General features: G+C 37.7%; 32 protein-coding genes (1 of these 32 running past the window's edge). 7 read left to right on the plus strand and 25 right to left on the minus strand.

Annotated elements, in window-relative coordinates:
- Window positions 1-138: 138 nt before the first annotated feature.
- The 3 genes from OM074_RS08265 to OM074_RS08275 all read right to left on the minus strand — a co-directional run bounded on the left by OM074_RS08265 (window position 139) and on the right by OM074_RS08275 (window position 7389).
- Window positions 139-2457: a GH92 family glycosyl hydrolase gene (locus tag OM074_RS08265; protein WP_301198991.1), complete on the minus strand. Its 2319-nt coding sequence runs from the start codon at window positions 2455-2457 to the stop codon at window positions 139-141.
- A gap of 191 nt (window positions 2458-2648) precedes the next feature.
- Window positions 2649-4271 carry a RagB/SusD family nutrient uptake outer membrane protein gene (locus OM074_RS08270; protein ID WP_301198992.1) on the minus strand — a complete coding sequence of 541 codons (1623 nt, stop codon included), beginning with the start codon at window positions 4269-4271 and terminating at the stop codon, window positions 2649-2651.
- Window positions 4272-4392: 121 nt separating this feature from the next.
- Complete coding sequence (locus OM074_RS08275; protein WP_301198993.1) at window positions 4393-7389, minus strand: SusC/RagA family TonB-linked outer membrane protein; 2997 nt, start codon at window positions 7387-7389, stop codon at window positions 4393-4395.
- Window positions 7390-8603: 1214 nt separating this feature from the next.
- Here OM074_RS08275 and OM074_RS08280 point away from each other — a divergent pair.
- Both OM074_RS08280 and OM074_RS08285 read left to right on the plus strand, forming a co-directional pair.
- A complete protein-coding gene (locus OM074_RS08280; RefSeq protein WP_301198994.1) occupies window positions 8604-9962 on the plus strand; it encodes an outer membrane beta-barrel protein in 1359 nt (452 codons plus the stop codon).
- 219 nt (window positions 9963-10181) lie between these two features.
- The gene (locus OM074_RS08285) at window positions 10182-10469 is read left to right on the plus strand and encodes a DUF2442 domain-containing protein (RefSeq protein WP_301198995.1); all 288 of its coding nucleotides are present in this window, start codon (window positions 10182-10184) and stop codon (window positions 10467-10469) included.
- A 379-nt stretch (window positions 10470-10848) separates the two neighbouring features.
- On the opposite strand, the gene OM074_RS08290 is transcribed toward OM074_RS08285, so the two are convergent.
- From OM074_RS08290 to OM074_RS08300, 3 genes are all read right to left on the minus strand, one after another.
- On the minus strand, window positions 10849-12681 hold the full coding sequence (locus tag OM074_RS08290; RefSeq protein ID WP_301198996.1) for a metallophosphoesterase family protein: 1833 nt from the start codon (window positions 12679-12681) through the stop codon (window positions 10849-10851).
- A 22-nt stretch (window positions 12682-12703) separates the two neighbouring features.
- Window positions 12704-15112 (minus strand): glycoside hydrolase family 95 protein, encoded by a 2409-nt coding sequence (locus tag OM074_RS08295; protein WP_301198997.1) that lies wholly within the window; start codon window positions 15110-15112, stop codon window positions 12704-12706.
- Between the two features lie 171 nt (window positions 15113-15283).
- The gene (locus OM074_RS08300; RefSeq protein ID WP_301198998.1) at window positions 15284-17383 is read right to left on the minus strand and encodes an alpha-L-fucosidase; all 2100 of its coding nucleotides are present in this window, start codon (window positions 17381-17383) and stop codon (window positions 15284-15286) included.
- Window positions 17384-17804: 421 nt separating this feature from the next.
- Here OM074_RS08300 and OM074_RS08305 point away from each other — a divergent pair, with 421 nt between their 5' ends.
- Both OM074_RS08305 and OM074_RS21470 read left to right on the plus strand, forming a co-directional pair.
- Entirely contained in the window at window positions 17805-18827 is a 1023-nt protein-coding gene (locus OM074_RS08305) for a Fic family protein (protein ID WP_301198999.1), read from the plus strand.
- Window positions 18828-18882: 55 nt separating this feature from the next.
- Window positions 18883-19050, plus strand: coding sequence for a GNAT family N-acetyltransferase (locus OM074_RS21470; protein WP_363320260.1), 168 nt, complete (start codon window positions 18883-18885; stop codon window positions 19048-19050).
- A 507-nt stretch (window positions 19051-19557) separates the two neighbouring features.
- Here OM074_RS21470 and OM074_RS08310 read toward each other — a convergent pair.
- From OM074_RS08310 to OM074_RS08360, 11 genes are all read right to left on the minus strand, one after another.
- Window positions 19558-21201 carry a glycoside hydrolase family 32 protein gene (locus OM074_RS08310; protein WP_301199000.1) on the minus strand — a complete coding sequence of 548 codons (1644 nt, stop codon included), beginning with the start codon at window positions 21199-21201 and terminating at the stop codon, window positions 19558-19560.
- Between the two features lie 420 nt (window positions 21202-21621).
- Window positions 21622-23646: a RagB/SusD family nutrient uptake outer membrane protein gene (locus OM074_RS08315; protein ID WP_301199001.1), complete on the minus strand. Its 2025-nt coding sequence runs from the start codon at window positions 23644-23646 to the stop codon at window positions 21622-21624.
- Window positions 23647-23658: 12 nt separating this feature from the next.
- Window positions 23659-27198: a SusC/RagA family TonB-linked outer membrane protein gene (locus OM074_RS08320; protein WP_301199002.1), complete on the minus strand. Its 3540-nt coding sequence runs from the start codon at window positions 27196-27198 to the stop codon at window positions 23659-23661.
- Between the two features lie 136 nt (window positions 27199-27334).
- Window positions 27335-28342, minus strand: a complete 1008-nt coding sequence (locus OM074_RS08325; protein ID WP_301199003.1) for a FecR family protein — start codon at window positions 28340-28342, stop codon at window positions 27335-27337.
- A gap of 163 nt (window positions 28343-28505) precedes the next feature.
- On the minus strand, window positions 28506-29093 hold the full coding sequence (locus tag OM074_RS08330) for an RNA polymerase sigma factor (protein WP_301199004.1): 588 nt from the start codon (window positions 29091-29093) through the stop codon (window positions 28506-28508).
- A gap of 1118 nt (window positions 29094-30211) precedes the next feature.
- Complete coding sequence (gene lacZ, locus OM074_RS08335) at window positions 30212-33316, minus strand: beta-galactosidase, LacZ type (protein WP_301199005.1); 3105 nt, start codon at window positions 33314-33316, stop codon at window positions 30212-30214.
- Window positions 33317-33979: 663 nt separating this feature from the next.
- Entirely contained in the window at window positions 33980-35011 is a 1032-nt protein-coding gene (locus OM074_RS08340; protein WP_301199006.1) for a cellulase family glycosylhydrolase, read from the minus strand.
- A gap of 23 nt (window positions 35012-35034) precedes the next feature.
- The gene (locus tag OM074_RS08345; protein WP_301199007.1) at window positions 35035-36654 is read right to left on the minus strand and encodes a glycoside hydrolase; all 1620 of its coding nucleotides are present in this window, start codon (window positions 36652-36654) and stop codon (window positions 35035-35037) included.
- A 315-nt stretch (window positions 36655-36969) separates the two neighbouring features.
- Entirely contained in the window at window positions 36970-38580 is a 1611-nt protein-coding gene (locus tag OM074_RS08350; protein WP_301199008.1) for a RagB/SusD family nutrient uptake outer membrane protein, read from the minus strand.
- Window positions 38581-38614: 34 nt separating this feature from the next.
- Window positions 38615-41650 carry a SusC/RagA family TonB-linked outer membrane protein gene (locus OM074_RS08355; RefSeq protein WP_301199009.1) on the minus strand — a complete coding sequence of 1012 codons (3036 nt, stop codon included), beginning with the start codon at window positions 41648-41650 and terminating at the stop codon, window positions 38615-38617.
- Between the two features lie 120 nt (window positions 41651-41770).
- A complete protein-coding gene (locus OM074_RS08360; RefSeq protein WP_301199010.1) occupies window positions 41771-43213 on the minus strand; it encodes a cadherin repeat domain-containing protein in 1443 nt (480 codons plus the stop codon).
- A gap of 308 nt (window positions 43214-43521) precedes the next feature.
- Here OM074_RS08360 and OM074_RS08365 point away from each other — a divergent pair, with 308 nt between their 5' ends.
- Window positions 43522-47676 (plus strand): two-component regulator propeller domain-containing protein, encoded by a 4155-nt coding sequence (locus OM074_RS08365; RefSeq protein WP_301199011.1) that lies wholly within the window; start codon window positions 43522-43524, stop codon window positions 47674-47676.
- Window positions 47677-47752: 76 nt separating this feature from the next.
- Here the strand turns inward: OM074_RS08365 and OM074_RS08370 are convergent, their stop codons facing one another.
- From OM074_RS08370 to OM074_RS08385, 4 genes are all read right to left on the minus strand, one after another.
- Window positions 47753-48925, minus strand: a complete 1173-nt coding sequence (locus OM074_RS08370) for a BT3233 family polysaccharide utilization protein (RefSeq protein WP_301199012.1) — start codon at window positions 48923-48925, stop codon at window positions 47753-47755.
- Between the two features lie 4 nt (window positions 48926-48929).
- Window positions 48930-49727, minus strand: coding sequence for a gluconate 5-dehydrogenase (locus OM074_RS08375; protein ID WP_301199013.1), 798 nt, complete (start codon window positions 49725-49727; stop codon window positions 48930-48932).
- 144 nt (window positions 49728-49871) lie between these two features.
- On the minus strand, window positions 49872-50708 hold the full coding sequence (gene kduI, locus OM074_RS08380; RefSeq protein WP_301199014.1) for a 5-dehydro-4-deoxy-D-glucuronate isomerase: 837 nt from the start codon (window positions 50706-50708) through the stop codon (window positions 49872-49874).
- Window positions 50709-50778: 70 nt separating this feature from the next.
- Complete coding sequence (locus tag OM074_RS08385; RefSeq protein WP_301199015.1) at window positions 50779-51783, minus strand: LacI family DNA-binding transcriptional regulator; 1005 nt, start codon at window positions 51781-51783, stop codon at window positions 50779-50781.
- Between the two features lie 393 nt (window positions 51784-52176).
- Here OM074_RS08385 and OM074_RS08390 point away from each other — a divergent pair, with 393 nt between their 5' ends.
- Window positions 52177-52776 carry a carbonic anhydrase gene (locus OM074_RS08390; RefSeq protein WP_301199016.1) on the plus strand — a complete coding sequence of 200 codons (600 nt, stop codon included), beginning with the start codon at window positions 52177-52179 and terminating at the stop codon, window positions 52774-52776.
- 42 nt (window positions 52777-52818) lie between these two features.
- Here OM074_RS08390 and OM074_RS08395 read toward each other — a convergent pair whose 3' ends face one another.
- The 4 genes from OM074_RS08395 to OM074_RS08410 all read right to left on the minus strand — a co-directional run bounded on the left by OM074_RS08395 (window position 52819) and on the right by OM074_RS08410 (window position 56919).
- Window positions 52819-53709 carry a DUF3078 domain-containing protein gene (locus OM074_RS08395; protein ID WP_301199017.1) on the minus strand — a complete coding sequence of 297 codons (891 nt, stop codon included), beginning with the start codon at window positions 53707-53709 and terminating at the stop codon, window positions 52819-52821.
- A 31-nt stretch (window positions 53710-53740) separates the two neighbouring features.
- On the minus strand, window positions 53741-54559 hold the full coding sequence (locus tag OM074_RS08400; RefSeq protein WP_301199018.1) for a mechanosensitive ion channel family protein: 819 nt from the start codon (window positions 54557-54559) through the stop codon (window positions 53741-53743).
- 164 nt (window positions 54560-54723) lie between these two features.
- Window positions 54724-55719, minus strand: a complete 996-nt coding sequence (locus OM074_RS08405; RefSeq protein ID WP_301199019.1) for a GntR family transcriptional regulator — start codon at window positions 55717-55719, stop codon at window positions 54724-54726.
- Between the two features lie 84 nt (window positions 55720-55803).
- Window positions 55804-56919: an N-acetylmuramoyl-L-alanine amidase family protein gene (locus OM074_RS08410; RefSeq protein WP_301199020.1), complete on the minus strand. Its 1116-nt coding sequence runs from the start codon at window positions 56917-56919 to the stop codon at window positions 55804-55806.
- 385 nt (window positions 56920-57304) lie between these two features.
- On the opposite strand from OM074_RS08410, the gene OM074_RS08415 reads away from it, so the two are divergent.
- Window positions 57305-57671, plus strand: partial view of a putative LPS assembly protein LptD gene (locus OM074_RS08415; protein ID WP_301199021.1) — the 5' portion only. The gene runs 2402 nt beyond the window's last position; only the first 367 of its 2769 coding nucleotides appear in the window; it begins with the start codon at window positions 57305-57307; its stop codon lies off the right edge, out of view.

The raw sequence follows: 57671 nt of genomic DNA on the forward strand, positions 1-57671 counted from the left end.
AAAAGCTCTAGAGCAAGAGATTCCTTCATCCCACACCGGCCTTCAATTCCGGCCGACTCACAACCGCCTCAAGTGCCCCTTTGAAGACCTCTCGCACTGTCCGGTTGGTATAAAATCGAGTTTTATTGCAAGCACTAATTATTTAGTTCCCCATTGCTCATTGGGTTTATTTGCCATTTCTAAAATCACAGTTCCTCCTTTAACCAATTCGTTTTGCGGAACACTCCAGCTGCCAAGTTCTTTTCCATTCCAGCTTGCCGATTGAATAAATACATTTTCGGCTGAATTATTTTTGGCTTCAATAGTAAAGCTTTCCCCTTTAAAATAGTCGGGATGCAACTTAATGGTTATTCGATCAAAAGCCGGACTACCAACTTCAATTTGGGGTTCTATTGAACATCCACCCTTCATTGAAAATAGCCCCATTTTCATCAACACAGATAATGAACCCATAAGCCCCTGGTCTTCATCTCCATTATATCCTCTTTGGGTACTAAGTCCTTCGTAAACATCTTTAACCACTTTACGCGACCAGTACTGGGTTAACCACGGCTTATTGAAATGGTTAAAGATATAAGCCGTTTGCATGGATGGCTGGTTGCCATAATTAATTGGAATGCGGCTATACTCAGGATGGGTTTCCCTTGAATGTGAAGTACCTGCTGTAAACCCTAGTTTTTCAGCTTCGGTAAAAGCTTTATTTAACTTATCAGAAGCTGCATCATCGCCTCCCATTAAGTTACTCAAACCAATTAAATCGTGAGGGACAAACCATGTATTTTGAGCTCCATTGGCCTCAATAAAACCATTCTCAATTAAATATGGATCATAATCAGTTTTCCATATACCCTCTTTATTTTTAGGTCGCATCCAACCGCTTACTGTGTCAAATACATTTTTATAGTTTTCGCTTCGTTTTAAGAAATACTCAGCATCCTCATCATGGCCAAGCCTTTTGGCCAACTGAGCCAATGACCAATCCTGATAGGCATACTCTAATGTTTGGCTAACACCATCCTGATGCGAACCATAGATTACATCAGAAAGTGGGTAAGGAACATAGCCATTATCTATATAATACGATAATCCACCCCCGATACTCGTATTGTGTTCATACCCAATTTTATCCATGATGCCACCGGGCATTTGATTTTTTTTCAGCGCCTGATAAATATCTTCTAAATCATCTTTTATAATACCTTTTTGAATGGCACTAATAATAAATGGATTGGATGATGCCCCAGTCATTACATAGGTATAATTACCGCCGGATGGTCCTCTTGGTATTAGCCCACCATCTTTATAATATTGCATTAACGAATGCACAAACTCTTCCATAATATCAGGATAAACCAATCCCCACAGTGTATTGATTGTCCACTGAGCACCCCAGAATGAATCGGAGTTATAATGGTTAAACAACGGTTTCCCCTTATCATCAACCGGAAGTTGTCCTATCCTGAATTCATCTCCGGTATTGTCAGGGTATGCGCCATTAACATCACTTATAGTTCTACGACCTTGTAAGGCATGCCACAAGTCTGTATAAAACCTTTTTTGTTGTTCAGTGGTTCCACCTTCAACTTCTATTCTGGAAAGTAAATCATCCCATTCTTTTTCTGAATCCTTAACTACCTGGTCAAAATTCCAGCCAGGCAATTCTTCTTTCATATTAATTTGAGCATTCTCAACAGAAGTATATGATATGGCTAATTTTACCATTAATGGCTTAGCCTTATTGTTTTCAAAATAAACGATATAATTACCGGTAGCCGGATCTTTATCCAGTTTTTTGACCGGAACATTAAATTTTGCTGCAAAATATACAGTACATGGTTTTGGTCGGCGAAAGGTTGGTTGATTGATGACCTGACCTGTAATCAGATCTGATTTTTCTGATTGCAGAACAACCCCATTGCTCATGAAGCTTGGTCCCTGTTGTCCGTTTAAATTAAATAGTAAAGCAGTATTTTCACCATTGGTATATCGGTGAAACCCCACCCTTTTTGTAGAGGTTAACTCGGCTTTGATTTGATACCTGTCTAAAAATAGCTGATGGTATCCCGGAAATATTTCTTCGGTTTGATGGCTAAAGCTTGAAGAGTAATCCTGGAATAGTTGATCTTGACCTATTACTTCAGGATTTATTGGCATGATAGATGGCCCTGCCAATTGCCAGGCATGAACATGACTAAAACCTTTTACGGTATCTGTATTATATCTGTATCCACTACCCCAGGCACCACTTACTTCTGTATCCGGACTAAGGTTTACCATACCAAAAGGCCGTGAAGCTGAGGTAAAGAAAAACCACCTCGAATTAGCAGCATCAAGAGTTGGGACAACCATTTTAACATAAGGCTGACCAGAACTATCGGCTTTTTTACAACCATTAATCAAACACAACGAGCCGACAAGAAAACAATACAATAATTGTAGAAAAGATTTAATGTTCATCCTAAAGGAAAATTTTGTTGAATGTATACGACACTGTTAGAAGAAAGGAGATAACCCTTAAGTCATTAACCCCAAGGGCTATCTCCATTATTTAATGTAATTAATTATAATCAGGATTTTGAACAATGCTACCATGGCTATTGTCAATAGCCATACTATTATGCATTTGCAAAATACCAGTTCCTACGTAATTAATATCCATCATTTTGAGACCAATTGGTATTTTCATTCAAAATACCTGTTGGAACAGGAAATAAGCGTTTTGTATAGTCTGTAGCAGCATTGGGATTTATTGTATTTTTAAAGCCCCAGTCATCCTCAAAATTACCAAAACGTATTAAATCATTGCGCCTCCAGTTCTCACCAAAGAATTCACGACCACGCTCATCTAACAGTTCGTCCAAAGTAGGAGTTGAGCTAATTGCAGGAGCATCAACATACGAACGTATTTGATTAAACAAACTCATAGCTGTTTCTCCATTTGTAGCAGTAGCACCTCTAAGAATTGCTTCACACTTAGTCAGTAAAATATCTGCATAACGGAAAATCGGCACATCATTATCCTGGCAACGACCATAAGTATCGTAATCTGAAGGATCCATTGCAAACTTATTAAATCTATACCCCTGAGACCAGCCAGTTGCATTATTACCCACATTCAAATTAGCATCCACAGATGCAAGAGTAATATCTTTAGTTAAAACAACCTGTGTTCCATTATAAGTAAACGGAGTTGATGTTACCTGGTAAGTTGCAGGATCATACTGATATAATGCATCTTTAAATAATGCATCGTTTCTACGGTCTCCATCAAGAGTAAATAAATCAGCAAATTCTGGATTGACAGCAAAATTACCGGCAAATGATTTTGATACTACGGTTCCATAAAGGCCATTTCCACCTTCTCCATCATTACCTCCTTTACGCCATCCATTAAAACGAGCAATAACATTACCGTCTGAATTGGCTGCTGTAAAAGGCATTGCGTAAATAAAATCTTTTATATGAGAACCATTAGTAGGATAAAACTTCTCAAGGTAATCATCACTCAAATTGAAAAGACCGGATTGTATGATCTCGTCACATACTGCTACACAATCATTTAATTTCTCATTTGTTGATGATGCAGACCAACTTGAACTTGTAACATCCTGCGTATATACATTCCAGTTGATATACAACTTTGCCAAAAGTGCATCAACCATCCAATAAGTAGGCGTACCATAAGTAGATACATCTACATCAGTTGGCATATCGTCACGGATAGCTAATAATTCTTCTTCAATCCATTTAGCAACATCTGCCCTATCACTACGCGTTAACACCTCATCATCATCCAATATGTGATCCAAAATAGGAACATCTCCATAACCGTCCATTAAAACAAAATGATAATAGGCACGTGCGGCCCTGATAGGAGCAGTAATTGCTTCTTCTTCTCCTCCCAGATCCACTATAACCTGATTACATTTGGTAATACCACTCGATAAATCAGACCAATATCCTAAACAAGGATCATCTGCTGAAAAATCATGCAAGCTTGGGTGGGCGTAATTACCATTATCGTAATAACTTCCATCATAACTTACTCCCATACACTCATCCGACGACAGTGTCATGGCCTCATTAAAACGACGACCTAACTGACCTCTGAAAACATAATAAACATCAGAAGTTTTAGCCGCAACTGCAATCTCTGAATTTGGATAAGATGTATACTGAGATTCTATATCTACATCCAGATCGGTACAACTATTAGTAGCTATTGCTAATAATGCAGCTGGAATCAAAAGTTTTATATTTAATTTTTTCATTTGCTTAAATTTTAATTATCATTACCACATAAGACTCGCCTGTATTATTAAGATTCATTATATGAGAATCATAGATTAACGAAACTAAATATCTCAAGGCTAGCTTCATAGGAAATTAATATTAGAAGTTAATATTTAGCCCTAGCATAAAGGTGCGGGTACGTGGATAAAAGTATTCACGGCTATCAATACCGGGAGTAAGACCACCTAAAGACACTTCAGGGTCAAGACCTTTATAATTTGTAATTGTCATTAAGTTGTTACATGTAGCATAAACCCTTAATCCTTTAATATAATCTTTAATACTACCAAAGTTGTAACTCAACGACAATGTTGATAAACGTAAATAATTACCTTTTTCCAAATATCTATCAGATGGAGCCTGTGCTTTATCGTCAGTATACAACTGATTAGTTGCAACTTCACTCAACACATTTTTACCATCACCAACTAAAGAAACTGTATTATATTGAGCACGGGTTGAATTCATAACATCACCACCTAATACCCCCTGGAAGAACGCAGTAAGAGCCCATTTTTTATACGATAAAGTATTGTTCCATCCATAAGTAAACTTAGGTTGAGCACAACCAACTTTAGTGCGGTCAGTATCCTGAGGATCAGTAGTAAGTTCCCCTGTGCGTTCTCCTGTCTCTACATCATGTACATAAAACTGAGACTCTCCGCTATCATTATATCCAGCCCATTCCCACATATAGAATGTTCCAATTGCTTCACCTTCCACAATACGCTGAATATTAGCTGTTGAAAAACCGCTTATATTAGGATTTCCAGCATTGATATAATCTACAGAATAGGTCTGGTTCGAAAGACTTACCACTTCGTTTTTGTTGTGAGAAAGATTCAAAGAAGTTTCCCATCGAAGATTTTCTGTTTGAACCGGAATTATATTTAATGATAACTCTATACCTTTGTTATTTATCTCACCAACATTAGCAAGCATACTTCCATATGGGTAACGGTTAGTAGATACTGCATAACTGTAAATCAAGTCATCCGTTGTTTTGTTATAGTATTCTAAAGTACCTGTTACTCGATTTTTTAAGAATCCAAAGTCAAAACCAACATTAAACATACTTGTACGCTCCCATTTTAAATCAGGATTTGCATTACTTGTAGCTGCTAAAGTACGATACTCTGAAGTACTTCCTGTTTCATCTGTATAATCAAACCAACCTGAAGCACCATAAGTTTGAGTAGCAGTAAAGGCATCAAAACCTAATGAATTACCACTAACACCATAACCAATACGGAATTTCAAATCATCAAAAACATTCATATTCTTGATAAAACCTTCCTCACTCAAACGCCATGATGCTGATACAGATGGGAAAGTTGCCCATTGATTATTTTCACCAAAAGCAGAACTACCATCTCTACGCATTGTGGCCTGAAACAGGTATTTGCTATTATAACTATAATTTAAACGACCATAAAAAGAGATCATTCTCAAGGAAGAAAGCTTGTATCCGCTATTAATGCCAGACATATCCATTCTGTTGGCATAACCCAGATTATAATATCCCAGGTCATCATTGTAAAAGTTATAAACTGTAAGACCAAATCCATCGTTATTATCAGACTGTTCCCATGAGTAACCTGCCATTAATCCAAGCTTGTGTACATCATTAAAAGTCTTATCATAATTAAGGTAAGTTTCAAATACAGTTTTCTTATTCTCTACAGAAGTACGACTCGCCTGACCATTTTGAGAAGAATAAATTTGAGAATCTGAGCTGTTATAATTACTAAAAATATATTGTTCGTTTTGATAAGAAAGGCTTAGGTTGTATAATAATCCATCAACAATTTCTAACGATGCTTTAGCTGTACCTTGCAAACGCTTACTCTCAGTATCGTATTCATCCTCCTTCACCATTGACATTGGATTATAGTTCTGAGATATACTGTAATCTGAGTACCAATCACCATTATCAGCTTTTACAGGAGCCAATGGTGAATAATAATTCATTGCATCCAATACACTAGTTCCATTAGAACCCATAGGAACATTATTATTATTAGTAATATTCCCGTTAAGATTAAATGACAATGTTAAACGGTCATTCAGTGTTTTAGTCTGTAAAAAAGACCTTGCCACAAGCTGATTCTTTTCTGTTTCCTTAATTACCCCCTGTTTGTTCAAATAATTAATACTAGCACTATAACTCGTCTTGTCATCACCTCCATTAATAGAAATATTATGACTCTGACTCAAACCTGTACGCTGAACTTCTTCCTGCCAATCTGTGTCTCCGCCTTCATCATTTGGAAGAGTAATTCCATTAGCAGATGCATATGAACGAAGTTCACTTGCTGACATCATATCTAAATTCTTTAATACATTATCAACAGCAACATAAGTACTATAGCTTACATTCGTTTTTCCTTCTTTATTGCCTTTCTTAGTTGTAACAATAATAACACCGTTAGCTGCTTTAGAACCATAAATTGCAGTTGCAGAAGCATCACGAAGCACATCAATGCTCTCAATATCCTCCGGTGCAATTAATGATAATGACACTCCGGGAACACCATCAACAACATAATAAGGTTCTTGAGCACTACCTGTACGCAATGTTGAAGCTCCACGTAAAGTGATAGATGAACTTCCGTTAGGGTCAGAAGTCTGAGTAATTGTTAAACCAGGAACCTTTCCTTGTAGTAATTGAGAAGGCTCTGTATATACTCCAGAATTTAAATCCTTTGCTTTAATTGTGGTAATTGAACTGGTAACATCCTTGCGTGTCATTTTTCCATAACCTACCGCAACAACCTCATCCAAACCAATCATACTTGATAGTAACTTTACCTTAATTTTGGTATTAGTTGCATCAATGGTTACTTCCTGAGTTTCAAAACCAATAAAAGAAAAAAGTAATGTTTTGGCATCGGGTGATACACTTAGTATAAAATTACCATCGATATCGGTAATTGTACCATTTGTAGTTCCTTTTACAACAACAGAAACACCTGGCATGGTATTCCCCTGGTCATCTAGCACTTTACCGGAGAGCTCTATATTTTGCGCCCAGGTATTTAATGAATAACCTAATATTAAGGCTAACATTACTAATTTTAAAGTGAATTGTTTCATAAACTTTTTATTTAATTTCAAATAATTCTAAAGCCCAAATTTACATTCTGTAACATTTTTTAACCATGATTAATCATTCAATCACCTAGACATTACATTCAACATCAAAAAAATACTGATTTTATGCCTTTTATGACTTCACAGTACATGCTTTTGAATGATATGTACAGGTGGCAACTTTCTTATTAACCCGCATTTTGAAATACTTTTTAACTATTGAAGGTTTATTTAGGTTAATTAAAGATTCAAGTAGCAGGTATCAGGTAGCAAGATTATTTACGATGCGTATAATACTAAACTCAAATCTTATGGACTTTACGATATTGCACCGTATGGCGTAACTTCTATTTAGTTCTTGCAAGGAAACTCCATTACTTCCCTCCACACACCCTCTGACTCCCTATAAAATACATGGTTTTGACTGTTAAAAATGAATCTCGTCAATGAAAATGCTTCATTTTGACCGTTAAAATCATCCATATTAAATAGAAATACTGCTTTTTAACAGATAAAAAGGATCTCGCCAATGGAAATGTATCATTTTGACCATTATAAATAGCTTCGTCATGGGAAATTAGAGTAAAAAAACCATCAGAATGGTTTATATCATTTGATATATACCCTATAAATGGAAAAAAATGATGTTACCCAAGGCTATTTTTGCATAAAAACGGTTATTTGGGGCGATTTTCAATAGCGAGACTCGATTTTTTTCGTCAAAAACATGCATTTTCACAAGAAACATACGTTTTTTTTGGTTTAAATAGCACATTGTTAATTGAACTATAAGGAATTAATCATTTGATACATCGATTTTAAATGGCTGTATATGATTTTGATGATTTAAAAGGTCGATTGTTAATAGAACTGTATGTTTTTAATGCTTCACAAGACCGATCCTCATGCAAAATATAACATTTTGATGAATAAAAAGGGCATCCGCTTATATCCGATTGGGCAAATAATGGTTAAAAAGTGAGAATGCCAGTGAATTTAATGCCCTTCATTTGTCAATATATTTATAACTAACGCTTGGATTCAAACCAACTTTTAGTAGTTTAGGTTTCGTTTTTACAACGATTAAACAAAAGGAAAATTTCAACCATTCTCGCTATGCGATAGAATTACTTGCATAACGAGATGTTTTGGGATTATATAATAAATATTGAGTCGCTTTAGCGATTTGCTATGCGCAATTTAACACAGAATAAACTATGAACAATTACAAAAGATTACTTTTCTACTTTACATTCATTTTATTAACCAATAGCATATACTCACAGAATTCTTTTTCAGGAAAATTAATTGATAACAAAAATCAACCAATACAATTAGCAAATATTTGTTTTAAGGCAAATAATATTGGTTGCATTACGGATATAAATGGAGATTTTACTTTAACCTTTTCTGAAGACACTTTGGTTCTTAATGACAGTATTGTTTTTATGCACCTTAACTATAAGAATAAAACCATAGCTTACAGTGATCTTAAAAATAATGATACCATTAGTCTTGAGCAAGATTATTATAAGTTAAGTGAGGTGGCTATTTATGCTCAGTATGCGCAAAATTCATATAGATTAGCTTTATCAGAAGCAAAAGAAAAAGGTAAACCTATTTTATTGTTTTTTACAGCTAGTTATTGCGGACCATGCAGGTATTACAAGAAACTATTTGTAGTTGACAATGAAATAAGCCGATTCCTCAAAGAAAATTATACATTAGTTATTTGTGATATACTATCAAAGCCGGGAATGAAGTTAAAAAGATTATATGGTTCTGGTCCAGGAGTTCCTAATTTTATTGTAATTACTCCTGATGAGAGAATAATTGCTAAGCATAGCGGTGGTTGGGGGAGGGAAGGGATAGGGCCAGATGATGAAGCTTGCTTGAAATTTCTTAAGCAGTATTGTAAACTTCCTGAAAAATTAGTAAGTCTAAAACAGATAAGACAGACAAATTATGATTTTAGTGCTAATGAATTACGAAAAAGACCAATACCCACTTTTGACAAGGACTTATCAAAAACGAATTGGAGAATACTTTTAAATTTGGGATTAATAAATGTGACTAATATTAAGTCGACCGCAGATTCATATAGTTCTTATAAAGTTGGGTATGATTTTGGGTTGAACTTTTACTATAATAAGAAGGGAAGTAATTTTTCTCTTCAACCCGGACTATTGTTCTCATCTCAAGGAGGAAGAAATTCAGAAGTATCAGAGAATTTTAGGATAAATTATCTGGAAATGCCCGTTCAGCTAAATTATAAATTTTATAGTGGTGGTTTTAATTTGAAAGCAAGTTTGGCTCCGTATGTTTCATATGGTTTAGCGGCTAAGAATAAAATTACGAATGAAAGAATAAAATTTGGAAAGAATGCCGACCAGCTTAAAAAGTGGGATTATGGAATAACACCAGGTTTAACGATAACGCCGATTGGAAATATGGATTTTTTTGCCGGTTACAAAATTGGACTGAATAATATAAGTAATGTTGCAAATGAAACAATGTATAACCGAGGATTCTATGTTAGAATGACAATTAAATTTTTTGGAAGAGATACTTATTAATAAAAGCGCATAACATCAGCTAACAAAAATTTCAGCAGTTTTCTTGCCAACACTATTTAGAAAGAAGCAACAAAGGCCTTAGCTGTACCGTTGTGGTTCATGGAGTGAGACACTTAGCAAATAATGATTTCCTGTTCAGACACAGATTTTGTAAATTTGTAGTAGTTATTTTGTTTATCATAAAGATGTTGAATTTGAAAGAATTACAAAAAGATTAAAATGAGAATATTTGTTGACTATAAGGACTTAGAATCTGGATTTAATCAGTTAAAAATTGATTCTGCAAAATATTTATCTGATTATGCAATTCGCATAAAATTTAATGATGGCTATGAGAGATTAGTTGATTTTAAACCATTTTTGTCAAAATCTCTTCATCCGTCGATTAAGAAGTATTTGGATGAAAATAAATTTTCGAATTTCTCATTGACTGATGGGAATCTAAATTGGAGTGATTATGACCTGATTTTTCCTCTTTCTGATTTATATAAAGGACAGATATCCTAAAGGGGACTTTTCCTCTTCCCGGAACCAAAACATGTACAGCACATGATAATAAAGCTGTAAATCAGAAGCCACTTTAGGGCATAGCCGTCAGGTTAATAATTAATATCCATAAATACTCTTCATTACACTCAATGTCATATTCTTTTAGGAAAATCAGATACTCATATTTAAAAGACCGGCTTTTGTAATGTCGTTCTCAAAAATGAATGAGCTGTCCCTACAGGACGTTGATTACCTCCTTACATAACCCCATGCGTTGCATGGGGCCAGGATAAGTTGTGCTTTCAGCACGATATACAAAATGCCTTTACAAAAGATCTTCAGCCTAAAATATATAACATTATAATAAAATAGAACCTTAGCCTGACGGCTATGCTCTTTATGGGTTTGGGGTAATACAAGCTGTAAATAAATCAATTGAAAAATGGCGTGATGGTTCGCTGTGGAGTAACTGATTAAATACAGCTGAAAATTTGTAAAAGTCGAGATGCATTGAATCCAGTTTTTCAAGGTCTTGCTGACTTTTGCTTAATTCCGCATCTATTATGGTTTTATACTGCTCCAGCCTATCCTTTCCTATTTTATCCAGAGCCATCATATCTGCATGCAACAAGCGATAAAAGTCGCAAACCATATCAAAGCCAGTCCAGTTAACGGGTTTTGAAGTATCCACATCACTTCCATTTGTTGCAAAAGCCAATAATGACTGATCATTTGAACTGAGCATAAAGGACTTGAATTCTTCAGGCCAATCCCTTTCCAAAAAACGCAAACGGACCAATTCCTGTAAATGCCAATCCATCAATTCACCGTAGTTTTTTGAGCTTAAAACCTCTTTGTTCCAAAGACCTTCTTTATCTGCACTTTGCAAATTGCCATATTCCATTTCATAAAGAGGGAAAAGGGCATCAAAGCCCGATACAGAATCCAGGGGTACCGTTTCAACTTCTATTATACCATGGCTTTTCACGGTCAATATTTTATACGCTGCAGGATAACTTGCCAAAGAAGGCACCTGTATGTTCACCAAAAATGATCCATCATCGTATGTTTTTATCCCGGTATCGTTCATATGCATGTGCCCTCCCAGATGAAGTTTCAGTCCCATTTTTGCAAACAGTTCGGCAATACCAGGATCTGGTGCTCTGTGTAGCTGCATTTTTTCTTTTCCAAATAAAGCTTTCATATCATCAACAGCCCCATCATAACAGTCAATCATTGGATAATGACTAAAGGTTATTAGTGTTTTATCCAGCCGCCTGGCTTCCTTTACAACTCTTTTTACCCAGTTAACCAAGTGCTTTTTCTGTGCGATAATATTTGAATACTCGCTGGAATTTTTTGCGCCAGCCTTAATAAAACCATAATCAGTATTATTGGATGGCAAATACACATTACCATCTAAAGCCAACAACCATAATCCATCAACAGGCTCAACCAAATAGCTCACATCAGGAAGGTTTACACTATCTTTAGAAACGGTATAACCACGAAGGTTAAAACCACTTTGCTCCATGGCAGTTTTATAATCATACTCTTCATAAGTATAACTGGTAAACGGGGTTTCCCAATATTTATAAGATTTTTGGGGTAAAAAACCGTTGTTCCCAAGGGTATTCACGATCTCTTCATATCCCAATTTGCAAATGTCTTTGGTTATTACCACAGGGTTTTCGTCTGCAAATTGCTGATGATACAATCCCGCTTTGCTCATAATAACCTGTGGTTTACCATCCTTTCCTAAAAAATCAGTTTTACCTGCCTCCATAGTATATGGTCCAACAGGATCGTGATTTCCTGTAATGGCAAAAAAGCGGATTCCATAATCGGCTGAATATTGATCTAAAATATGCTTTAATCCCCTGACGTTATAAGGTTGTCCGTCATCGCTAAAATCACCCGGAAGAACAACATGCTTAATACCCTTTTGTACTATATCATCCAAGGCTGCTAAAAAAGCAAAATAGTTTTCGTTAAATATCCGTGTGGAATGAAGCTGGGCTTTCATAGTCCGGGCCAGTACATATTGTCCATTGCCCGGATTTTGAACCCCTTTAAAATCACTATCCTCAAATGCACCGTAAATATCATTCAAATGCACATCTGCAAGAAATGCTATTTGAGTGCTGTTTTCTTCATATTGTGGCTTGCAGGATATGGTGAAACCAATAATTATACACGCCAGAATAACAGAATTTAATTTTTGCAACATAATAAGCGTTTTTTAATCTTATCTACCACACAACCTCTATCTGCTCTCCGGCTTTTAGATCAATATCCTTTTTTGTGTTGCCATAAACCAGCGTTGTTGCACCTGCTGTTTTTGCTTTAACAACTGTTTTAGTCAACTTCATACCGTCCCATTCAACAGATACCTCAAAACCGCCCCTGGCGCAAATGCCTGTTATGGTTCCCGCTGGCCACGAATCCGGAAGTGCCGGCAATAACTCAATATGGTCTTGGGTGGATTGCATCAGCATTTCTATCACAGCAGCAGCCCCACCAAAATTACCGTCGATCTGGAAAGGGGGATGGGCATCCAACAAGTTTGGATAGGTGCCGCCATGGTGGTCTTCGCGTGTAACGTGCAAGGCGTCTGGCTTTACGTAACGCAACAGTTCGCGGTACATCTTATAGGCGCGGTTGCCGTCCTTTAGCCTTGCCCATAGGTTGATGCGCCAGCCCTTTGACCATCCGGTGGTCTCGTCCCCTTTTATTTCAAGGGTTGTTTTGCAGGCCTGTGCCAGTTTTGGTGTTTCCGTTGGCGAAATATGGTGCCCCGGGTACAGCCCGAACAAATGCGACTGGTGACGGTGCCTTGGGTCTTCATCTTCCCAATCGTAATACCATTCCTGAAGGTTCCCTTTTGCCCCGATTTTGTATGGGAGCATATTTGCCAATGCATCATCTACCCTATCCTGGATGTCACCATGGATATCCAATACTTTTGATGCCTCCTGGAAATTAAGCAAGAGCTCGCGGATCATGGCCAGGTCGGCACTTCCGCCATACATGGTAGAACCGTGATAGCCTGTTGGTGTGATATATTTGTTTTCAGGGGAAGTACAAGGTGATGTGATCAAATAACCATCTTTATCTTTAATCATCCATTCCAACGAAAAGTCAACCGAACCTTTTAACAGGTCATAAGCAAAATTACGGAGATAAGCAGTATCCTGGTTGAAGGTATAGTGTTCCCAAAGGTGGGTTGCCAACCATGGCCCGCCCAGGTTCCAGTTTGCCCAGTTTGGGTCTCCCCCGCCAAAGTCCCCAACAGGGTTGCTCAACGCCCATATGTCGGAATTCTGGCAAACCGTCCAGCCATTTACACCATAATAGGTTTTTGCAATAACACTTCCGGTTTTGGATACATTATTTATAAAGCCCAGTAATGGTTTGTGCAGTTCAGACAGGTTGGCAATCTCAGCCAGCCAATAATTTTCTTCCACATTGATGTTTACCGTATAATTGCTGCTCCATGGCGGACGCATGTACGGGTTCCAGATCCCTTGCAGGTTGGCGGGTACATCTTTTGTGCGCGATGATGAAATCAGCAGGTATCTCCCGTATTGGAAATATAACGTCTCCAACCCCTTGTCTTCAACCCCTTTTTCATATTGAAGCAACCTTTCGTCGGTAGGTATGTTTTTTTCTTCAGAACCTTTCAAATCCAGGCTAACCCTGTTAAAAAGCGACTGGTAATCTGAAACGTGGCTTTGTTTTAAGGAAGCAAAAGGCTTGTTAATACTGTTTTTTAATTGTGCAGCAGCTACAGATTGGTTTTCCAGGCCTTCTTTAACGGGATCCTTATCAAAACCATTAAAACTGGTAGCTATGGAAACATACAATGTGGCTTCACTACAATGGCTTAAAACAAGGGTGCTGTCGGTTGAAGTAATTTTTCCATCCTCATGTTCTATTTTAAACAAGGAGGTAAAGCGTGTCCCCCTGTTTTCATCAAACCTGATGGCATTGAGCATATCACCCCTGTAACCTGGTTCTGCATGGTAAGGGGCATATCCATTAACGGTTAATATTTCATCCGTTACGTTTGTTTTGAATTTTAAGAGGCTCTCGAAGCGTACGGTACAGTTCAGCGAATTCTTTTTACTACTGCTCAGCTTGATGGCCATTACCTGGTCGGGGTGCGATACAAAATATTCCCGTTGATATTCAACTCCATCAACACTGTAGCTTACCTTTGAAACTGCATCATTTATATCCAGTTCCCTCTTGTATTCTTTGCTTTCTTTAGGGTGGGCAAAATCAATATACATTGTACCTAATGGGGCAAAAGATTGTGAGTACTCCCCCTGCAGGTAGCGGTTCAGGGAATCGGCCAGGGCGTAATCTTCGTTCCTCAATGCTTCCCTTACTTTTTCTACATATTTATAGGCTTCGGGGTTGTTATTGGGATCAAAAGGTTCTCCGGACCATAGGGTGGCATCGTTCAGGTAAATCTTGTCCGACTGTACCCCGCCAAACACGGTTGCCCCCATTTTTCCATTACCTAGTACCAGTGCCTCTTCAAAATAATTGGCAGGCTCATCATACCAAAGAACATGGTTTCCTTGTGTTTGGGTACAGCTGCTAAACAATACCATGAACACAAAACTTATTAGTACAAAACTGTATTTCTTCATCTGTTTAAAATTAGCATCAACACAAAAGCATATAAACATCCGTCTGTGCGTTTAATACTTATGATTATATTTTAATTATTTTTTTTTCAATAAAATTTCAAAATGCGATTTTCATAATCCGATAAAAATAAACAAAACGAATATTAATCTTATCAATTACTTTTACTAATTCTATTTTGTAATCACATCAAACTCCCCGTACCCGATATAATTACTTCCGGTTGTATTTTTTAAAGCTCTAAGCTTTATGTAACGGGATTTTTGCAGCTTAAATGTTTTTGTTTGCCATAAAGGGTTGTTTTTGATATTTGAAAACTCACCTTCACTAACCAGTTTCCAATCTTTATTGTTTTGCGAAACAAAGAACTGGTACCTGCTAATAATCCCCGGTTTACGAAGCTCCTGGTTTGGATGATATTTAAATCCTACTAAGTTTTCCATCCTACCCAGGTCTATTACTAAATCTGCAGGAATGCTTGTACCTTCCGGGTGCTTCCAGGCTGTATTTATATCGCCATCAATTATTGCAGCTGCTTTTTCATCTTCAATCCCCAATATTTTCCATAGCTTACGCGGAATATCAAATTGCTCACTGGCTACAGCACTGCTTTTACCCGACGATGGATCATACGCTATTGCCCTAATATTAACTTTACCTTTATTGAGAGGAATTGGACCGGAATACCTGGTTGAATTTACTGTGGGATCTTCATCATTAGTGGTAAAATATATAATTGATTCCGGATCTGCAGGAACGATTTGTATATTTCCTGATTTTTCTCGTACTATAGCAGGAGAAGTCAGGATTTGCGGGGCATTATAAACTCCTATATTCGAAATTACAGGACAGGCTTTTGAATCAAGGATATTAAACCTGAGTTTTGTTGTTTCAACAGTTGGAAAACATAAGATGCGCTTATAACCTATGGTGGTTTCCTGCGCCAGTTCCTGCCACTGATCTCCAACCAGGGCTTCTATTGAAAACGACTTTACCCTTTGCCCCAGTTTGATATATTCCTGAACCATAAAACGATTAACTGCAGTTGGCTCACCAAAATTGATCGTTAGCGAGGCTTTAGTTACACCATCATCTAAGGTCCAGTAGGTTTCGTTATCTCCATCAATAGCCCTATAAGCATCATAACGACTACTTTTGCCTCGTACATTTGTGGCCGAAACCGTTGCCTTTTCTACAAGGTTATGGGCAAAAACCTCTTTTACTGCTTTTGCAAAATCAAGAGCTGCCTTTTCATCTTTTTCATGAATCAACCCATTGGGCATAATTGGGAAATTAAGCAACAAGGTTCCATTACGACCGATAGAGTTATAATATATATCCATTAATTCAGGTAAGGTCTTCACCTTGGAATCTTCGCTGACATGGTAAAACCACTCCGGACGGATGGAAGTATTGACCTCACCGGCCACCCAGGCATTGCCATCTTCCTTTCCATAACGTAGCATATCATTTGTAACCTTGCCGGTACTATCTAACAGACTCCAATTGGTTTCTCCCACGTATCCGGCTTCGGTACCTACCCAGCGTAAATCGCCACGGTCTCCCCCATCATTCCATATTACAATATTGGGCTGAAGTTCCCTGATCATTTTATAGGTTGGCTTCCAATCATAATAAGTGGTGCGGTCAATTTTTCGGTATTCATTGGCACCTCCATAATACCCATCTCCTCCATTGGCTCCATCAAACCATACTTCAAATATATCTCCATAATTGGTTAGCAGCTCCTTTAGCTGGTTTCTGAAATAGGTGATATACTCAGGTTTACCATAGTCTGGATGATTCCTGTCCCAGGGCGACAGATAGACTCCTAATTTCAGGCCATACTCTTTACAGGCATCAGCCATCTCACGTACCACATCACCTTTCCCATTTTTCCAAGGGGCATTTTTTACTGAATATTCAGTGTACTCCGAAGGCCAAAGGCAAAAACCACAATGGTGTTTGGCAGTTATGATAATCCCTTTCATCCCGGCTTCTTTGCATATACGCGCCCATTGGCGACAGTCAAGCTTTTCAGGATTGAACAGATTAACATCCTCGTCGCCAAATCCCCATGATTGATCGGTATAGGTATTTAATGAAAAGTGAACAAAGGCGTAGTATTCCATATGCTGCCAACGGAGCTGATTATCGTTCGGAACCGGACCCAAAGGTTCAGGAGGTTTAACCTGATTACAGGATATGAAAAGCAATCCGGCGAAAAGCCCCAAAAACAAATACCTTTTAAAAAACACCTTTACCAATAACATAACTTTTTACTTTTTATCTAAATAAACTTGATTGATAAAGGTACTTCCTACTGAGATAATCCTGCTTAAATATTCATTCATATAAATGGATTTATCTTTCATTAGTTATGAAAATTCATTCATAATCATTTATTATCTTTGGTGGACGTAACAAAAACAGTGTCAATATCACTGTTATGGTATTTACCAATACTAAAGAATAACTGAATTTTTAATAACCAAAAATATACAAAACGGATATATGCAAGTTAAATCAAATAGTTATAAAGCATATTGATCTTGCATAATATTAAGCTAATGGGTTTGGTGGAATATTTCCACCAAGTGGCATCAAAATCAATAGATAAAATTTTCAAAAAGTAAAATAAGAAACACATACAAAATTAGAGGGATAGTTCAATAAAAGATTATAGTTTTAGAAATGGATAATTTTGAAGAATATTTAAGGCAAGGAGAACCGGACAAAGCTGAAAAAGCTAAAGACTGGAAAACAGCTATAGGTCTGCAACAAGTTGATGGACTAAAACCTTCTGACTATTTAATAGCAACAGCCAAGCTAAATATTGAAGGTGACATTTCTATTAATGAGGTAAAGCTACGAATTGACAATTATTATAAACAACATCCAATAAAAGAATCGGAAAACCGGACTGAAGAAGCAGACAAAGTTTCGGCGCGGATTACTGAAATACTAAGCGAGCAAACTTTTACTCTTTCTCCAATTGAATATCTTACTATCCATCGTAGATTATTTCAAGGTATTTATAATCACGCAGGGAAAATCCGTGATTATAATATTACTAAACGTGAGTGGATTTTAAATGGTGAAACGGTTTTATATGCGAGTGCAGAAAGCTTGAAGCCTACTTTGGAATATGATATTGAACAAGAAAAAAAGTTTAGTTATAAAGGTTTAAACCAACAAGAAATCATAGAACACATAGCACATTTTATCAGTTTTTTGTGGCAAATTCACATTTTTGGAGAAGGGAATACACGTACAACAGCCATTTTTTTAATCAAATATCTTCGTAAACTTGGGTTTAAAGAGGTAAATAACAATTTGTTTGCTGAAAATTCTTGGTATTTTCGTAATGCACTTGTTCGAGCCAACTATGAAGATTTATCCAAAGGCATTAATAAAACAGAAAGTTATTTAATTTTTTTTCTATCCAACTTATTATTGGGCGCAAACCATGTACTGAAAAACCGAGAAATGCATATTCAATACAATGACACTGTAAAAGCGAAAAATGACACTGTAAATGACACTGTATTTAATTTGATTAAACATAACAATAAGATTACAGCATCTGAAATCAGCGAACAATTGAAAATAAGTTTAAGCACAGCAAAAAGGAAAATAAAGGGACTCAAAGAGAACGGATATATAGAACGAATTGGTAGTGACAAAACAGGTCATTGGAAAATTATTAAAAAATGACAATAGATGAAAATTAGGAAAGTAAATATCCAGGATATTGAGAAATTAAAAGAAATTGGCTAATGAAAAAAATGTGGAATATGTTTGGATGGGAGTTTGGGAACAAAACCAAAGAGCAATCCGGTTTTATGAAAAGAATGGATTCATAGCTTTTGACAAACATATCTTCAAACTCGGAGATGATGAACAGACCGACATAATGATGAGACTAAAATTGAAATAAAAAAGTCAGCTGTTAAAGAAATAAGCACCCGATAGTTTACTAGCCTATCGAAGCACCTCTCACCTCTGTACCGCCGTCTCTTCCTTTTTATAATCACCAGACGAGCTATACACGGTGGTTCATTGGGCATCTTAAAGAGCTTATTTTGACAGAAACATATTTGAAACACTTGGCCTGAAATTTAAAGAAGGTTCGGACTTCCCTGAATCTGCGGCCGAATATTGTGTAGTAAACCAAACCTTTATAGAGGAACGGAATATTGAAAATCCATTTGACGATAAAATTGAGCTGGGAGGTAATACATATCGGATTTGCGGAATTGTGAATGACTTCCATTATCAATCCATGCAATTAGAAATTTCTCCCTTTGTGGCTTTTCTTAATCCCAACCGAATTGCCTATTCCTTTATTCGCTTCAATGGTATTCCTTCTAAAAAGGCTGCCCATAACATAGGCAGCCTTCTTTTCTGTTGTAAAAAATTTTCTTATTAATTGATAACACCTTGACTATTCCCAAATCGATTTCAGTTCATGCACCTCAAGCTCTTCGATCCGGATTGAGCCCCAGTTTTCCTCAAACTCAAAACCGTTCTTGTTTTTGGCCCCTTCCAGTTGCGATATCAAACTAAACTTGCCGTTGTCGGCAAATACCTCTACGCTTGTCCTGTCTACCAGTATCTCGTAATAAAACGTAAAGTTGTCGATCTGGTCGCCACCGTAAAACGCCCCGTTCAGGTTGTTCCAGTTCATATCGTAATGCACCAGCGGGTTGCCATTGTATTTAAACCTGAATTCTGTGCCGTCCAAAAGTTTTACCTTCATCTTTATGCGGAACACGTCCCCTCCCACTTCTTTCAGTTTGGCATTGGCATCTGCGGGGCTCAGGTTTTCCCACCGGTAACTTTTGTTGTGCAGTTTCTTAATCCCGGCAATAGGTTCTGAATACAGCCTTACCCCATCCCTTGTGGTGCGCAGGCTAAACTCGGTCGGGAACATCATCATGCCGTTGAATGGCATGCCATGCTGCTCAATCTGTCCCCAGCCTATCTGGATACGGCGCCCATCCTTTTGGGGGATGTTGTTGAACGTTTGTGCCGCATACATCTTGCCCCTGAAATAACGCAGCTTATCGGTCTCTGGTGTAAACCTTTTCCCATCGAACGAGCCCAGCATATAGGTACCCGAAGCACCATACAAAACCCATTTGGTATCCTCCGGGTTGCCGTCTACCGGAAGCTCAAAAAACTCTGGGCATTCCCAAAAGCCCAGAGTATGGCTCTGGAACTCCCAATCCTTCAAGTTGCCGGAGTTGTAAAAGGACATCCCCGTTTTCTCGAAAAGCACCATCACCCATTTGCCTGATTCCCCGTGCCAGAACAGCTTTGGGTCGCGCAGGTTCCGGGTTCCCCATTTGGCCTTGGTGTCGATAACCGGGTTCCCCTCGTACTTGCTGAAGGTCCTGCCCCTGTCGTTGCTGTAGGCGATGCACTGCACTTCGGTATCGGGGCTGTCGGCCGTATAGGCTGCTACAATTACATCTTCCTTTCCCGTTCTAAAACCTGAGGTGTTTTGGTAGTCGACCACCGCGGTACCCGAAAACATCGTCCCGATCTTGTCGGGGTAAAGGGCGTCGGGGAGCTCTTTCCAGTGCAGCATGTCCTTGCTGACCGCATGGCCCCAGTGCATGTTTTCCCAGTTGCGCTCATAGGGGTTGTGCTGGTAAAAAAGGTGGTATTCGCCATCATAGTATACCATCCCGTTGGGGTCGTTGATCCAGCCACGGCGCGTTGAAAAGTGGAACTGGGGGCGATTGCTCTCTTTGTACAGGCTATCGGCACCATTTATTTCATCCGACTGGTAAATCTGGTCCCAACCTTTTACTTTTTTAGGGTACTCCAGTTCGATGGTCTTCCCGATAAAGGCCGACACATCGGTAAACACCCAGTAATCAGGTTCCCCGTCGCTCAGGCGGACCACAAAGGAGCGGTCGTCTGTCCCCGGCAGCTTCAAATGCATCCGTTGCCTTTCCCGGGCATGTTCCACCGGGATGTTCAGGTACTGGTGGGTTACCACCAGCTCTTTCTTTACTTTTTGGGCAAAAACAGAGGTAATTGCCAACATTAACAATAACGTAATCTTACTCTTCTTCATTTTCAGTTTCTTTATACTCAATCTTTAAATAGTGCCTGTCCGAAAAATCTCATTTCGATTCAGGCACTTGAGAAGAACCTTAGTCTTCATGCTAACGCTATATAATTCTTCTGCATACTAACCTTACTTTGCTTATTCTATTCATCAGGAAATCATTCAAAGGCCACAGACCGATTAAACGTTTAAACATTTTAAGCTTCGAATAATACTACCCCACTTACTGGTAATACACCCTGATCCGGATATTTACTCACTACTATTTGTACTCTTAACATTAGTAACAAAAAAATATCTTCTAAAAATCTAAAGCTCTTTTATAATCGCCTTTTGGAATACAATTAAAAAGGCTGTCTGAAAAATAAATACTATTTAAATTCAGACAGCCCTAAACCTCAATGAACAAAAATTCTATGTCTCTTTCTATTCAATTTTATCTTCATCTGCGACAGCATCTTCCCAATTTTCCCATTTTGGAACAGAAGGGTCATAACCGTCATATCCAAAATTTTGACTAAGTACCCCTTTATTATTTGCAGTAATTGCTGATTGAGGTATTGGCCAATATAAATTACGCTTATCCATCATAAAGTTAAACGTTGCAGGTGCAACACTTATAGGTCCATTATTATAAAAATTATAATTAATAACGCGCTGATACCAATAACTACCTCCAGCCCTATCGGTTCCTGTTTGTTTATCAAAATTATCCAGACTATAAGTTTTACCCCACTCATCAGGCTTACCACTACGTGCCAAACAAAGAGATATACGGCTCAACTCAACATTACGCCATTCCTCCAGGTACAGTTCGCGGGCTCTTTCATTTACAATATCCCCAATTGTAACACTACCTTCATAAAATTCAGATGCTTGTGCCCTCTGTCTTAAAATATTTAGATCATCTTTAATAGTAAGGTCATTTTCATTTTGGTAATATTTTGCTTCTGCTCTTAACAAATACGCTTCGGCAAGTCTATAAAGATACCAGGATGCATCATCACCACTATTAATTGCCCCTCTAAAATTATTGGAATTCATATCTGCCTCACTTACCCTATCTTCAGTATATAATTTATAATGAGGATAGTCAAACCAATAGCGAAGCGTATCAGCACATAGTAAATTGCCATTATTCGGATCATACATCATAATATTTTGGCCATAATAGGATGATGATGGGTCATTATACTTCATATTAGTCATTAACCACCAGTTGCCAACTTCACTGTTGTGCCTCAAGTCCTGAGTATCTTCCGTTCCATCTCCGTTAATATCCCATAATCCGTGAGTAGACCAATAAGAAGGTCGATGGGTAGTGACACCACGGCCAATAGCTCTGGCATAATCATATTGCGGATTATAATCAGGATGGTTACGCGAATAATTATTGATTCTTTTACCATCAGGTGATAAGAAGTTATTTCTGGACGCCCAGAAAGGACCAAAGATACGCAAAGTAGGAAATCTTAAAAATGACTCATTACTCGAACCACTGTTTGCCATTCCCATTATAACCTCAGTATTTGCTCCGATAAGTTTGTTTTCCGGACGATGTAAATCCCAGATAACATTGCGCGTAATTGGCAAAGTTTGAGGTTCTCCTCCATCATTAAAAGTTCCAAATGGTTCTGTCATCAAGGAATATCCTGATTCATTAATTAAGATATCGGTTTGTGATTGTGCTTTAGCATATTCTCCAATTGCCAAATAACACTTAGCCAGAAGCATTCTACAAGCACCTTTGTTCACCATGCCTACCAACTCCATATCCTTTTGCTCAGGAACCCATTGCACGGCAAACTCCATATCCTTAGTAATCATTTCCAAAATTGCGTCCCTTTTTGTACTTCTGTAGTTTTGTTTAGGAACCTCTAAAATTTTTGTAATAAGTGGAACGTCACCAAATTGATTTACCAATGCCATATAACGAAATGCTCTATGAAAATAAGCTCTTCCTTTATAAGCATTTTTTGTATCCTCATCCAGACTTTCCACCTTGTCTACAAACTGAATAATTGTATTTGCATATTTGATTCCGTTATATGTTTCATCCCAGAAATAAAGAATACTGTTTGGAAATTCGTTTGTAAACAATCCACTGTTGGGAGTAAGCAAGTGAGCATAATCATCAATCCCTTCTCTCTTTTTATCGGTACACCCGGCTACCATCAGGTCCGAAAAATTATACTCTGTACCGATATAAGGAACTTCTTCTCTTCCTCCATCTGCGGTAAAGTATATCCTTAGGTGCCTGTCACAAATAGCTAATGCTGATAATAAACCCGACTCTGTACTAAACGTTGCTGTAGGTTCATAAAACGACAGTGGATCTGGTTCCAAAAACTCTTCAGAACAACTGTTCATCATCATTACATTGCCAATAATCATTATCAGTACAGGTACTGATAACATACTACGCTTTATTTTTTGATATATATATTTCATACCTGTATTCAATTAAAAAGTCATGTTAAGTCCTAAAGTATATATACGAGTGGCTAAGCCTCCTGTTTCCGGATCTCCATATTCCCACTCTTTATTCCAAACCGCTACATTTCGTACCGTTCCATATACCTTTAATTTTTTCACATCAAATCTTTCTGTCCATCTTGCAGGGATGGTATAGCCAAGTGAAATATTTTCAAGCCTGATAAACGAACGGTCGTAAAGTTTTCCCGGAGCAGTAGCGCCAACTGGTCCCACAGCTTCAATTCTGCCATATTCATTGGTTGGATTATCAATAGTCCAGTAATCTTTCTTGAAAACGTTTCTGCCAAACGAAACTACACCTCCCAAGTCATCATTATTCAGGTATTCCCATGACAAGCTTTTATGTCCCATATAGGAGTAGATGTTAAACGAGAAGCTAAGCGATTTCCAGAACAGAAAATCATTACGTAACGACCAGTGAATCGGAGGAGACGTTTGTCCTAAAAATTCTTTGTCCTTATCATTATACACCGGAGTAGTGCTTCCATCCTCATTAACAATATCGTCGGCAGTATAATTATTTGCCACTTTTGGATCCCCTGGACGCTGTCCGTAACGTGCAGCTTCCTCAACCTCATCTACCTGCCAAATACCTGTAACACGATAATTCCATATTTCACTAACAGCCTTACCAATAAACCAGCCATTGCTAATATCATCCATCTCCTTCGATCCAATAACATTTCCGGCATTATCGAGCACATCTTCGTTTTCGTAATACAGGTGCTTGATTTCGTTCTTGTTATAGGAGAAACCAAAAGTAGTATTCCACTCCCACTGGTCATTCTTTACATTTTGTGTGTTCAACGAAATCTCAATCCCCTTGTTTTCTACCTGTCCCAGGTTTGTTGTAATTGAAGAAAAACCTGTGAAAGTTGGCAAACGCTGATTCATGATCATATCACGCGTGCTCATATTATAATACTCCAAAGAACCTGTGATTTTATTATCAAGAAAGCCAAAATCAAGACCAATATTCATTGACTCGGTTTTTTCCCATTCCAAATTTGGGTTTGCCATCCGCTGTACCATCAGGTAACGATACTGATCCAGTTGACCTGAGGCGTTAATGTAACCCTGAGTCTTTCCTCCACCTTCATAAAGGTTAGCTAATGATACATATGGATCACGAAGTGAACGGTTTCCGTTTTTACCGTACGATAGTCGAAGTTTACCCATACTCATAGGCTCCCAGTTAAAAAAGTTCTCATCAGTAAAAGACCATGCTAAAGCCACAGATGGAAACGTTGCATAAGGATTGGAAGCACCAAAAGCTGAATATCCATCACGACGGATCGAAGCTGTTAACATATAACGGTTATTATAGGAATAAAATAACCTGGCCAACAATGCATCTGCCGATTGGTGAGTATCAGTTGTTGAAAATGAACTTTCTTCCTTGGTTCCGTTTTGGGTATTATGAAACCCAAGAGCATCAGAAGGCTGGATATTTCGAGAGTTTATAACATCGCTCCAATACTTTCTATCTTCAGCTTCCTGAACCAAAGTAACATTTACATGGTGCAAATCATCAAAGGTATAATCCCAGGTAACGGTATTGTTAAGCGACCAATCGAAATTTTTTGATTGCTGACGGTTTACACCTCTGGATGCAGGATTGGAACCTGGCAAATCTGCTGACATAAAATAACGGTCATAAAACCATTGAAGACGAGGAGATGCATTAAACGAATAAGTAATGTTCAATGGTAATTTCACTTTAGCAGTAAGGATTGTATTTAATACGGTATATCCTTTTTCAAGTTCTAAATACTGCTTGTCAAAGTCATAATTATATCCCCTTTGGCTGGCACCTATTCCCATTGGATACTGTACGGGATTACCCTCCTCATCAGCATAGTCAGAAAACGGACTATTCTTTAATTGTTCATCTATGTTTTCTGAAATGTTACCATCGCTACGGTTTTGGAAGTTAACATTTGCACCAACTTCAAACCAGTCCGTTACTTTGGCATTAATTTTCATATTACTTCGAACGGCATTGTAATCGTCTCCTAACTGAACCCCTTCATTTTTAAGGTATCCCATGGAGAAGTAATAATTTACTTTATCACCTGCGCCACTAATACTGGCATTATAATCCTGATTAAAGCCCAAACGAAAGCTGTGATCGTACCAATCAAAGGTTTTTCCCTGAAGGAAATTATCATAAGTTGTAAAGTCTAAGCCAAGGCGCTTTGCCCATATGCTCATATCTGACTCACCTTCCTGATTCGTAGTGTAGTTTCTCCAATTTTCGAGTGATACACCTGAAGGCAACTTATTGGGATTACTAAAATATCCATTGCCATAATCTCCTCGTTGATACGCTTCATAGGCACCCGTTTCAGAGTTTACTGCATAGGTTTCTCTTGTTTCATAAAAATCCTGACGGTGTTGCAGGTATCCTTCCGGTCCAAACACTTTGCGATACGCACTTTTTTGTGAAAACCCAACATTGGTGGTAAAATTGACCTGTGGTTTACCATGTTTACCCTTTTTTGTGGTAATGATTACTACTCCATTGGCCGCCTTGGCTCCATAAACAGCTGCCGCCGAAGCATCTTTCAACACATCTATCTGACCAATATCATCAGGGTTTATTTCGGATAGTTCACCATAAAATATCATTCCATCCAATACAATTAAAGGGTTATTGTGCCCCCCATCTGTATACACTGAGCGCTGACCCCGAATTTCCATTGAACCACCGCCTTTGGCTGATGCATCCATTCCTACACGGAGCCCTGGAGTACCACGCAAAATATCCTGAACTGTTTTAGGATTTTCTTCCGCTATTTTATCGGGACGAATTTGTGTGATTGAGCCGGTCAAATCTTTTTTCCTCATGGTTCCATAACCAACAGCCACAATCTCATCAAGACCAATGGATTCCCCTTCCATTATAACTGTTAAAGTGGATTGATTTCCCAAAATTATTTCCTGGGTCTTCATCCCTATAAAAGAAAAAACAAGTATTCCGTCGCCGGCAATTCCTTCAAGGAAAAAATCACCATTGATATCGGTTATCGTACCTATTGTAGTATCTTTTAGCCTGATAGATACACCAGGAATAGGCTCACCGTTTGTATCTGTTACCTTTCCTGTTACTTTTTGTTGAAGTACAGTGCCTGCACTTCCCTCGGCCGGAGAAAGCACGATCAGGTCATTATCCAGGATTTTATATTTAATACCTTCTTTATCAAACATTATCGACAATATTTCTTCCACTGTGTTGTTGTCGGAAAAAATACTGACCCTTCTCTCCACGTCCAATTGTTCCCTTTGGTAAAAGAAACGGTAATTACTGTTGCTCTCTATTTCACGGAGAACATCCAAAACCTGCTTTTCTTTCATTTCGAATGAAAAGCGGGTAGTTTGCGAATAACTGTTTGCTGATATTTGCAAAAAACAAATAAACAACCCAATAAATGTCAACTTCATTTTAAATAATAAGTTTTGACAAGATCCAATATCATTGAATCCAAACAATAAATTTTTTTTCATAAATTTACGCTGTTAAAATGTTTGTACTATTGGTGCCATGCACCTTTGGTTTATAAACTAAATTTCAACGGTAGGATATGGCGGTATCTTACCGTTTTTTTTTCTTACATAGGCAATTATCTTTTATTATGGTTAACTAATTCCTTTTAATATGTATCTCCTGGTCTTTCACTTCAAATTCAATGGGGAGCGTTTCTTTTAATATGTCCATTACTTCTTTGATGGTTTCATTCCTGAAAATACCATCATAATGCAAGCCCAGTAATGATTGATCATCGATATAAATATCCACTCCATACTTCCGTTCCAGCAAAACAATAAGCTCTTGTAACGACATGTCGACAAAAATCAGCTTGTTTTCTTTCCAGGCACTATACCTTTCTGTTTCCACCTTTTTTATCCTGATACTATTGTCTGCCTTATTAAAAACCAATTGTTCACCAGGCTCTAAAACCTGCGGTTCTTTTAACCTGAATTTTCCACCGGAAGTAATCTTAACTAAGCCTTCTTCCAGGGTGGTTGACACGAGGTTGTCGTCGGCATAGGCTTTTACATTGAATTCGGTTCCCAGCACATTCACATCATAAAAAGGGGTATGTACCACAAATTTCCTTTTTTGATCCTTTTCTACATCAAACCAGGCTTCCCCCTGGAGATACACTTCCCTGATGCCCCGCTGGTTATAACTGTATTTTAAAACTGACCCCCCATTTAAATAAACAATCGTACTGTCGGGCAATACCATTTGCGATATGGATCCTTTGGGCGACATGGTAGTATAGTATACCGGATCCTGGTTAAAATAATGTATTGATAAAACACCTATAAATACCCCCACAATCAATACGGCTGCAATACGGGAAAAACCGATTATTAATTTTTTTGTTCTTGAAGCTTTTTTACTATTTCCCCTCAAATTAATCTGGTGGTGGATCGAGTCCAGTATTTCGTTTAGTTCATGTTTCTTGGCCACACTCCCAAGCGCAACTTTTTCACTATTCCATAAGTTAAAAAGCTCATTTCGAATAGTCAGGTTGTTGCCAGGCTCTTCAAATAATCCAATTGCCTGCTCCATGCCTGCTTCATCAGAGGTACCTATGGCGTAGTCTGTAATTATTTTTGATATATCTTGTTCTTTCTTCATTATCTATAATGTAATAATAATCCACCAAACTTGTACTAGTATAAAGAAACAAGTTTGCTGTACTATAAGTTGATAGCAAAAAAAGATTTAACCTTACAAGCACTCCACTTTTTGCTATACTCTATAACTAATACGGAGACTTGGTGGTTACCCCCCAAAAGAATTATGAAAAAAGAGCAATAAAAAGTAGTATGGCTATAAAATCCTTGCTCAAACGACTACGTAAATACTTTAATGACAGTCCAATCTGGTTTTCTACAGTTTTTTCTGAGATGCTTAATTTTTCTGCTATTTCTTTATGAGAAAGCCCTTCTTCGCGACTCAACAGAAAAATCTGTTTTCTCTTTTCCGGAAGTTCTTCTAAAACCGATCCAATTTTATCTTTTATGATATCATAATCAATATTGGATTCAAATTCGGTTACTGCAGACTGAAAATGATGAGCCAAAAATTCCTGGTACTTTTTATCCTTCAGGCGATTTCTTAGTTGATCAATTATCAGGTTATAGGAGATTTTAAAGAGGTAGGATTTAAATGATTTGGTAGTATCAATCTGATGCTTTTTCTCCCACAAACGAATAAAGGTTTCCTGAATTATTTCTTTGCAATCTTCATGATTTTTTAAAAATGAATAGGCGAAATTATATAGTTTTTCACTATATCTGTGATATAATGAATCAAAAGCTTCAATATTATTATTTTTGAGCTGTAACACTAAACCAGCATCACTATCGCTTGTTTGAGCTTTCATATTTCTCTGTATTCATTTAATTGCAAAAGATTTTGGCAGCTATAAATCCTTTGTTGCAAAATTCAAAAAACATTTAAAAATGCAAATATTTCTTAATTTTTTTAATTATACAAACATTAATGTCCGGTAAAAATATTTAAAACTCAATATTGTTTTATATCAGAGCTGCACATTACTGTTGTATAAAAAACACCAACAACAAATTAGCATATCCCCGCTTGTATACCACCAGTTATAGGTCTGTACTTCGCACCCATAGGGCCATAGCCATCAGGCTAATGCTTTATATTAATTATAATCATTTGTATATCTGAAAGCTATGCCCATAGGGAGACCAACCTGCATTATCCTTTGTATCTGTTTGAAATTATATGATAAATAATAGCTTAGTGCAACTTTATTTGATTTTGTTTTGCCCTCCTATGGTATGACCAGGATATGACGACGTACTTACTATGTTTTTACTATGCCTGTTTTATGGTCTTTCTTCGGTTCCTTAGAAGCAATGCCGAAGCAAAGAACAATCAAAGAATGTGCATAGTCAACACAACCACAATACAACCTCAATACAAAGAAATAGCAATGACTATGCATAGAAATAGCAATGACTATGCATAGAAATAGCAAAGCCATAGCATAGAAATGCAAAGCCTATGCAAAGAAATGTCATAAAAACACCGAAAAACGACAAAACCGTGAATGTTTATGGCCAAAAACGCGATTTTGATGAATATTTTTGTCGTTTTTTGCGATTTTCGTGAATATCGGCTTTTTTTTAGAGATTTCCAGCTCAAACTTGATTTCACCCAAAAATAGTTCTACCTCATAAACAATATGTTACAAGCAAAAATAGTTACTGTAAAATTATAGTAATTTTATTGTATACCTTTTTATAATAATACTTCGTTATTTTTTTTATAAATGTTAGATTATGAGACATTTAATAAAATCAATTTAAGTTAGGTGAAAATCTGATTTTAAGCATCTTGCAAATAAGTCTCTTATCTCTTATCTAAAATCTAACGATCTGTTATATAATAAAAAAAGGTTGTTTCCATCACTGAAAACAACCTTTAATGCTATATCCAAATATATATTAGTCTACGCCATAAAAGCAATTAGTAAACCATAAATACATGGTTAACAGGATTGATCACAAACTCAAATTCATAATCCTGGTAAGGAATCCTGTATTCTGGTCGTGGCAATGCTCCCCAACTGGTTACACAACCCAAGCCCATTTGTTTCTGGTCGATACAAATGGTAACGTAATCGCTCTTTGCTACCTGTGGTGTATGTCTTTGGTCTTTTTCTTTTCCATCGTCTAACGATTCAACGGTGTAATTCAAGGCCGACATAGAAATGGCTGCATCAGACTTAAAGCAGATCCCCGATCCTGAAACATCTACTTGTTTCCACCACCTCACATCTGTTTTTGTACCTGTTTCTTGCGGACGGATATATGAATATGGCTGGTCATCTACCTTTTGCTGGTACAAGCCAATAAACTCTGAATCCTTCCTGTCGATGTAGTTCTCGCCAGGCCCACGTCCATAATAAGTAATGATACCATACTGCTGTGGCATTTCCAGTTTCATACCAAAACGGAACATTTCAGATACTTTGGCATTGGCATCTGCTTTTAATTGCTGCTTAACTTTTACCGCACCCTTGTTGTTAACCACGTAGCTTAACACCAATTTGGCAGAAACCTCAGGCATATCATATTCGGCAGTAATTTCAGCCAAACCATCTTTGTTTATCTCACCCTTTAGCGATTTCAGGTCCATTTTCGGATTTTTCCAAACGCCATACTTATGCTGAAGTTTAGCCCCATAATCATTATCGGTAGGTGCTCTCCAGAAATTTGGTTTTAATTCTGCTCCTTCATTAAGTATAGCTTTTCCTTCAACCAGGTAGCGACATAAAAATCCTGAATGACGGTTAAAATCAATCTGGAAATCCTCGCCTGTAACCAATAGATAGTTCACATCGTTTTCAACAAGTTTTGGAGTGGCTACTTTTTGGTTTACGTATTTTTTGTTGGCCAATTGCAGGGCCTTAAATTCATAATCCTTAACAACCAATTGCTGACGTGCCAATGTTGATCCTGCAGATACCAACTGCTCTTCTTTTTTCAGTTTGTAAGCTACATTGATAAACACTTCTTTTGCAGAACATTCTTCAGGAAGTTGAAGGTTTAGGTTTATTGTAGCTTTCTGCTGCGGAGCAACATCCAAATCATTTACAATACCGGTTTTAAGTACCTTTCCATCGGCAACCAGCTCCCATTGCAAATAAAAATCTGAAAGATCCCTAAAGAAATATTCATTGAAAATTTCAATAGTTCCTTTTTTCACGTCAATTGTTTTTGTCCAGATAGACTGGTAATAATAGCCCACCTCGTAGTAATGAGGGTTTGGCTTACGGTCGGGACTGATCAATCCGTTATCAAGGAAGTTGTTATCTGAGGCATCATATGGGTTGAAGTCGCCTCCATAGCCATAAATAGAAATACCGTTGTTATCTTTCCAATGGATAGACTGGTCAACAAAGTCCCAGATAAAACCTCCCTGGTACATTGGATACTTACGGATCAGATCCCAGTATTCTTTGAATCCACCTTGTGAGTTACCCATCGCATGGGCGTATTCGCACTGAATAAGAGGTTTTGTTTTATCAGTTGCCTGTCCATATTCTTCACTGCGCTTGTAGTCGTAGTACATTGGGCAGAAGATGTCTGTAAAATCGTTTTGGCGTGCCTGCTCATATTGAACCAAACGGGAAGAATCATAATTCTTGATCCATTTATAGCACTCCTCAAAGTTTTGACCAAACCCGGCTTCATTACCCATAGACCAGATAATAACTGCAGGGTGGTTATAGTTACGCAACACATTGCGCTGGTTGCGTTCCATATGTGCTTTGGCAAACTTTACATTTTTTGCCAGTGTAGCATCACCATATCCCATTCCATGCGATTCGATATTAGCTTCCGCAACCACATACAATCCGTATTCATCGCACAGGTCGTACCACTGTTTATCATTAGGATAATGACAGGTTCTTACCGCATTTACATTGAATTTCTTCATCATCAGGATATCCTGGATCATCCTTTCTCTGGAAACCACATAACCTCCATCGGGATCCAGTTCGTGGCGGTTAACACCTTTGATCAGGATAGCTTTTCCGTTAACGCATAACTGGTTGTTGATTTTTTCAACTTTACGGAAACCAACTTTAACAGGGATTACCTCTAGTACTTTGCTTCCTTGCTTTACAACAGCAGTCACTTTATAAAGATTTGGGGTTTCAGCTGTCCATTTCAAAGGATTAGCTACGTCCATGCCTACAGTAATCTTACCCGAACCTGATGCTTGTTTTTCAGCTACCGTTTTACCTTCCGCATCAGATAAAGTAATCTTTACACTTGCTTTACCGCTTAAATCAAGAGCAACTTTTAACGATCCATCTTTATAATCCTCATCTAAATCAGGAGTAACCTTTATATCTTTAACATGAGTTTTGTTACGGGCATATAAATAGCAATCCCTGCTTACGCCACTGTATCTCCAAAAGTCCTGGTCCTCAAGGTATGATCCATCGCACCAGCGAAACACCTGGAAGGCAATCAGGTTTTTACCCGGCTTCAAAAACTTTGTCAGGTTAAACTCAGCCTCAAGCTTGCTGTCTTCACTATACCCAACGTATTTCCCATTAACGTATAAAGATATATTTGAAGTTACAGATCCAAAGTGGGCCACAATGTCCTTACCACTCCATGTTGCAGGAACTGTAATTTCTTTACGATATGTACCTACATGGTTATTTTCTTCAGGAACGATGGGCGGGTTGTTTTTATACTGACTTCTCCAGGCATAACCAATGTTTACATATTGGGGATCGCCATAGCCGTTTAGTTCCCATACTCCGGGAACCGGCATCTTACCCCAATCCTGATCGTTATATCCTACTTTGTAATAATCAGTTGGGCGTTGCCAGGCATTTTTAACCCAGTTAAAATTCCATGTTCCGTTTAAACTCAAATAGTTTTCTGATGATTTTTGACAACCGTTTGCAGCGGTTTCGGACTCATAGGCAAAAAACGAACTGTGCATATCAGCCCTGTTAATTGCGTTTACATTAGGATCCTGCCATTTCTGAGCAAAAAGACCCGGCCCTAACAAAATCAGGGCTCCAAAAAATATCTTCTTAATCATTTTAAGTTTGTTTAATATAGATCGCCAGATAATAGATATCTGAACGAAATACTGTATTAAAAAATTCAATTTTTCCTGCTAAAGATAATTTCTATATATAAGATATACTATTAAAATTAATTCATATTACATGACAAAACGACCAAATATGAGTAAAATAGTCTATATACAGTATCTGCAAGAAAACATCTGTTTTGTAGTGAAACCCTCTCGCTCACCTCTCGTCCCCTAAAGGGGAAGTCTCTCGCACAGTGTGGGTTGAGACTCTCCCTTTAGGGAGTTGGAGGGTGCGGGTTGGGATAAAATCGAGTTTTTTGCAAGCACTATATAATGGTTTTTGAGTTATATCACTTAAAAAAAAATCCTTTTTATCGAGATAATTATTATTTGCTCAAGCCGCAAGGGCTTTTACTTTTTTTCTACAGTCAAAAAAAGTAAACAAAAAAGTCCGCCGACTACACCACTCGCTTACCCACTATTTTCTTTATTTTGAGACAGAAAGAACTCCCTGCGGTCAAACAGCTTTCTGTCTTTTCAAAATTAAAGAAAAGTGGGTCCCAAGCTGCGTTGCTGATGTCGAAATCCCGACCTGAAAAAACTCTTTATTTTATAACAATTTCCCTGTATAAGACGCACATATTCGCTTAAAAGAATAGCATTGTTCTATTCATTCATACCCCATCCATATTGAATCCAATACAAACCTGATTCATTGGTTGTATATAAGTTGAATGTGTTTGAATCGTATTCCTGAATACTGTACCAGTCGCCATGTCTGTATCCAGGCCAGTACACACTTTGAATATTGTTTTCATTAAAAACGGTTGCAGAGGCTTGTATGTAGTCTATTTCATTGTCGCCCTGGGTTGCGGTTGAATAATCTTTACCCTGTGTCATTGTCGCGCCAAATTCAGTAACCACAGTTCGTGATGCATAGGCACCTACCCTTCTTAGCCAATCATTTCGCCACTCTTCGGCCGTCCTGTTGGTCCAGAATGCGTAATTATGAAGTGACAGCAAACAACCTTCGAAACGGCTATCAGCACCCACGCCAGTTACATCCTCAGAATATCCTTTACCACCTAACAGAATCCTTCCCTGGGGAATTTCCGGATACCTTTGAAGCCATGAGGCATACAAATCTGTAAGTTGGTATAAAGCATAGCCATGTGGCTCATTCATTACTTCAAAATACACTCCGGGGTTTTCTCCATAATCTTCAATAATGTCATCCCACATTTCCCAAAACTCAGGCAAATCATCCACCTTTCCATCACGAGAACTATCAGCTTCCCAATAAGCCAGTATCACCCTCATTCCTTTCGTTATGGCTTTATCCACAACTCCTTTATAGCCATTCCACCATGTGCTGCTCACTGTAGCATGGTTTACAGGCAGCCTTAATGTATTGGCTGACATGTTTTCGATAAATCCCCTGATGATTGGCTGGGCATCCGACTGCACCATAAAATAGGAGTCACCAAGTGTTAATCCACTCAAAACCAACTGACCATCAACAAAATTATCCCGCTCATCGGCCCAGTTTACACCCCTGATAGGTTCTGTAAAATCAATATTTGCCCAGGGATCTTCCTGTTCTTCCTCTTCTTCTATTATAACATCTTCTTTATCTTCTTTTGAACACCCCGCTATCAACAAGGATAAGAACAAAAAACTCAGAATATATTTCTTCATGCGTTTAAAATTTATAGTTAATTCTATTTATATAAGACAAATGTTTGAACCGACCTCTTTCCAACTACGATATTATCCACAGGTACAGTGGATTTTGTCAGATTTTTGTCTTCTGAGGTTACATATACCGTTACCTCATCATCATCCAGATCGTTTTCCTCACAGAAACTCTCAAACGACAGCTTTTTATCTTCCATAGAATAATTGACCACGACAAAAACATACTCCCCTTTCTTACTGTCTTCATATGCGGTTACCATCAGGTTATCCATTTGTTTTTCCAAAGGTTGCTTATCACTAAGCCATGCCTCAATCCTAACCATGCCGGGGCGAACAAAACGAGAGTAATTACCCATTACCCATAATAGCTTCGAATCCCTCACAAATCCATCTTCCTGCAAAAGCTGTTCATCTTCTTTACTCTGTATTCCTGACTGTCCCCTGTCGATATACACCAAACCATCTTTATAGTCCACTGGCGACACTGATGTCCACCAGCTCCACACTGCAGCATCGGCAATTGCCAAATCGGCATGAATAACCCTGGCAACGTACAAAGCCGTAGCCATTCCCAGATCACGATGATTACCACCGCCTATATCTTTATGGTCTTCAAGGATACAATATTCACTCTGCCAAAAATCCAATCCGTTGCCCATTGACTGGATATGCTCTTTTAACCTTTGGCGTACCTGTATAAGGGTATCATTGTTATTGGTTGTAAAATAGCTATGCCCCATGGCCGATTTTCTAACCTCTGGCAGGTTGCCCAGATACAAAGCGGAAGTGTCATTAAAAAAAGCTTCCAGCTGGTTATCCCTTTCCGGATACCTTCCTGTTTCGCTTAAAAACTGTAACTGAGCCGCTTCAGGGATCACCAATTCAGCATTTAAACCATTTTCCTTAATTTTGGGTGCAAGAATTCTGATCAACTTAGCAATATCCTCATTACGTGCCGGAGATCCTTCTTGAGTAGCCGGAGCTTTCCAGTCCCACTGAGGTTCGTTAAAAGGGCTCAGGTAATCAAATTCGAGCCCTGTTTCTTTAAAATGGGCAGCTACCTTAATCAGGAAATTGGCATACCCTTCATAATACTTATCCTGAAGGTTATATTTGATTCCTCCGGGAGACCATCCCTTGTGGTTATTTGTAAAATATACCGGGGCCGAGTTGTTAAAAGCCAATAGCTTTTCAACGCCCATCTCTTTGGCAGCTTTTAAAAACCACTGCTGCCCCATTTGCTTATCCCAATTGTAAGTCCCATCAGCATTCATAAAGCATTCTGCACGCCTCCATGGATTTGGGATGTCACTTTTTTCTCCCTGCTCAGCTGTTCCGCCCCCAATATTAAACCGCCATTGCGACAAGCCTATCCCTTTTGGATTACCCTGGCTATCGACCTCTTTGCTAAACAACAAGCGGGCAATCTCTTCCCGTTTCTTTTCAGGCCAATTTTCTCCAACAAACTGAAGTGTCCAACAGTCTGAGGCTCCAAAGCCTTCCATCAACTGGTGCCGCTCTTTTATATTAGCACAGACCTCTACAATTCCCTCCTTACTATCATTGCTCTTTTTGTTATTGCTACAAGACAAAAGCAGTGATAGCAATAGGGTTATCATACCTAAAATCGTTGTTTTCTTCATAATTACCGGAGCTAATAAGCCTTCGTTTTTTTGTTTATATATAAATAAGGGGTTGCCTCAAAATGTATTGTTTAGTCCCTGCAAGAAAACTCCTGTTTTATAGTTAACCCCATCGCTCACCCCTCGTCCCCTGAAGGGGAAGCCTCTCGCACACTGTGGGTTGAGACTCTCCCTTTAGAGCCTGTCCCGAACTTGTATTCGGGAGAGTTGGAGGGTGCGGGTTGGGAAAAACTCGAGTTTTCTTGCAAGTTCTATTATTTTTAAACTTTTGAGATAAACCTAGTTAAGCCGGCTATAAAAGCCGGCTTGTATTTTTTAATAATTTGGATTTTGATACAGGAATCCATTACTTCTGTCAATTTCAGCCTGTGGGAAAGGCCATAACTCATGGCGTCCTTCTACAAACTGAATACCCTTATCCTGCGATTCACTTGGGTGAATTGTTTCATAAGGATCTGTACTTTCGTTTAGGTTATACTGAACAAAGTACCCATTTGGCCCCATGGCTTCAGCAATCATTGCTTTGCCCGATACAGGGTCAATCTCTCTTCGTAAATCGAATAACCTTAAACCTTCCGAAGCCATTTCCAGTCTTCTTTCTTTCCAAATGGCGTATAATAAGTCGTTACCACTTAAATCATTTTTATCACCTAATTCTACACGAGCCCTTAAAAATGCAATATCGCTTTTTGCCTGACCTTCGTTGTTGTTGAAGTAAGCAGCTTCAGCTCTTGTTAAATACATTTCACCAAGGCGTAAAAGAATTTTTGGAAGTGGAATATGGCGGTCTTTTGTTGTCAATTCCCTTCTCATGGCAATAGGCACATAGTATTTTCTCCATACCCTACCCGACTTGTTGATGTCTGGATTAAACTGATAATTTGGATTCTCTTCCTCATCACCATACACAGCATCACCAATAGTAATAATGGTACTTTTTCTTCTGATTTCATCACCTTCTGAAAGGTAAGCTTGTTCAAGATGAGAAGAAGGAACACACCATCCCCATCCATCCATAATCTTATCCTCTTCACCTTCAGGCCAGGTTTCGCCACGGGCACCCATTACAACAGAAAAACGGTTACCCACATAGTACTGCTGATCCTGGTTTACCTGGATTTCGAAAATAGATTCCACTCCATTGTGGTTGTACACGCTCCAGATGTTAACAAATTCCGGCTCAAGCGAATAAGGTCCTTCTTCAATAACCTCATTAGCATACGCATAGGCATTTGTATAATCTTTCATATAAAGATAAGTCCTGGCCAACAAGGCTTTACATGCCCATTTGGTAACACGTCCTAAATCTTCTGAATCATAACTTCCTGGCAATACAGCCTCCGCTTCTTGTAAATCCTTAACAATTTGAGCATATACTTCAGCCTTTGCTGTACGTTGTTTGTTTAAATCAGATGTACCCTGAGGTTCCAATACCAACACCACATCACCAAAGTTCTGCACCAGTTCCCAATAGTTAAAAGCCCTGAAAAATTTAGCTTCCGAAACCAAACGATTTTTTATATCCTCAGGAATATTTGCGTCTGCAATTCGATGAATAGCTGTATTACACGAGCCAATGTTAAGATACTTCATGTAATAATAGTCTGTTAACGAGCTCGGAATATTTGTTGGGTCAACAAAATAATGAGCTAAGGCATAGTGCTTAGATGGATCCTGCTGAAGGTTACCCATCCAGGCGTCATCAGTACTCATCATATTGGATACATGCAAAATTTGCTGCCACCAATCATCCCAGCTTGCAAATCCTTTATATATGGAATTCACAAAACTCACACACTCTTCTTCCGACTGGAAATAATTATCTAAATTTTGCTGTCCCCGACTGTCTACTTCAATAAAATCTTCACATGATGCCATCAGTAACAACACCACTCCAAACATTATTGCTATTATATTTTTCTTCATAATTATTATTTTTTCGAATGAATGATGCGGTTTATTAAAAGTTAATATTAACACCAACTAAATAGGTAGGCAACACCGGATAGGTCCATCCACCAAATCCGAAGCTTAACACATCACCTGAAACTTCTGGCTCTACACCTGAATAGTTAGTCCATGTTGCAATATTCTGTCCAGACACATACACTCTACATTTGCTCATACCCATACGCTTAGAAATGTTTTGAGGTAAGGTATACCCCAACTGGATATTCTTTAACCTTAGGTATGAACCATCTTCAACATAAAAATCACTGAATTTGTCGTAGTTTTGGTTGTTATCCACATGAGAAACACGAGGAATGCTATTGCTGGTTCCTTCTCCATGCCAGGCATCGCTTAACAAACCACTAATCACATTACTTTCAGAAGCTGTTGTACTATATAAATCCTTCTTAATATCGTTAACCAACTCGTTTCCTACACTTGCATACAGGTTAGCAAGCAAATCAAATCCTTTATAGCCCACGCTTATATTTACACCACCTGTAAAATCAGGCCAAGGACTTCCAAGTTTTACCCTGTCATCTCCTGTTAGCTCTCCATCTCCATTAGTATCAACAAATCTGATATCACCAGGCTGTGCATAAGGCTGCAACAAATCTCCGGTATCATTAGAGTGCGAGTTCACATCAAATTGGTTTTGGAACAAACCATCTGTTTTATACCCAAAGAAGTATCCAGGCTCATCGCCCACAACAGTTTTAGTACGACTTCCATTACCATAAATAACAGGAGTAGTATATGGTAGCTTAGTAGCCTCAACCGAACTTGTCATTAAAGTAAAACCAACATCATATTTAAAATCTCCTGATTTTCCGTGATAATTCAATGCAATTTCAATACCTGAAGATTTCATTGAACCAATGTTGGACCAGATATAGCTCCAATCAGGAAACCCACTGTAATATTGATAAGGCATTCTAAATATCATATCCTTTGTATTTTTTCGATAGTACTCAAACGAACCCGTAATGGCATTATCAAAAAGCGTAAAGTCAGTACCAATATTTATATCTTCAACTGTCTCCCACTTAATGTCTTCATTCTTCATTTGCGCTGGTTCAGTAGCATTCACTACAGTTCCTTGTCCGTCTCCAAATACATAATAATTTTTTGCCAACTTTGATAGATAAGCGTCAGCTGGAAGGTTTTGATTACCTAATCTACCCCAACCTGCTCTTAATTTAATATCATCAACAAACGAAAGATTACTTAAGAAATTTTCATCTGAAATACGCCATGCCACAGATGCGGAAGGGAACCCTGCCCATTTATTGCTAGCTAAGAATTTTGAAGATCCGTCAACTCTATAGGTTGCTGTTAAATAATAACGGCTTTTATAGTTATATGAAAAACGCCCCAGAAAAGATTCGATTGACGACTCCCATTGATTACCGGTTATAAAATCGGTTCCTGTAGCTGCTACCAATTCCCTAAGCAATTCTGAGTTATTTGGTGCTCCTTCTTTGTTACCTTCGATATTTCGTCCGTAAGACTTTTCAAATGTAGCACCTCCCATTAATGAAGCATTGTGTCCACCTTTTTGAAGAGTATAAGTAGCTGTGTTTGTCCAGTTCCAATACCTGTTAAATTCATGATCCCGGAACACATAGTTGATATCCTGGTGTTCGTGAGCCCCATCAATAGTAAAATCAGGTATAAAATCATCCGTATGGTTAAACTTGAAATTGCCACTTAACTGAGTTTTAATTTCAAGGTTTTTAATAGGCTTATATGTAAGATACGAGCTTGATGTGATTGCATAATACCCTCCATCACCAAAGTTTCTGGCGTCACGTGCAATCGGGTTCCACACATATGTATAGTATGATCTTTGGAAAATACTGTATTGGTTAAGCCCAACTTGTTCTTCCTCTGGTCGGTAAATTGGAGAAATAGGATCCTGCAACAAGTAATCCTGGTACCACGATGGCGTATTATCCCAAAGCTCTCTCCTTGGGTTCATGCTTACTCCAAATGAAACTTTGTCTGAAAATTTCCAGTCAAGCGTTACCCTACCGGTAATCCTTTTCCAGTTGCCCGAATTATAAAATGATTCCTGATCAAAATAACTAAGGCTCACGGCATACTTATACTTCTCGTCACCTCCGGTAACTTGTAAAGATGCATTACGTTGTGGTGCATATTTATTTACACCTTCTCCCCACCAGTCTGTTCCTGAACCCAATGAAGCAGGATCGTCGAAGCGGGTACCTAGTCCTGCATTAACAAGCGATTGGTTCATAGTTGTGGCATACTCTTCAGCATTTGCCATGTCAAAAGGCTTGTTTAAAACCTGGATACCATAAGAAAAATCAGCAGAGAAAACAGGTTTTCCATCTGAACCCTTTTTGGTAGTAACCAAAATAACCCCGTTGGAAGCACGGCTACCATAAATTGCAGCTGCAGAAGCATCTTTTAGTACATCGACACTCTCAATTTCGCTGGAATTCAAAAAATTAAGGTTGTTACCCATTGGCACCCCGTCAACCACATATAGCGGATCTGTTGAAAGGCTGATAGAAGTAAAGCCCCTGATTAATACTTTAGGTGCAGCACCTGGTGATCCACCACCTGCAACCACCTGCAATCCCGGTGCTTTACCCTGAAGGGCCTGTACAGGATTACCTACACTCATAGCCTTCACTTCATCTCCCTGCACAGATGCAATGGAACTGGTCAGGTCCTTTCTTTTTGCCTTACCATAACCAATGGCAACCACTTCATTTAAAGAGATACTGGCTTCTTTTAAAATAATATCCAGATTGGTATTATTTCCGGTAATGACAATTTCTTTGGTATCAAAACCAATAAAACTGGCCACAACAACATCGTTTACGTTTGCATTGAGCATATAATGCCCGTCTATGTCGGTAATGGTACCTGTTGTAGTACCTTTAACAAGTATCGATACACCAGGCAACGATTCGCCGCTCTCCGTACTGACAACACCGCTAATTTTAACCTCTTGTCCAAAAATTGTCATCCCAATGAAAAACAAAAAGGAAAACAACCATATTATTTTTTTCATATGTTTAATATTTATTCATGAACTATATCCATTGCCTGATCAATTCCGGTAAAGGACTAAGTATAAAACCCATACCCCTTTACTGAAATTGATTTCAAGCAATAAAACTCTTTATAGTATCTAATCTACTTTTATAACCTTAGCCCTGTTCAAGTGACTATCAAAAATTACTCTGTAGGTAGTTCTTTCAGGAACTTCCATAGCCACATTATCACCTCCTTTTAAAACAGTTGCCTCAGGATCTACCTTTCTGTCAAACCTCCAGAAAGGCTCTGGCCACCATCCCCATGGATGCTCCGGTTGGAAAATAAACTCTACAGTTCCTTCCATATCGATTGTTTTATAGAAACGGTAGTTGTTTTCAGGATCCCTGTCAAAAGGAATTGAAGCCCATGTTGCCCAGCTCTGATCCGGATAATCCGGGAAGCCTTTTCCTACTAACCCAAGTTTTCCAACATACTCCGACTCAATATATGAATCATCGTTTGGATACTCCATTTTTGGCTCATAATACCAGGTATCAGGAGTATACTGTTCAACACTATAGGTTAATGCCTCTAAATCAACAGTAATTTTAAAGTATCCTTTAGCATCAAGAATAATAGGCAATGCATTTTCAGGATCGTTTATCAATTTAGTCTCATCATTAGGGTCAATACCATAACAATGCGGCGCAAAACTGGTAGTTTGAGGGATAAACTTAATTTCAGTCCCTGCAGCTTCGGAATAATACTTGGCCTCAAAATTATAAGGAGCTGTTTTAGTGATTAACATTGGTACACCAAACAAGTCTGATACCAGTTCAGCATCTGTTTTTACATCGGCAAGATAAAGTTTATCAAAGTCGAACGATGCCTTTACAATTCTATCAGCACTTACTACATTCCCTGCACTATCAGCTACAGTGAAAGAAAAATTGTATTCTCCCAACTGCGCAGGTAAAGTAGCTGTATATTGATATTCGTAATCCAGTTTCCCTGTGCCTTCAAAAGAAATACTGTCATAGTAATCTAAAGATGCTTCTTTAGCTACAAAATAACCAAGTTGACGAGCATCCGACAACAACACATGAATATCTACAGGAAGTTCTCCCTCAGGTGCCAGGGTTAAACCATTAACCGGTGACTTAACATCCAATACCGGGTTATCAAAATCACCATCCATAAAAACACTCAGCGTTTTTGTAACCTCAAGTCCACCAACATTAGTAATTGTTACATTAATATTGAACTCCTTATCTTGAGCGTCTTCAGGAATTTCAAAGGAATAATTTAAAGAATAACCTGTAATTAAATCCTCTCCTTTATATACCTGAATCGTTTTATCAAGATACCATTCATCAATATTGATTCTGATTTTATCAATTCCCAGTTCGTCGGTCACTTCACCTCCTATAACAAAAGTCCTTCCCGGCTCGCTATGTACTTCCTCTGAAGTTAAATTGAACTGTGGGCTTGAATCTGCCACCCATTGTTTTTCATTGTCACCATCGCATGATGATAATAAGAAAAAAGCAGCAATAAAAAACACTGCATATTTTCCTAACTTTAGTTTTCTTTTCATAACGTTTTTTAAAATCTGTTTAATTCCCTATTTGTAATTAAAGCGCTTACGAAGACAAAATAATCTCATAATTGAGGCATTTTTTATTGTATTTTATTCATTTATTATGATATTTCATTCACTTACAACAAAACAATTATCAAAGCATCACAACACCCCTAAACCCTGTATTTCTGCACTTTAAGAGACTTTTATGAATATTTATTAAGATATAATATTTAAAATGACTTATATTTAGGAACAAAGCAGATCTGTTTTTTAATATTTTTTAATTCTTTTATGATATAATTTCTTAAAATCTCTAAATAATGTTGAACGGACACATCATTATAAACAGTCTTAAATTGCGCATTTACTTAATTTTTGCCACTATTATTTATATACTTGGCAACTCAAGTATCGCAATTTCACAAAACCCTTATTCCACCTCCACCATCTCTGGTAACGAAGGATTACCTACCGAAGAAATCAGAAAAGTTTTTAAGGGTAGCAAGGGTTTTATGTGGTTTGCCACCCCGGAAGGACTGGTGCGTTATGATGGCTATGAATTAAAACTATATTCAACATCTACTTATCTGGCTAAAGGACTCATAACAAATAGTTTTTCGGACATTGCCCAAAGTACTGACGGAAATTTATGGTTTGCAACAGACCATGGAATTGCAAAACTTGACATTGACAACGATCGCTTCTCGTTTTTTAACACCTTTGAAAAAAGCTGGGATTCCAAATCATACAATAAAATAAATTCAGTAACTATTGACGAATTCGATAACCTTTGGGTTGGAACTGCCGGAGATGGCGTATTAAAACTAAATACCACAGATAACAGCTACGAGGAGTTTAACAAGGAGGATACCAGAATGGGCATGACCTCTGAATGGATCACCAAAATATATTGCGACAGCCAAAATAATATATGGATCAGTACCTGGGAAGGCAACCTTATTATTATAAACCCTAAAAAAAACATCTTTAAAACTTACGAAGGCATTGACAATCAGGTGATCTTTTCTGAAAACACACCCTACGCCATATGCGAAACAAATGATAATAAATATTGGCTGGGACTATGGGAAAAGGGCCTTATTTGCATTTCCCTTGACCAAGATTACAATATTAAAACGGAAGGACGGCACAACAACATCAGCAGCGACAATATTACTTATGACATTGATATAGACCCCAATGGTACACTTTGGCTGGGAACTACCAATGGCGTAATTCAAATTAAAAAACCACTAAATGAGATACCTGAGTTTTCTTCCATAACAGCAACCTCTTCCGAATCGTCAAATACCCCTCAATACGAAGCTTTTTCAATTTTGTGCGATGACAATGATTTTGTGTGGGCAGGCACCCTAACTGGCGTTTATCTCTCAAATCCATACTCTCAACACTTTACAACATACAAAATCCCTATTAACTCTAAAAAACTATTAAGTCAGGCAGCTACAGCATTTACAAAAGACCCCAATAATAATCTTTTAATCGGTCTGCGCGGCTATGGTTTTGGCAAATACTCATTTTCAGACAAACGCTTTGTCCCTTATACATCCATGCCCGAATATCAAAAACTAACAGCGGATCTAAACACCATCAATTGCTTTTTATGGGACACGGATGGTTTTTTATGGCTTGGGACAAGATACCTGGGCCTTATTAAATACGACCCGCTAACAGGAAACTCCATCGAAATAAGCCAGGACAACACTGCCTATAATTTTGAAGCAGAATCAGTAGTTGACCTCATGCAAGATCACCTTGGAAACATATGGGCAGGCACAGAGAAAGGGCTTTATAAAATCATCAAACACTACCCTGCCGGACTTGAAAACTTTAGCTTAATAAGCTACAAGCACAAAAATGATGACCCGAACTCGATCAGCAGTAACCTCATATCAAAAATAATAGAAGACAACAACCATCAACTTTGGGTAAGCACCTTTGACAAAGGCATTAACCTGTTAAAAACAAGTCTGGAAGCCCATTTCCCTGCTCAATTCGAACACGCAGGATCAGACCATCCCCGCTTTTTAAACGTACCGCAACAGATAAGCACAATGCACAAAGGGCACGATGGAACCATCTGGCTTGGTACCACCGGGGGCAAACTCTTAAAAAAAACACCTGATAACATCAACTTCAGCCAGGTAAAGGAAGTAGATAACATTATTGGAGAAGCCATTTTCAGCATTATTGAAGACGACAACAGTATTTTATGGATAGCATCAAGCCTGGGAATAATCAGGCTTAGCCTTAAAGAAAACAAAGTCAGTTATTCTGTATTTCCAAAATCAGAACAGCTATTGAATAACAATTTTATCAGGAATGCCTGTTACAAAGGCCAGGATGGAAAGATATACTTAGGTGGGAACAGAGGTTTTAATGCTTTCTATCCCGATTCTGTAAAATCAAACCCGTCCATACCTCCTGTTGCTATTACAAACATAAAACATGGCAATCAAATCATAAAAACACCTTCAAACAATGCCCCTTTAATTATAAATCACAACTCCAATACCCTTTCATTTACCTTTTCTGCACTCTCCTATGCCTCCCCTGAAAACAACAATTATATCATTAAGCTCGAAGGTGTAGACAACGATTGGAGATACATCAGATCCTCCATCAGGGAAATTACCTATGCCAATTTAAAACCGGGTGAATACACGCTACGATACAACGCTTCAAATAACAATGGATTATGGAGGCCCCAACCACGCAGTCTCAGGGTAATAGTAAAACCAGCCTATTACGAAACAGGATGGGCCATTAGTCTTTATTTTGGTATCATTCTCTCAACCCTTTTATATATTATTATTAAAGAGAGGAAAACTCACAAAATAATGAGAGAACTGGAAATAGAGCACATTGAACACGAGAAATCAGAAAACCTTCTAGACTTCAAAAAACAGCTTTTTGCTAACATTTCGAATGAGTTCATCACTCCCTTAAATGTACTTAATGTATATATGGAGAACTGGAAAAACCTCAGGTCCTCACCACCCCAACAAGATCTTCTGCTTGCGCAGCGGAACATCAACAGGCTCATTAGGTTTAACAAACAGTTTTTATATTATAGCACTGCCGAAAGTGATCAAATTCCATTAAATATTACAGTTGAAAATTTAAACAATTTTACAAGCGATGTGTGCGATAACTTTGGTCTGTTAATGAGTAAAAAGGAAATACTGTTTACACGAGACATCCAGATAAACGAAGCCTGCTTTGACACCGACAAACTCGATATTATTTTATACAACTTGCTAACATTAGCCTTAAAAGACACCTCATACAAAGGATTTATCAGCATCCAGGCGCATTCTGTAAACAAAAACGCCACCGATTATGCACAGTTTATCATTACCCATAACCACTTGCAATTAAACGATGTCCCGGATGTTCTTCTCACCGATGAAAGTGAGTATATGACAGGTAACATTGGCATTGGACTGGCCATAACAAAACAGATGATTGAATTGCATCGGGGTGAAATAAAATTCTCCACAAACAACAACGAAAGAGTGATCACATTTAACATACCCATATCACAAAATGCTTATCAGGATATAAATACAGAAAACGGGAAAATAACCAAAGAAGATATTGGTTTCCTTAAAAACAAATTAGAAATTGAGGAGGAGGTATTAGTAAACCTAAGGAACCTGGTAAAAGAATCAGACGAAAAAAGCATTATCACCATCATTGATCCCGATCAGGATTTACGCAGGATATTAAAAAAACAACTATCACCGTTTTTTAATGTAAAGGAATTTAGTAATGCACAAACAGGCCTAAAAAACATCTTAAAACAAACACCAGACCTGATAATTTCCGACACCCTTTCCTCTTATCCCCTTACAGGCAAAGATTTATGTAAAGAGGTGAAGAAATCCGGAAGTAACAAGGTTATTCCATTCATTATGCTATCCGGCCAGCCTTCTGAAAATGAAAGAGCTATTTGTTACAAGGCCGGTGCTGATAGTTATATTGCCAAACCCCTTGACATCAATACGCTACTTGTTAGGGTACAGAACCTTATCAATCAAAAAAACAGTTTCAAAGAGGACAAACCCGTTAGAAACGATGCTTTTTCAAAAACGATTACAAAAGGAAAAGACAAGTTTTTAAATGAGATTAAAACCAGTGTAGAAAAGAATATTTCGAACCCAAACTTTGGTGTTGGCGATTTAGCAAGCGAACTGAACATCAGCAATTCAATGCTATATAGAAAACTAACAAACAGCATCAACTTGTCGCCAAACATGTTTATTAAAAAGATGAGACTCATAAAAGCTGTTGAGCTACTTGAAGAAACAACTTTAAATGTATCCGAAATATCAGGAGAGTGCGGCTTTAGCGACATCAGCTACTTTGGCCAGACCTTTAAAAAAGAATATGGTGTTTCACCCTCTACATACAGAAGAAACTTCCACAAGTTCAGCAACATAAATAAATAAGTACAAACAAAAACAGGTAGTTCCCAAAGTGAACTACCTGAATAAATAAACTATAAAACTATAAAACTACTAAATCTTAATTCGCTTTCGTAATTTTAAGTGGGTTGCTGATTTGACGGGCAAACTTACTTAAATACGCTTCCCATTCTTTTTGCCCTTTAAACTGCTTACTCCCACTCCAGGCAAAACCTGTATAATATTCAACTTTGCCATCTATCACCTTTAAGTGCATCAACAAATGGCTTTTATCCTTTTCGTTGGAAACAACCTTTGAATACCCGGCATAATATTTAGGATCCACCACAATAGCATTACCGATCTCTTCGCCAAAATGCGGCGACCAATAATCTCCCCAACACGCAACAGAATCCACTCCTGTAACACCTTGGTTTTCATGCAAAGTTACCCCGGTAGTTAATGTGTCGGCACCTTTAACCTCAATAACAAACTTTGTAAAATTATTTCCCAGGTTTATGATTCCTGTTTTTGATTGGCTTACCTGCTTTTTTTCAGAACCAAACGGCGCATAAGCCAGCTCAAATGCTGTTTCAACCGGACCATTTGATAGTACATTATATCCAGTGTAGTTAAGCGAAGTAACCAATTCTCCGTCAATCATAACACCTGTACCACCACAACCAAGACTAGGTCCAACATGGTAATTGTCCAACCCTTCGCCATGATCAATATGGTAATAACCAGGGTTTTCATCATTCCCTTTATACCATTTATTTATAATTGAGTAATCCACTTTTTTAAGCCAACAATCTACACCACCAGACAGCGTACCACCCTCCTGGCCTTCTTCAACCATACGTTGAGCAGTTGGTCCATACACACGAAAAGCTACCTTGTCATTTTCCCAGGTAAAATCATCTGTACGTTCCGGTACAAAACGAGCGTAAGTTTTTACCTCAGAAGGTTTAACAGAAGAAACTCCCTCTTTAATAACAAAATCACGGCTTTCATTTGCACTCAACTTAACCTGAAAAAGAATTGCTTCAAAAACATTGTCTTTGTCCTTATCTACCAATTGAGATTGGATTTCAACATTAGATGCCTTGTCGATAACCACAACACCCGTTGCCACAGACAAACTTTCGCACAGTTCCACACGAACAGTTTCTACAGTTCTATCCACATCTAGAGAGTTTGATACAGATACAACCATGCCATTGTCATTGCTGGTGCAACTACTTAAAACAAGTAGAAGCACAGCAAATAGAATATAATAAAACTGATTCTTCATAAGATTAAATCTCATTTTCACCTTTTACATATCCAAAGTTGGCAAGAATACCACCATCAACATATAAAATATGGCCATTAACAAAATCGGCAGCTTTTGATGCCAGGAATAAGGCAGCATTACCTACATCCTCAGGATCTCCCCATCTTCCGGCAGGTGTACGAGTCATAACCAAATCATTAAAAGGATGGCCATTTTCACGAATAGGAGCCGTTTGAGACGTAGCAATATAACCAGGGCCAATACCATTAATCTGTACATTGTATTTTGCCCATTCACAGGTCATGTTTTCGGTAAGCAATTTTAATCCACCTTTAGCCGCAGCATATGCCGAAACATTCTGACGTCCATAAACACTCATCATAGAACACATGTTGATGATTTTTCCCTGGCGGCGCTCGATCATTCCCGGAGCAATCCTTTTTGCCACAATCAATGGGGCAACCAAATCAACATCCAATACCATTTCAAAATCTTTAATTGGCATATCTAAAATTGGGACACGCTTGATAATACCAGCGTTATTCACCAAAATATCAATAGGACCAACTTCTTTTTCGATAATGCTAACACCTTTATCAACATCCTCTTCCGAAGTAACGTTAAAATTCACTGTAAATACATCAATACCATCTTTAGCATATTCAGCCTTACATTCTTCTAACTTTTCGTCGTTTATATCGTTAACACATAATTTTGCACCAGCTTTTGCTAATATTTTACCACATGCCATTCCAATACCATGGGTACCACCTGTAACAAGGGCTACTTTTCCTGACAAATCAAATAATTGGTTAATCATATCTTTAAGATTTATATATGTTTAAATTCTAAAACAATCGTTTGCACATTTGTGCAAAAAATTTTAATTCATTAAAGTATGAAAGGTGTTTGGCCACTAAAAGCACCAAATCAACCTTTCACTAAAAATAATCGCAAATTAATTTTATTTCAATTCATTTGGCTGGCGTACATCCATATCTGTATAATCCAGGTTTTCACCTGCCATACCCCAAATAAAAATATAATTTGAAGTCCCTGCTGCACTATGAATACTCCATGATGGAGATAAAACTGCCTCTTCATTTTTCATCCAGATATGGCGAGTTTCTTCAGGCTGTCCCATAAAGTGACAAACTGCTTGATTTTCTGGCACTTCAAAATAAAAATACGCTTCCATCCTGCGGTTATGCGTATGTGCTGGCATAGTATTCCAAACACTTCCAGGTTTCAACTCAGTCATTCCCATTTGCAACTGGCAGGTTTCGATAACTTCCTTAATCAACAATTGGTTAATCTGGCGCTCATTAGAAGTTTCCAACGAACCTAACTGTAACACATTTGCATCGGCCAAAGTTACATGACGGCTAGGCAAAGACTTATGTGCCGGTGCCGAGTTAATATAAAGATGAGCTGGAGATGAAGCATCAACAGATTCAAAAACAACATCTTTTATACCTTGTCCCAGGTAAAGGGCTTCTTTATATTTCAAGGTATAAACCGTTCCGTCGGCTGTAATTTTAGCGTCTCCTCCAACATTGATTATACCCATTTCGCGACGGGCTAAAAAGAAATCAGCCTTTAATTCATCATAAGTTTCCAATTTAATTGGCTTATCTGTAGGCACGGCCCCTCCTACAATATATCGGTCGTAAAAAGAATAAACCAGGTTGATTTCACCTTCAACCATTACCTTTTCAACCAAAAATTCTTTTCTGATACGTGATGTATCATAGCTTTTCACATCTTCCGGATGTACTGCATAACGAACTTCCAAACTCATAACTACCTAATTATTTAATTAACTACCTAATAATATATTTAATCGAAATATTACTTTACAAACACTAACTCTACAAGACTTTACCTGAAGAATCTCTATCAATATACTTAACAGGGACAACTATTTCTATATTATGGCCAGAGCCATTGATTGCATCAATCATTTGCCTTGCCACCATTCGCCCCATTTCACTACCCTGTTGCTCCACAGACGAAAGGGTTGGATAAATCATCTCAGCAAAAGGTTCATTTCCAAATCCTGCCACCCCAAATTCTTTTGATATACTTATCCCCAGTTCCTTTAATCCTTCGTAAACGCCAAATGCAGAATAATCACCAGCACAAAAAACAGCGTCGATCCCTTCCTTGGCTACTTCTTTTACTTTTAAATAGCCTGCTTCACGGGTAATAACATCTTCCATTATCAATCCTTCATCCACTTTCCCAAAATAATCCTTCACTGCATCTTCATATCCTCTCCTGCGCTCACAATAAGCTTTTAGCAACCTGCTGCCCCCAAAGTGTGCCACCCTTCGATACCCTGATTCCAATAACTTTTTAGTAGCCAGATATGCTCCGGTATAATTATCGTTGACAACCTTTGCTCCAGTCAGCTCTTTGCTAACCCTATCAAACTGAACTAATGGAACTTTTGAATCTACTACATACTGAAAGTGTCCAAAATCATCGGTTTCACTTGAAATAGAAGTGATAATTCCTGCAACACGGTTTTGCATCAGTGAGTTTACTGCTTTAACTTCAGACCTCAACTTTTCGTGACTTTGCATAATAAGCAAACTATAACCTGCAGGATTCAATATTTCTTCAACTCCACTAATCACATTGCTAAAAAAATGGCGGTTAATCCTTGGCACTATCATCCCAACCAAATCCGACCTGCCTTTTCTTAAAGAAGCAGCCATTAAATTAGGTTGATACCCCATCTCTTTGGCAACTTTCTTTACCATCTCCCTGGTCTTTAGGCTAACCCTCTTATTATCAGCCAAAGCCCGTGAAATTGTTGAAGGGGTAACTCCCAACTTCTTTGCAATATCATTAATGGTAACCTTCTTCATTAGTTATAATTTACTGCAAATATACAAACGATTGCGCAATAATGTGCAATCGTTTGTATATTTTTTACACTTTATTATTTCCGCCACCACACAAACACCTTATTATCAACACGCTACCCCAATCTTAACAAAATCACCAGCAGCAAAAAAACAAATACTTGCCCAAAAATTGAACAACCTCTATTTATATTCTATTAAACATTTTCTATTTTCGGGCTGTTATTCTTACAATAGTTCGTTAGTTTTTTTTTATAAGTGTAAGATTATGAGATAATTAATAAAACCAACTTAAGTTAGGTAAAAATCTGATTTTAAGCATCTTGCAAATAAGTCTCTTATCTAAAGTCTAACGATCTGTTATCTTAGCAACATTTAAACAATTAATATATTTCTATGCTGTCATTAGATCATATTTTTGCCAAAAACAAAGAATGGGTAAAAGAAAAAACCCGGGAAGATACCGATTACTTTAAAAACCTGGCATTAGGACAAAGCCCTAAATATCTTTGGATAGGTTGCTCAGATAGTCGTGTTCCAGCAGCAGGGCATACCCATACAGAACCAGGGGATTTTTTTGTACACCGGAACATTGCCAACCAGGTAATTACCAACGACTCTAATGTAATGAGCGTAATTAAATATGCGGTAGACTACCTAAAAGTAAAACACATTGTTATCTGTGGGCATTACGGATGTGGAGGAATTGCTGCAGCTGTAGACAACAACAAAGATGAATACCTGGGTGACTGGCTTTCCGGAATAAAAGATTCTTACAAAAAGAACAGTGAGATATTAAACAAATTTGATGACAAAGAAGAAATGTTGAATAAATTGTCGGAGATAAATGTAGAAAGGCAAATTGAAAAACTATCAAACACCTCAATTGTACAACACGCCTGGGAAAGGAATCAGGAACTTTTTTTACACGGGTGGATATTTGACCTAAAATCCGGGCATCTTAAAAAACTAATGGATGTAAAATCACCATATTAAAACAGAAAAGGAGCGTTATATAACCGCTCCTTTTTATATTTCTTAAAAACTATACGTCAACCCTGCGCCAAACAACTGTTTCATCTGGATTCGTGCCCCCTCTTCCACTCCGGCACTATTTACATACTTAATATCATCATCGTAAATAATATTTGTTTTAAACACTGCACTTAAAAACTTATTAACTTTCATATCGAACCCTATTTCAAAATCTACATCAACATTCTGGGGGTTTTCAGAATAATTGGAAAAAAGGTCCAATCTGGAATAAACATTTACATTTTTGATTAAGTCCTTCTTCTGAGCCACTACTTTTACCGAAGCTCCATACTCACCCCTCATATGATCATATTCTTCCTTTTCCATACCATAAGCCCCGGCATACGACAATGAATCGCTTGAAACAAAAGTCATTTTTGAAGCCAGAGGAGATATGAACATAGAAAAATTGTCTGATGGTTTATAATCCATACCCAGCGAAAACTGCAAATAAGCAGGCGACATAAAATCTGAAATTTTAGTGGCCTGAACCAAAGGATCCTTATAACCAACAGTAAACTGGGTTTTAAAATCAGCCAGGGCAGTATAAAACCAATGGTTACCATTTTCGTAACCAAGCTTTGAGGATACATACAGGCGATCTTCTGACTTGGCAACTTTATAATCCCCTTGCTTGGTTAGTCCATACCCAAGATCCAAAGTATTGTCCCAGGCCAGTTTTTCTTTTTTATAATTTAAAAATCCTTTAAAAAGAAATGTTCCCGCCACGGTATTATTACCCCCACCAGACCAGTTGGTTAAGGAAACCTGAGAAAAATTGAGAGATGCACTACCCCCTACTTTCCAATATTTAATAGAATCGTTTTTTTCTTGCTGAGCGAAAACCCCGGTAGTGAGTGCGCATAAAAATGCAATTAGTACTATTTTCATCATTGTGTGAAGTTTAGAATTATTTACTTATTATTTATTCTGCTTTAAATAAATGTACATCGGTTTGTGGAAATGGTATAGAAACTCCTTGCTTGTCGAATGCCTTTTTAACAGCCTCATTCATATAGAAGAATACTCCCCAGTAATCTTCACCTTTACACCATACCCTTGTGGTAATATTAACCGAACTATCAGCCAACTCTCCAACTGCAACAAATGGTTCCGGTGTTTCAAAGATTTTATCATTTTGGCTGATAACATCCAGAATTATTCCCTTGGCCTTATCAATATCATCTCCATATCCTATCCCAAAAGAAAAATCTACTCTCCTGTTAGATTCTCTTGAATAATTTATCAAACTGGACGTTGACAGCCCACCATTAGGAATGAAAATAACACGGTTATCGGGCGTATTTAAAATAGTGCTGAAAATTTGAATTTCCTGCACCGTTCCCTTATATCCCTGCGCTTCAATAAAATCACCTTTTTTAAATGGCTTTAACACCAGCAACATTACACCCCCGGCAAAATTCTGTAGCGTTCCTGACAAAGCCATACCCACAGCTAAACCTGCGGCACCTAAAATAGCTATAAACGAAGTCATTTGAATGCCAACCATCGACATCACGCTGATCACCAACAAAATTTTAAGTATGTAACTCAGTAATCCAACCAAAAAAGGCTGAAGCGTTACATCAACTTGTTTTATCTGGAATGCCTTCTTCATTCCTTTGGTGATCTTGGCAATCACCCAAAAACCCACTATTAAAGTAATAATAGCCAAAACCAATTGCCCTCCATAGGCTACAATATACCCCTTTGAAGATTCAAAAAGATCCATAATCTGTTCCATAATTTTAAATTGAATTTAGGTTCAAAAATCTATTTATCGTACTACAGTTACAAGAACATTAAACCAAATTATACAAATAATGTTCAACCAAGTCACAAATTACAGGTATTTTAATATGAAAGTCAACTATTATTTTCAATAGCGAAGATAATTCCCATGGAAACTCACAACGAACTTCGTTCAATTATTTCTGTATCAACAAATTCGTTCAATTTAAGCTCCTGTTCTACAAAATAGGCCATTTTTTTGCCCATCAAAGCAAAATCTGTAGAAAGCACACTGATCCCATCTTTAATATACTTTTTTGTTGGGGTTTCATTATACGAGATAATCCCTATGTCTGTCCCTAACACCAACCCTTTATCTGAAGACATATCAAGCAGAATAGCCAACACCCGGTCGCTTACTGTAAAATAAAGCTCTCCTTTCTGTGGATGCAAATCGTCTAATGAATAAATTACATCATGATGAATTTGTCTTTCAGAACAGTATTTTTTGAAGTACTCCACAGTTTCTTTGGGATGGTTTGTATACTCAGGATATACTAACAAAAGCCTGGAATACCGTTTTAACTTATCCTCAACTTTTAAGAGGTTATTGTACACCGGAGCTCCAAAATCCTGTCCTATAAATGAACTTTTAGGCGGAACATTAATTTTCCAGTCGATACATAAAAGCTTAGATGGGTCAATAAGCTTCAAGGCGGATTTCACCCTGTCATCATCAAAATTCATAATAATATAATGACTGTACTTTCCTGCAGCATTTCTTACAATATCCTCAAATACCCTGGGATTGTAATGATGAAAATGCACATCTACGTTCACCCGGCTGGGCAGAGCAGACCTGAAAGCACCGTAGAGCACCTCTTTATATGCCTTGAGCGTATCTAAAAAAAGAAATACATTGGAAGTATTACTTGAAACATAATACCCTTTATTAGGCACAGATTCTATTAATCTGCGATTTTTCAATTCACTGTATGCCTTAAAAACCGTATCACGGCTTAATCCGCACCTGGAACACATTTCATTAACAGAAGGCAGGTTGTCGCCCACCTTCATCTTGTTACTTTTTACAGCCTCTTCAAAAGCATCTACTACCTGTAAAAATTTTGGAACACTAGAACTTTCGTCAATATTTGGAATAAAATCACTCATGGCAACTATTAAAGTTTTTTTTAATTAATTGAATGCCCCCACACTCAATGTTCAATTCATTGCTTTTTACCACTAAAGTATATTCTATTCTTGGGTTAGTTTTTTTGCTTCTGTTAAAGAAATCCTTTGACCATCTTTAAAAGCTATTATAAAACAATCCTTTACTTTTTCCTGCACCATACCAACCTGTTTGCTAATTCCACTAAAACTATCCGACTCTCCCACTGCGTATTTAAAATACTTTCCATCCTTATATTCATATAAATCAGCAAACTTTTTATATATCGAGGTTCCCTGTTTTATTTGTCGCTTGCTGCTAGCCACCTGGATTCGATACAAAACACCTGGGCCTGTTGTTTTTTTCGGGGTTTCTTTTATCTCAATATTGTTTTTAGCCTCAAAGTTATTTTTATAATCCCTAAATGCCCTGTAAATACCGGAGGCAAGCAATGTTTGCCCTTCGTTTGACGATAAATATTTTTCCTCTATAGAATTACTCAAAAATCCCAATTCAACTAACACCCCAGGCATAGCAATCTCGCGCAAAACCAAGAAACCAGCCTGCTTCACACCACGGTTTCTTCTACCTACCCGCTCTCCAAACTGATGCTGAACCATATCTGCCATTTCCAGACTTTGGTTTAAATATATATTCTGATATAGTTCAAAAATGATATAAGACTCTGCTAAATTCGGGTCAAAATCTTCATAAGTTGTTGAATAATCGTCTTCCAAAACTATTACTGAGTTTTCCTTTTTTGCAACCTCTAAATTATCCTGGGTTCGATGAAGCCCTAAAGCAAAGGTTTCTGTTCCAGTAATCTTAGGATTAGAAATATAATTTGCATGTATGGATATAAACAAGCTGGCATCTGACTTATTAGCTATTTTTGCCCGTTCTTTTAATGGTACAAAAACATCTTTTTTACGGGTATATACAACCTCAACTTCCGGCATATACTTTTCAATATAATTTCCAAGCTTTAATGCAACAGCCAAAACCACATCTTTCTCCTTTGCATATTTACCATGTGCTCCGGGGTCTTTCCCTCCATGTCCTGCATCAATAACCACCCTTTGAAATTTTCCGGTAGTTTGTCCTGTTACCGGATTTGCATAAAAAGTCATCATTAAAACAAACACCGGCAAACACCATATAATATTTTTGATATTCATTCCCTTAATAATAGTTTGACTCATTTTACTTTTGTCCTCAGCTACATCCTATACTCAGTCACAAATTCCTCTATACTGCCGCAACCACATTCCCATGAAGTTTTCGGCTCAGTTTCATCCAAAGTTATAGTCTTATAACCTGACTGTTGGTTGCTTCTTTATTATATTTTTCAAATAATGTTCAAAAATAACCTTTGACAATGAAATAACTATCCTCTTTTCTGAAAAATAATGAATTTTTTAGCTTAAAATATGCATTAATTAAAACCATGGCAGATTATTTGCTAACAGATGTCGGCAATAAATACAAATAATTACTATTTCAAGGCGCTTATTTTATAAATAAAAAGTCTCTATCATCAATTTTTATTTATTTTTGTCGCAACTTGAAAATTAAAGAATCAAAGCATTGAATCAAAATAAAAACAACATACACACCGGATATACAACCAAGGTTTATCCGCTATTTATTTTATTGATTTACAGTCTATTTTTCAATTTATCATTTGCCCAGGTATCACAAAATGATACCATAGCTACCCTGTCAAATGATTCAATTGTTGCCCCACTTGACTCTACCGGGGTTTCCGGATCCTCTGATTCTAAGGGACTGGGGATAGAAGCCGATGTAGAATACACTGCCAAAGATTCAATCATCATGACCATGGATGGATCTAAAAAGGTTTTTTTATATGGCGATGCCGAAGTAAAGTATTTAGATATTACGCTAACTGCCGCCTGTATCGAACTCGACCTGGACAGCAGTTTAACCTATG

The sequence above is a fragment of the Plebeiibacterium marinum genome (assembly GCF_026013615.1).
In the GTDB taxonomy this organism is placed as follows: Bacteria; Bacteroidota; Bacteroidia; order Bacteroidales; family Marinilabiliaceae; genus Saccharicrinis; species Saccharicrinis marinus_A.

Coding starts and splice junctions, on each gene's coding strand:
- OM074_RS08330 (WP_301199004.1), bottom strand. CDS start 29,093: ATGAAAGCTCAAACAAGCGATAGTGATGCTGGTTTAGTGTTACAGCTC.
- OM074_RS08320 (WP_301199002.1), bottom strand. CDS start 27,198: ATGAAAAAAAATTTATTGTTTGGATTCAATGATATTGGATCTTGTCAA.
- OM074_RS08300 (WP_301198998.1), bottom strand. CDS start 17,383: ATGTTATTGGTAAAGGTGTTTTTTAAAAGGTATTTGTTTTTGGGGCTT.
- OM074_RS08290 (WP_301198996.1), bottom strand. CDS start 12,681: ATGTTGCAAAAATTAAATTCTGTTATTCTGGCGTGTATAATTATTGGT.
- OM074_RS08270 (WP_301198992.1), bottom strand. CDS start 4,271: ATGAAAAAATTAAATATAAAACTTTTGATTCCAGCTGCATTATTAGCA.
- OM074_RS08325 (WP_301199003.1), bottom strand. CDS start 28,342: ATGAAGAAAGAACAAGATATATCAAAAATAATTACAGACTACGCCATA.
- OM074_RS08410 (WP_301199020.1), bottom strand. CDS start 56,919: ATGAGTCAAACTATTATTAAGGGAATGAATATCAAAAATATTATATGG.
- kduI (WP_301199014.1), bottom strand. CDS start 50,708: ATGAGTTTGGAAGTTCGTTATGCAGTACATCCGGAAGATGTGAAAAGC.
- OM074_RS08365 (WP_301199011.1), top strand. CDS start 43,522: ATGTTGAACGGACACATCATTATAAACAGTCTTAAATTGCGCATTTAC.
- OM074_RS08390 (WP_301199016.1), top strand. CDS start 52,177: ATGCTGTCATTAGATCATATTTTTGCCAAAAACAAAGAATGGGTAAAA.
- OM074_RS08375 (WP_301199013.1), bottom strand. CDS start 49,727: ATGATTAACCAATTATTTGATTTGTCAGGAAAAGTAGCCCTTGTTACA.
- OM074_RS08350 (WP_301199008.1), bottom strand. CDS start 38,580: ATGAAGAAAAATATAATAGCAATAATGTTTGGAGTGGTGTTGTTACTG.
- OM074_RS08340 (WP_301199006.1), bottom strand. CDS start 35,011: ATGAAGAAATATATTCTGAGTTTTTTGTTCTTATCCTTGTTGATAGCG.
- OM074_RS08360 (WP_301199010.1), bottom strand. CDS start 43,213: ATGAAAAGAAAACTAAAGTTAGGAAAATATGCAGTGTTTTTTATTGCT.
- lacZ (WP_301199005.1), bottom strand. CDS start 33,316: ATGATTAAGAAGATATTTTTTGGAGCCCTGATTTTGTTAGGGCCGGGT.
- OM074_RS08395 (WP_301199017.1), bottom strand. CDS start 53,709: ATGATGAAAATAGTACTAATTGCATTTTTATGCGCACTCACTACCGGG.
- OM074_RS08305 (WP_301198999.1), top strand. CDS start 17,805: ATGGATAATTTTGAAGAATATTTAAGGCAAGGAGAACCGGACAAAGCT.
- OM074_RS08285 (WP_301198995.1), top strand. CDS start 10,182: ATGAGAATATTTGTTGACTATAAGGACTTAGAATCTGGATTTAATCAG.
- OM074_RS08275 (WP_301198993.1), bottom strand. CDS start 7,389: ATGAAACAATTCACTTTAAAATTAGTAATGTTAGCCTTAATATTAGGT.
- OM074_RS08315 (WP_301199001.1), bottom strand. CDS start 23,646: ATGAAATATATATATCAAAAAATAAAGCGTAGTATGTTATCAGTACCT.
- OM074_RS08370 (WP_301199012.1), bottom strand. CDS start 48,925: ATGAAGAATCAGTTTTATTATATTCTATTTGCTGTGCTTCTACTTGTT.
- OM074_RS08280 (WP_301198994.1), top strand. CDS start 8,604: ATGAACAATTACAAAAGATTACTTTTCTACTTTACATTCATTTTATTA.
- OM074_RS08405 (WP_301199019.1), bottom strand. CDS start 55,719: ATGAGTGATTTTATTCCAAATATTGACGAAAGTTCTAGTGTTCCAAAA.
- OM074_RS08385 (WP_301199015.1), bottom strand. CDS start 51,783: ATGAAGAAGGTTACCATTAATGATATTGCAAAGAAGTTGGGAGTTACC.
- OM074_RS08265 (WP_301198991.1), bottom strand. CDS start 2,457: ATGAACATTAAATCTTTTCTACAATTATTGTATTGTTTTCTTGTCGGC.
- OM074_RS08310 (WP_301199000.1), bottom strand. CDS start 21,201: ATGAAGAAGAGTAAGATTACGTTATTGTTAATGTTGGCAATTACCTCT.
- OM074_RS08345 (WP_301199007.1), bottom strand. CDS start 36,654: ATGAAGAAAACAACGATTTTAGGTATGATAACCCTATTGCTATCACTG.
- OM074_RS08400 (WP_301199018.1), bottom strand. CDS start 54,559: ATGGAACAGATTATGGATCTTTTTGAATCTTCAAAGGGGTATATTGTA.
- OM074_RS08295 (WP_301198997.1), bottom strand. CDS start 15,112: ATGAAGAAATACAGTTTTGTACTAATAAGTTTTGTGTTCATGGTATTG.
- OM074_RS08355 (WP_301199009.1), bottom strand. CDS start 41,650: ATGAAAAAAATAATATGGTTGTTTTCCTTTTTGTTTTTCATTGGGATG.